Source organism: Mesorhizobium sp. M0678, from assembly GCF_040320505.1.
Taxonomy (GTDB): domain Bacteria; phylum Pseudomonadota; class Alphaproteobacteria; order Rhizobiales; family Rhizobiaceae; genus Mesorhizobium.
Window position 1 is genome coordinate 1 of the sequence record NZ_JAMYPT010000015.1, and the last position, 56,841, is coordinate 56,841.

The following is a 56,841-nucleotide window of genomic DNA, read 5'->3' on the forward strand; positions in this document are numbered from 1 at the left end:
GGGGCCGAGCGTGACCTTCACCGCGTCGGCGAGGATGTTGACGCCGCGCAGCATGCGCTCACGAGCGTCGCGGGAGAATTTTACGTCTTTGGCAGCCATTTTTTACTCCTGGGCATTTCGCCCGAAATTCAGATTGGATGGTGCGGATGAAAGGCGGCGGCGTGTCAGCCGATGACGCCCATGATGTCCGCTTCCTTCATGATCAGAAGGTCTTCGCCGTTGAGCTTGACTTCGGTGCCCGACCACTTGCCGAACAGGATGCGGTCGCCGGCCTTGACGTCCAGCGGGACGAGCTTGCCGACCTCGTCACGGGCGCCGGAACCGACGGCGATGATCTCGCCTTCCTGCGGCTTTTCCTTCGCCGTATCGGGGATGATGATCCCGCCGGCGGTCTTCGCTTCGGACTCGACGCGGCGAACGACCACGCGGTCATGCAGCGGCCGGAAATTCGACTTTGCCATTTTTGGATTTCCCTGGTGCGGATGTTGAACGGTTCTCCGTTGCCGGAGCGTGTTTAGCACTCACCAGAAGCGAGTGCTAACGCGGCAGTGAGATAGGCCGTAGGCTCCTGCTAGTCAAGACGGAAGAGGGACGGGCGAAGAGCAAACGAGCGTGGAAGCACCGAGCCCTTTACGTGAAAGACGTCGGAGATCGGACATGGATGGGGCGGCTCACCATTTGTAACTGAAGGCTTTATTCATTTGGCACGATTGGTGCAGCGGATGATCCGCAAACGTTGCGCGCGACAAATATGAGAGGTGAGCGCCATCAGGATTCCCGCGTTAACGGTCCACTCGGTCTTTACGGTGTGGCCGCCGCGCGGGCGCCAGGACTCCGGCCACCCGATAGTCACCGCAAGAACTGGCTGCGCATCGCCGCTGAAGGCGCCAGGATGGACATTCTGCTGAATTTACCTGCGGCGCTGTTTCATGGACGCGCGCTTGGGCCCCCCATTTTCTATTGCCCGCCTCGGCTCATGCGGGGCGTGGCGTTCTGGGAGGATTTGCTCACCATGGTTCATAGTGGCGGCGCATACGTCCGGTGAGCGCCTCACCTGAGGCTACATGGCGGTCGTGGAGATTGCCTCAGAAGCGGCGCCCAATCGGAAACCTTAGCACCTCCGCGTTTTGGCGTGGCTGCTTGAACTCTTCGACGGCAACCGCCTCAATTAACAGGTCCAAGGCTTCGCGTCCCCTTCGACTCATCGGGTCATCGCCACAAAGGTAGTCATACGCTCGATCTAAATGCACTCGGGCGGCGGAAAAATCGCTTGTCATAGGACCCTCTCTAACTGCCCGCATTGCCGTCTACGAGGTGAAGGTCGCGCAATCGTCAATATCTACAGACAAATCTGAATTAAATCGGAGATGATCGGGGGAGTAGCTAGGATGTCACCCACGGTGACTGAACCGATCGACATCGACGCCGAGGTCTCGGCATTCCTCGCGCGGCTGGAGGCCGAAGTCCCCTGACATGATGCCGCCGTCGAGCCCGCCGACGGGTCACTCGCTGGCGCTCGGTCGGATCATAAATGCCGAGCACCCCGTTCCGAGACCACCTTTGACTTCCGTCATTCGATGCAGACGCGCGGAATCGGCCCCGATCTTTGCGGCGTAGAGCCAGAGGCCGGCCGCCAGGTCCCAGGCCGGTTGGCTCCAATCGCGCTAGGTCGTGTGGATCAGGTTTGTCCACACCACTTAGCTAGGGGCGATAATATGCCATCGAAGAAGAAATGGCGCGGGTATTGGGTATCGATCCGTCGGAGCACCCAATCCCGCCCGCAACGCGGTTCGCAGCCATCTCGACCGATTGGTGGACTCCTGACTGCGGGATCTAAGGAGCTTTTCCTAGCCTATAGCTAAATTGAAAGACGCCGGACCCCCGATCGAGCCAACCGCGACCCAACCTACTGGACTCCAGAGCGAATAGAGCGCGTGCGGCTCGAGCGACTTGAGAGGAAAAGGAAATGGCGCCTCGGCATGACTGACTCCGACTGCCTGAGCGCCGGCATCGCCTTTCAGTGCGCGCAAGGGGAGCGTTCCGGTGGCCAATGCTGCTGTTGGAACGGAGCAGGTGGGTTGTTCTAGCAACACGGTTGAGTGTCCGGGGTGCCAACAATGAACAAATGCGCAGGAACACTCGATCCGCGCCTTCGGCAGGCCTGCCTACAACCTGTGCAAGTGCACAGGTAGCGAAGGTGCGCGCGTTCAAGCACGTTTGAGTGTCGGCGCAATTTCCATGCCGACCACCAACGGAGATTTCTGCGATGACCAACAACATGCGACTAATGAAAGCGAGCGAGATTCCGCCTTCGTTAACAAGGTGATCGAGGCTGGCTGCGACATCTGCGCGATCGGCCACTTAGGCTATTCGCTTGGCGACGATGACGGGAAGGTACCCTGGCGCAAGGTAAAAAGAATCGTAGAAGAGTTTGGGGATCGTGATCACCTGCTACCGGAGATCGTTGCCTACCTTCGCTCGAGTTGGTCGGTATATAGAACCCGAGTCGTCAACGAGCGAGGGCCGGAGAACGCGCTAAACACGCACTCGAAGTTGGAGCCCGCCGCGCCCGCTGCAAAAGTCTGCGACGACTTTGGTGCCTTTTTGGAAACTTCCCCGGTTGGACGGTATGGGTGGTCTCCAGCGGCACCGATGGAGCAACGTTTGGTGACGTTATATAGACGCCCGAGAGCCGTGGCGCACTGGCAGAAGACGGCTGGACACCTTTGACTTCGCATCAACCTTGACGAAACTCGTCCCTGGAATTGGATACCTGTCACCGTGACCTACGCCGAGGCCGCTTGATGGCGACAATAACCCACGTCTTCACAATCGACCACGTTTCGCAAATGATCGGGGAGGATCTCGAGCTCCTTCAGGCGATCGTCAGCAACGATGACAATCTCAGCTCTGGCAGTATCATCAGTGTCCATGACGGTAAGGAGATGGCAATAACCGCTCTCACCGACGACGGCATTGACGAGCTAACACAGATGCTTACCCATGCTCGCCGCTCGGCCGAAAGTGGAGCGACTTCCTCGATGACTTCGTCTCGGATCCCGACAGCATCGCGCGCATCAAGGCGAGGTCTTCGGCGTAAGACCGACGGCTGCGGCAAAGTTGAGGACAAGCCGATCAATATGGTTAACTTTGCCGCCACCTCGTCCAGAGTAGCGGTAAGCCGGTTTATCTGCGAGGCGGTTGCAGCCAGCTCCGGGCCGTAACGGGTCACGAGATATTCCCGGTTCTGGCTGAGGGAGTGAAGATGTTGGGCGGTTTTCGCGCGAAGGCGCAGCCTCGCTTCCAAGGCGAGTTCCGTGCGCGCCGACAGATCGTGCTGCATTTTGCGGATCTGATTGGGGCTGTGCCCACGGTGGAGCAAAAGCGCGGTCAGATAGAGTTCGATCGCGTGGATTGCCGACAATCTGAACGGCGCTCGAGTGAGCGGCTTGCCTGGCCGGCCGAGCCGAAGCAGCAGGGTTGCCGCCTTGCGGTACTCTTCCGCAAGCTCGTGGATCTGCAGCGGGAAGGCTAGCTCTCCTGGGTATTTTCGTTCTTCAATCTCCATTCATGCAATTAAAATGCCACGCAGAAGTTTTGGTAAAGAGCGAACAATCGTATTCTTCGGCACTTTCCATTTCTTGGCATCGCTATCGCAATTCCGAGCAAGACCTGCGGCAGTGGGGATCTGCGTCGACGCGACCGCAGTGGTTCTCGACGGATGAGAAGGGCGCATGCCGCGCCTGGCTTATCGATGCCTCGCGGATCGGCGCGGGAAGAGATCAGGTGGGCGTCTCCCTGCGGGCCGGGCTGCGGGCTTCGCTGAAGCCGGCCTGCGGTCGTCTTCACCCCTTCGGGCACGCATCCCTGACGCACCCGCTGCCGCAGCCCCGGCGCTTGGCCTGGCTTGAGTAGGGATAAAGCGCTTTACCTCGTTACCGAGGCGGTTTCTTCATCTCCGCTGCGAACCCCGGCGTGCGCGTTTTACCGCATCCGCCTCTCCATGCGTGACTTCGACTACGGGCCGAGGGTGCCTGGTAGCATTCCAGGGGCTCGTTCAATCCATTCCCAGGCGCGGGCGCCGTGCGCATACCGCAGGCGTTTTGTGTCGGCGAACTTGGCGAGTTTTCTTCTATGCAATCTGCATCACTGACCGGGTTGAGCTCGTCAATGACGTAGGCAAGGATTCGAGCTTCCCTCGGCTGGGGTGTCGATCCCGCCGCAAAGGAACTGCAACTTGCCGTTCGAATGCAGAGCATACCGAACGAAGCGGAGAGAACCGGCCACCGCTTGACCATTGAGAGCGCCTTGAGATGCTTCGGCCAATGGCCGATGGCATCACGCCCGCGTTTCCCTCTTGAAGCGTCATCGCGCCGACAACACTTTGTGCGACGATCGGCGGGCGCCGATGTGGCCCCTGCCTCACGTGAACTGGCTGTTCAGCAGGTCGGGAGGAACAAATGAAGGCCGAGGCTTTCAGCAGCCCCATTTTCGTGAAGCGCTCCACCTACATCGTGCAAGAGATTGCAAGTCTTGCCGAAGCCATCGATCTTCTCGATGAATGGCCGCCAGATCGCAGAGATCGTGCCCACGAAACTGCCCTTAGGACGTGCCATGATGCCTACGATGGGCACAAGCCTGTAGGTGCGGCGCGTAACGCGCTTTACGACTTTGCAAAGCAGGTTGGCATATTAGAGGATGCGACCTCTGCGATGCAGTGGATTGCTGCCTGCAAAGCGGGCACCGCAAAAGTCTAAATCCTATTCGCCGATGCGACTGGGGCGAGGCGCGAGTAACATTCGGTTTAGCATTCGGCCTGTCGCCGCAGACTGGCTGTCAAGGAGGGAAGGGGGAGGGGAGATGGCCGGCTCGAGCAGATTCGAAAGGCCAGTCATTGTGCAGGTCGGCCGCCATGGCTCAGAGCGTATCGTGCTCGACGTCAATGACGCCGCCGCTATCTTGCTGCGGGATATTGGTCGTCAGACCGAGAAGAGTAGGATAGCAATGGACGTGTGTCTGCAGGTGCTGCGTGGGAAGGCTCGGTCGCCAGCTGCTCGAGGCGCTTTCGTCGTGGCCGCACTCGAAGCAAAGATACTGCGCGGCGATTAAACCGAGCTCTGGCACGGGTCATCTCTTCGGCCTCTCGCTGCCTGGTACAGCCGTCGGATATGACCCATCAGAGCGCGGCAAGGGAGTTTGAAGCGCGTCGTCGCCGTGCTCGCGAGCGACCCGCAAGCCCAAGCGATAGGCCAACTGGCCAACTGCGCTGCGCCCTCGGCTCGCGTTGCCGCCTATCCTGTTTGCGGATTGAGACGCATACTTCCTGGAGCGCCGGACAGCAGACTTTCTATTCGTTGGAGGCTGAGCGGGAGCCGGCGCAGCGCTGCGGCCCGATCCGGCGTGGAGAGCGCGGGCGGGGCTTGGCTTCTCAACGAAAGCACCGGCCCAAACTAAACTCATCACATACCGTCGCTATGTTATGGCAGCTGCACCATATCCCGCTTTCGCCGGCAAGGGGCTCGGAACGAAACTCCGGAGTAGCCGGGAACGGTCGAATCCGGCGCAAAGGTGTGGACGGAATCAGGCCGGCGTCACCACGGCTTCCTCAATGACGCCGTGATGAACTTATCCTACGGCATAGTCAGGAGCTCCTCGTCAGCGCGATGATCACCGCTCGGCACCATTCCCAGAACGTTCAAAGCAAATGTAGCCCTGCAAGTCGCTCTTGAGCGATATGCCGGTCAGGGCGATTTGATAGCTGCTTCAGGCCATCGCTTCGCGATGCGGTTTTGTTTTGTGTTGCCAGCCCCCGCTCGCGGGGTGGGCGACGCTCCTTTCTAAGCCCGCTGCGGCGTGCCGCAATGCCTGCTTGGCTCACATTCTCCACTCCGTTGCGGCCCTCCGGGTGCGGCCCGCCTCGTTCAGCGGGCCAAGCCAGTCGCTTTCTGCCGCCCACCCCACTCACGGGGGAAGGCGCGGGAGATTAGCGACCGGAAACGAAGATCATGCGCAGACCGGCAAGCGTGGTGCGCGTGGCGAAGTGGGCGGGAACAAGAACGAGGCTCCAAGGGCGAGCCTTTATTGCGAGATCACCGACCGCATCATCGCAGATCTGGAGCGGGGCTCGCTGCCTTGGGTCAAACCCTTGGGGCAGCGCCAAATCAGCTCTTGGCTTGCCGAAGAATGCCGCCACCGGTCGCAACGTTCCGGCATCAACATCCTGATCCTGTGGGGCGCGCTGATCGAGCGCGGCCACCCCGGCCAGAACTGGCTCACCTTCCGGCAGGCGCTTTCGCTTGCGGCAATGTCGAAAAGGCGAGCACGGCTCGACTATCGTTCATGCCGATCGCTTCATCCCGAAGAACGAGAAGGAACGCGCTAGAAAAGAAGACACCGAGCCGCAGGCGGTGCCCTTCCTCAAGCGTTTCACCGTCTTCAATGTCGCGCAGTGCGAGGGCCTGCCCGAGCAGTTTTACACCCAGTCTGAGCCGCTGCCCAAACGCGAAATCATCCCGCAGGCCGAGGCGTTCATCGCTCCCAGCGGCGCAGAAATTCGCATCGGCGGCAATCGCGCCTTCTACACGTCGGGCGGCGACTTCATCCAACTGCCGCCGCAGCCCGTTTGTTTGCCGAGGCCTCGCGGACAAGCGACAGGCAAGGTACGCGTTCAACCCAAATCCCTCCCTGGCCGAGCAGTTCGCCATACTGGCGGCATGACAGCGGCCGGTCTCGACCACCTTCATGACGCAGAAAAACTTTGCAACACAACCCATCCGCCGCCGCCAGCACCTGCTTGCGTGTCGCTTCGGAGGGTCGGCCGGTTCCCGAAAGCACGTAAGATGCCGTTGCGACCGACGCCTGCCACCGCCGCGACTTCCTTGATTCCGGACCGTTTCAGGGAATGTGCCGCCGGCCGGTAACGTCAAGCGGCAACGAGCCGCATGATCGTATCGATATTGAACTGGATGCGCTGCTCCAGGGCGTCCTTGGCCATCAGGTCCCGCTCGTAGATGATCGAACCGGTGAAGCGGTTTGTCAGGTAGTAGTAGCCGACGGCCGCGATGGTGATGTTGAGCTGCACGGGATCGATGCCGTCACGGAGGACGCCCGCCTTCACCCCGCGCTCAAGGATGCTCGAGACCAAGTTCACGAGCTTCCTGCTGGAGACCTTGACGATCTCCGACTTTTTCAGGTGCTTGGCTCGATGCAGATTTTCGCTGTTGACGAGCGTCAGAAATTCCGGGTTCTTCAGGTAGTATTCCCAGGTGAAGCGCACCAGTTTTTCGAGCGCTGCCTTCGGGTCAAGATCTTCCAGGTGCAGCTTCTGCTCGGCGTTGCGAATATCGAGATAGGCCTCTTCGAGAATGGTCTGGAACAGGCCCTCCTTGCTCTCGAAATAGTGGTAGATCATGCGCTTGTTGGCCTTCGCCTTCTCTGCGATGTCGTCGACGCGCGCCCCACCCAAGCCTTTCTTTGCAAATTCTTTTTTTGCCGCCTCGAGGATGCGCGCTTTGGTGGCTTCCGCGTCGCGGATGCGCGGTTTTCGTCCCGGTTTTTCGTTTCGTTGGCCCGTCATGTTTTGCGCCTGCCCTCTGCCGCGGTCGGGATTTCTTCCCTGCAACTCATACACGCGCGTCGCCGTCCTTCACAGCCGTTCGACGCGATTGCTTGTCTTGATCATACTGAAACCGCTTGACGTGGGCAAACTAAAAGAAGTAACTGGTTAGTGCGTTAAATGGCGTAGGTCACGCCGGAGCGCCTCGCCCGAAGGCAAGGCTCTCCTGTCGACAGCAGCGCCAGTCGTGACGCGCGAAGCGTTTCAATCGAAGATTGGGAGGAACCAATGTCGACCTTTATCAAGGATTTCATCGAGCGCGAAACGGTCAGCCGTCGCAATTTTCTGTTCGCAGCTGCGGCCGGCATGGGCGCGGCTGCCGTGCCGGGACTATTCGGTGGCGGCATCGCACGCGCCGCGCTGACAGACCCGGCGATTGCCTGGAGCTACCGCGACCGCGCCTCGGCATACTGGAACTCTGTCGTCTCCGGCGGCGAGGCCTTCGTGGAGTCGCTCGGCAAGCCGAAGAGCACACTCATCAGCCTTATCAACGAGGGCTCGACGGAAAAGTCGCTCGCTGACATCAAGGCCTTCCTTGCCAAGAACAATGGCAATTGCGCCATTGCCTGCGATGCCAATGACAGCCCGAACGCCCGTCCGGTCGTCGAGGCCGTTCAAGCTGCCGGCGCCTATGTGTCGACGATCTGGAACAAGACCGACGACCTGCACCCCTGGGACATCGGCGACAACTATGTCTCCCACATGACCTGGTCGGACGAAAAGCCGGCGGAAGAAACCGCCCGCATCCTCTTCAAAGCCATGGGCGGTGAGGGTGGCGTGGTCCATCTCGGCGGCATCGCAGCCAACAATCCGGCCGTCGAGCGCCTCAACGGCCTCAAGAACGCACTGAAGGACTTCCCGAAGGTCGAGCTGCTCGATGCCGAGCCGGCCGACTGGGACACACAGAAGGGCGCGGCACTGATGGCCTCGTTCCTGACGCGCTACGGTGACAAGATCAAGGGCGTGCATTGCGCCAATGACAACATAGCCTACGGCGTCATCGAGGCGCTGCGTGCCGAGGGTATCGAGAACATGCCGATCGTCGCCTATGACGGCAATCCGGAAGCCGTGCAGATGGTCATGGATGGTCAGCTACTCGCCACCGTCTTCACCAATCCGCATTGGGGCGGCGGCATCAGCGCTGCACTCGCCTACCATGCCGCCATCGGCACCTTCAAACCTTCCGAGGAGCCGAAGGAGCATCGCGAATTCTATGGCCCGACGATTCTCGTTACGGCCAAGGACGCGGCGGAATTCAAGGCGAAGTACCTGGATTCCGTGCCGACCTACGACTGGAAGGACTTCTGGGGCCCGTCGAACGGTCAGATCCAGTACAAGTCCTGACCATAGGCAGGGCGGCAGCCGTACGCTGCCGCCACATCTCCTGCGAAATTCATTAGAGGGGTGTCTGACGTGACACGTCGCCTTTCGCGCGAAACCTTGATCAAGTGGGCGCCGCTACTGGTGCTGATCGCGCTGCTGATCTTTTTCACCGCACTCAACCCGACCTTCTTTTCCTTGCGGAACTTTGCCCGTATCGCGATCGCGGCGGCCCCGGCGCTCATGGTCGCCGTCGGCGTCACCTTCATCATCGTCATGGGTTCGATCGACCTTTCCATGGAGGGAACGGTCTCGCTCACGGCGGTCTCCTTCGCCTTCATCTTCGCCCAGCTTGGCGGCACGCTCGCCGGCTTCGGCTGGATAGCCATTCCGCTTGTGCTCGTGCTCGGCGGCATGCTCGGGCTCTTGAACGGGCTGGTGCATGTGAAACTGAAGATCCCGTCCTTCATGGCAAGCCTCGCCATGGGCTTTGTCGGCACCGGTGCCGCGATCCTGCTGACCGGCGGTGATATCGTGAAGGTCAGCGATGCCACCTTCCGCGGCCTGCTCACGGTGCGCTGGCTCGGCTTCCCGCTGATGGTCTATGTCGCGGCCCTCTTCCTGTTCGTCGGCAGGTTCATCCAAACCCACACGACGCTCGGCCGCAATTTCTACGCTGTCGGCGGCGGCGAGGACCTCGCTCACGCCTCGGGCCTCAACGTCACCCGCGTCCGCGTCACCGGCTTTGCGCTCGCCGGCGTCTTCTACGCCATCGCCGCGATCCTCGTCGTCGCCCGCATCGGGCAGGCGGAATCTGTGACGGGCGCAAACTTCATGTTCGTCTCCATCACCTCTGTGGTCGTCGGTGGCGTGGCGCTCTGGGGCGGCATCGGCGGCGTGTGGAACGCGCTCGTCGGCGTTCTTATCGTCAACGTCATCGACAACGGCATGGTCGTCATCGGTCTGCCCGATTTCCTCCAGGACGGAGTGCTGGGCCTCCTCGTCATTCTTGCGGTGGTGCTTTCCACCGACCGCAAGATGGTTTCCTTCGTTAAGTGAGGAGCGCCATGTACGAGCTGAAAGCCGTCGACAAGAAATTCCCCGGCGTCCACGCGCTGAAGTCTATCAATTTCCACATCAAGCGCGGTGAGATCGTCGGTCTCGTCGGTGAGAACGGCGCCGGCAAATCCACGCTGATGAAGGTCATCTACGGCGCCTACCAGCCGGATGGCGGCCAGGTCCTTATCAACGGCGCGTCCGTTCGCTTCGCCAATCCGCGCCAGGCGATGGAAAAGGGCATCGGGATGGTGTTCCAGGAACAGTCCCTGATCCCGAACCTCTCTATCATGGAGAACATCTTTCTCGGCTACGAGCGCCAGTTCGTCCGCTTCGGCGTGGTCGACTGGAAGGCGATGGCGAGCGCGGCCAAGGCGCAGCTCGCCAAGGTGAAGCTCGACATCGACCCGGTGACGGTGACCTCGAAACTCTCCTTCGCCCAGCGCCAGCTTGTCGAACTCGCCAAGGTTCTGACACTGGAGGAGCGGGTGAAGGGCGACCTCGTCATCCTGCTCGACGAGCCGACCTCGGTTCTATCGAAGGAAGAGGTCGAGCTGCTCTTCAAGCTTGTGCGGGAGCTGACGACGCGCGCCTCCTTCATCTTCGTTTCGCATCGCATGGAAGAGGTGATGGAGCTCTCCGACCGCATCTATGTCATGAAGGACGGCGAGGTGGTCGACGTGGTAGAGCGGGGCGGCGCGACGGCGGAGGCCATCCAGCACAAGATGGTCGGCCGCAACGTCGACAAGCAATATTACCGAGAACACCTGCAGAAGCCGTTCGATGGCTCGAAGGTGCTGGTCGAGATGGCGGCCGTCGGACTGCCGGGCAGCATCCAGGATATCTCGTTCAAAGTGCATGCCGGTGAAGTCCTGTGTCTCGTCGGCACGGAAGGTTCCGGGCGCGAGGCGATCCTGCGCACGATCTACGGCATGCTGACGCCGGCGACCGGCCGTCTCAAGATCAAGGGCGCTGACGCCACAGGCTATTCGCCGCGCCAGTCGGTCGCCCATGGGGTCGGCTATGTGCCGCGCGAACGCAAGATCGAAGGCATCGTCGCCGGCATGAACGTCTACGAGAACATGACGCTCTCGCAGATGCGGAACCATTCGAGCCGGGGGGTACTGCGCGTTAACGAGGAGCGGGCGCTGGCGCGCGACTGGATCAAGAAACTCTCGATCAAGGCACATTCGGAATTTGCCGATTGCGGCAATCTCTCGGGCGGCAATCAGCAGAAGGTCGTGCTGGCCAAATGGCGTTCCGCCGGCTCCGACATCATGTTGCTCGACCACCCGACGCGCGGCCTCGACATCGGCGCGAAGGAAGACGTCTACGACATGATCCGCGCGATGGGCGAGGCAGGCGTCGGCATCGTGCTCGTCGCCGATACGCTGGAAGAAGGGATCGGCCTGTCGCACACCATCATCGTCGTCAAGGACGGGCGCATCCAGAAGCAATTCGCCTGTAAGCCGGGCGCCAAGCCCACGCCCTTCGACCTGCTGCACCATATGATCTGAGGGAAGAGATGGATATTCAGCGCCTCAAACCGCACCTACCCTGGATCACGCTGGTCGTGCTCGTCGCGATCGTCGGCGTCAACGATCCCGGCTTCCTGCGCCCTTCGAACCTACTCGGCATCGCCGGGGATATCGTGCCGCTCTTCATCATGGCGCTCGGGCTCACCTTTGCTATCTATATCGGGGGCATCGATCTTTCGGCCCAGTCCATGGCGAACATGGTGACGGTCGTCGCCTCGGTATATCTCGCCTCCATGGGGGCGTGGGTCGCCGTGCTGTGCGTGCTTGCCGGCTTCCTGCTCGGCATGCTCTCCGGTTATGTGACGACGCGGCTTTTCGTGCCGTCCTTCATCTCCACGCTCGCTGTCGGCGGTGTCGCCTTTTCTATTGCGCAATGGCTCTCCGGCCAGCGCGCACTCAACATGGATGCCACACAGCGCAACGAGACCTTCGGCTGGATGATCGGCCGCACCTGGGGCGTGCCGCATGAGCTGCTGATTGCCGCGGCGCTCGTCGCGATCTGCCTCTTCATCGAGCGACGCACGACGCTTGGCCGTGCCCTGAAGGCCGTCGGTGCCGGCGAACTCGCGGCCGCGGCCTCAGGCCTCAATGTCGCCCGCTACAAGATTCTTGCTTTCGCGATCTCGGGCGCACTCGCCGCCATTGCCGGCCTCCTCTTTGCGGTAAAGCTTTCGGGCGGTGCGCCGACGATCGCCAACGGCTTCCTGCTGCCGGCCATCGTTGCGGTGCTCGTCGGTGGTACGCCGCTGACAGGTGGCGTCGGCGGTGTCGTCAACACCGTGGTCGGTACGCTCATTGTTGCCGTCATCCGCGCCTCGATGCTCTATTTCGAGATCGACGCGACGCGCCAGCAGATGGTTTTCGGCGTCGTGCTGATCGTCGCCATCGCGCTGACCATCGACCGCGCAAAGCTGCGCACCGTGAAGTGAGGATCTGGCCATGAGCACCATGCGCGCCGCTGTCCTCACTGCGCCGAAGCGCTTCGAACTCCGCGACGTTCCGGTGCCGTCCGTCGGGCCGGATGATGTACTGGTGCGGGTAACGCGCACAGGCATTTGCGGCACGGATATCCATATCTTCAACGGCCACTACGCCGCTGACCAATTGCCGCTGATCCCCGGCCATGAGTTCTGCGGCACGATTGCTGAGATGGGCACCAATGTGCGCCATCTGGCGCCTGGTACGCGCGTGGTCGTCGACATTAATATCGGCTGCGGCACATGCTTCTGGTGCCGGCGTAATGAGGTGTTGAACTGCGCCGAGGTCACCCAGGTCGGCATCGGCAGGGATGGGGCTTTCGCCGAATTCGTCGCCGTGCCCGCGCGCCTCGCGATCCCCGTTGAGGCTAACATCGCTGACGAAGTTCTCGTCCTCACCGAGCCGGTCGCCTGCGTCGTCCGCGCCGCGCGCAAGGCGAGGGCGACCTTCGGCCAGTCGGTCGTAATCTTCGGCGCAGGGCCGATCGGCAATCTTCATGTGCAGATGATGCGGCTCGTCGGCGCGGCCCCCATTATCGTCGCCGATCTGTCCGCCGAGCGCTCCCGGATGGCTCTCGAAGCCGGCGCGGATGCGGCGGTGTCCGATCCGGCCGAGCTCAAGAAAACCGTGCTGCGGATGACCGGCGGACGCGGCGCGGATCTGGTGGTCGAAAGCGTCGGCAACAGAAAGCTCTATGAACAGGCTTTCGACCTGACGCGCCGCGGCGGGCACATCGCCTTCTTCGGCATCACGTCGCGGGGCGAGACGGTCCCCCTCGATATCCTCCGCACGGTTCTGGAGGAGACGAGCCTCAAGGGCTCCGTCGCGGGCATGGGGGAGGATATGCATGACGCATTGACCCTTCTATCGCATGGCCGGTTCCGCACGGATGATTTCACCAAGGCCAGCTACTCCCTGGAGAATATCCAGGCGGCTTTCGACACCCTCGGGGAACGGCCGCACGACCTGAAGACGCAAATCGCCATTGCGGCGTAAGACCTATCGAAGTGGAGGTATCCCGTGGACCAGAAAAACCCGTTCCTTTCTGCCCCGGCCGCAGCGCGCACCTTCGGCTTTTTCGTCGATGGCGAGTGGAAAGACGGCGCGCAATACTTCGAACGCACGTCGCCCGGCCACGGCACGCCTGTCACGCGCACGGTTCGTTGCACGGTCGATGATCTGAACGCCGCCGTCGCCGCGGCACGCCGCGCCTTCGAAGATCGCCGCTGGGCTGGCCTTTCGGGTGCGGCCCGCGGAAGCGTCCTGTTGCGCATTGCTGAAATCTTGCGCCGCCGTCGCGACGAAATCGCCTATTGGGAGGCGCTGGAAAACGGCAAGCCGATCTCCCAAGCGCGAGGTGAAATCGATCACTGCATCGCCTGCTTCCAAACGGGCGCTGGTGCGGCGCGCATGCTGCACGGGGACAGCTTCAACTCGCTCGGCGACGATCTCTTCGGCATGGTGCTGCGCGAGCCGATCGGCGTCGTCGGCCTCATCACGCCCTGGAACTTCCCGTTCCTGATCCTCTGCGAGCGCGTGCCCTTCATCCTCGCCTCTGGCTGCACGATGATCGTGAAGCCGTCGGAAGTGACCGCTGCAACGACGCTGCTGCTCGCCGAAGTGCTGGCGGAAGCGGGCCTTCCGGCCGGTGTCTACAACGTCATCACCGGTGCCGGCCGCAGGATTGGCCAGGCGCTGTCCGAGCATCCTGACGTCGACATGCTGTCCTTCACCGGCTCGACAGCCGTCGGCCGCTCCTGCGTCCACGCGGCAGCCGACAGCAACTTCAAGAAGCTCGGCCTGGAGCTTGGCGGCAAGAACCCCATCATCGTCTTCGCCGATGCCGATCTGGAAGACGCCGCCGACGGCGCGGCCTTCGGCATCAGCTTTAACACCGGGCAATGCTGCGTCTCCTCCTCGCGCCTGATCGTCGAGCGCTCCATCGCCGCCGAATTCGAAAAGCTGCTCGTCGAAAAAATGAAGAAGATCCGCGTCGGCGATCCGCTGGACGAGGCGACTCAGGTCGGGGCCATTACGACAGAGGCGCAGAACGCCACGATCCTCGACTACATCGCGAAGGGCAAGGCCGAGGGCGCAAAACTTCTCACCGGCGGCGGGCCGATCAATCTTGGTCGCGGCCAGTATATCGCGCCGACGCTCTTCTCCGGCGTTTCATGCGACATGGTCATCGCCCGCGACGAGATTTTCGGCCCCGTGCTGTGCTCCATGCATTTCGATACGTTGGAAGAAGCCATCAAGCTTGCCAATGACACGGTTTACGGTCTTGCGGCGAGCGTCTGGACGAAGAATATCGACAAGGCACTGATGGTGAGCCGCCGGGTTCGCGCCGGGCGCTTCTGGGTCAACACGATCATGGCCGGCGGTCCCGAAATGCCGCTCGGCGGCTTCAAGCAGTCCGGCTGGGGCCGCGAGGCCGGGATGTATGGGGTAGAGGAATATACGCAGGTGAAGTCCGTTCATGTCGAGATCGGCAAGCGCAGGCATTGGATCGCATGATGGCCGCTGGCTATGACTATGTGATCGTCGGCGGCGGTACCTCCGGGTGCGTGCTGGCGGCGCGGCTTTCGGAAAACCCGTCCGCGCGAGTGTGCCTCATCGAGGCGGGCGGGCGCGATACCAATCCGCTCATCCACATGCCCGTTGGCTTCGCTAAGATGACGACGGGGCCGCTCACTTGGGGCCTGAAGACCGCGCCCCAGAAGCACGCCAACAACCGTGAGATCCTTTACGCGCAGGCCAAGGTGCTCGGGGGCGGGTCGTCGATCAATGCCGAGGTTTTCACGCGTGGTGTGCCCGCCGATTATGATCGCTGGGTCGAGGAAGGCGCGGAAGGGTGGGGCTTCAAGGACATCCAGAAATATTTCCTGCGATCGGAGGGCAATTCGATCCTCTCCGGTGCCTGGCATGGAACGGATGGCCCGCTCGGCGTCTCCAACATCCCCGAGCCGCAACGCATGACGCGCGCCTTCGTGCAGAGCTGCCAGGAGTTCGGCATTCCCTACAATCCGGATTTCAATGGCCCGGTGCAGGAGGGGGCGGGCGTCTACCAGACGACGACGCGCGACAACCGGCGCTGCTCGGCGGCCGTCGGCTATCTGCGTCCGGCCCTGAAGCGTCCGAACCTGACGGTCGTCACCGGTGCGCTTGTCCTGCGCATTGTCTTCGAGGGACTCCGTGCGGTGGGCGTCGACTATGAGGCCGGCGGCTACCGCACGACGGCGCGGGCGGAAAGCGAAGTGATTCTTACCTCTGGCGCCATCGGCACGCCGAAGCTGATGATGCTCTCCGGCGTCGGGCCGGCCGATGCGCTCAACAGCCACGGCATCGAGGTGGTGCAGGACATGGCCGGCGTAGGGCAGAACCTCCAGGACCATTTTGGCGTCGACATCGTCGCGGAACTGAAGAACCACGATAGCCTCGACAAATACAACAAGTTGCACTGGTCGATCTGGGCAGGCATTCAGTACACACTCTTCAAGTCCGGCCCCATCACCTCCAACCTCGTGGAGGGTGGGGCGTTCTGGTATGGCGACAAGGCGAGCCGCATCACCTCCAACGTCGTGCAGGGTGGGGCGTTCTGGTATGGCGACGAGGCGAGCCCGACCCCGGACCTGCAGTTCCACTTCCTTGCGGGCGCGGGGGCGGAGGCAGGCGTACCGAGCGTGCCGAAGGGCGCGTCCGGCATCACGCTCAACTCCTATACGCTTCGGCCGAAGTCGCGCGGAACCGTGACCTTGCGCTCGGCCGATCCGCGCGCCTTGCCCGTTATCGATCCGAACTTCCTCGGCGACCCCGACGATGTAAGGATTTCCGCTGAAGGCGTGAAGATCAGTCAGGAAATCTTTGGCCAGCCTTCCCTGCAGAAATGCATCAAAACGTTGCATTTTCCCGATAGAAACGTGCGCACGCAGGAAGACTATGTCGCCTATGCGCGCCAATACGGGCGTACCTCCTATCACCCCACCTGCACCTGCAAGATGGGGCGGGACGAGATGTCGGTGGTCGACCCGCAACTGCGCGTCCACGGCCTCGATGGCATCCGCATCTGCGACAGTTCCATCATGCCGAGCCTCGTCGGCTCCAATACCAATGCGGTGACTATCATGATCGGCGAAAAGGCATCGGACATGATCCGCGGCAATGCCTGATCGATCGAGGCGTCTCAAGCAAAAGGGCGGCCTTGCGGCCGCCCTTTTGCGTCAGTCCCATTGGGGGACCCAGGGCAGTTGCCCCGGCTTGACAATGCGGTAACCGGTCGCGTTCAGGGCGTCGATCCTGTCCATGTCGATGGACGACAGCGTGAAATCCATGATGTCGAAATTCCCCCGGATGTTTTCCGGCTTCGTCGACATCGTGTTGAGCGGCACACCCTTCTGGAGAGTCCAGCGCAGCACGACCTGTGCAGCAGATTTTCCGTAGGTTTTGCCGATCTCGGCGAAAAGACGGTACTTGAACACTTCGCCGCGGGCGATGGACGCGTAGGAGGAAAGCGGGATGCCCGTCTCCGATGCGGCGGCGAGGAGCTTCTGCTGGTTGACCAGCGGGTGAAACTCCACTTGGTTGGTGACGAGCGGTCCTTCGACCACGGCGCGCGCCACATGCATCATGCGTGCGGTATAGTTCGAGACGCCGATGGTATCCGTAAGACCCCTGTCCCGGGCGGATTGCAGGAGGCGCAGGGATGGCGCGACGTCACCGTCTGCCGGCGGCCAGTGCAGGAGAAGCGCATCGAGGCGATCGATCTGCAATGACTTCAGGCTGGCCTCGACCGAGGGCAGGAATTTTTCTTCTGAATAGTTGTCCGGATGCACCTTCGTGGTAATGCAGAGCTCTTCCCGCGCGACGCTGCAGACTGCGAGTGCCGCACCCGTATCGGCCTCGTTGCCGTACATCTGCGCCGTATCGAACGCTCGGTAACCGGCGCCGATGGCGGCAGCGATCGCGTGTCTGAGGTCGTTTCCCTTCAGCGGAAAGGTGCCGAAGCCGCGCTGAAAGCTCTTCTGGAAATAGATGTTCATGCCTCCTCCTTGGCTGTCTGGGAGCATCGATGGCGCCATGCGCGTCGACGCGAAAAACCTGCTTGCCTGATTGCCCAGGCCGTGTTTAATCTATAACTAGTTAGTTACTTAATGCAATGCGGAACGGAGGTGAAGTCGATGAAGAAGGTAAAGACGGCGGAGGAGGCGGCCCAACTCGTCAGGGATGGTGCGGTCGTTGCAGTCAACTCTTCGTCGGGCCTGTGTTGCCCTGAGGCCGTTCTCAAGGCGCTAGGCGAACGCTTTGATCGCGAAGGCCATCCGCGCGGTCTCACCTCCATTCACCCGATCGCGGCCGGCGACTTCTTTGGCACCCGTGGTGTTGACCACATCGCCAAGCCGGGCATGCTGAAGAAGATCATCGGCGGCTCCTATCCCTCGGGGCCAAGCAATGCCGAGCCGCCGCTGGTCTGGCAGATGATCCTCAAGGAGGAGCTCGCCGCCTGGAACGTGCCCTCCGGCATCGTCTTCGACATGCTCCGGGAGGGCGCCGCCAAGCGTCCGGGCGTGCTCACCAAGGTCGGCATGGAGACCTTCGTCGATCCCGATCAGGAAGGCTGCGCGATGAATGCGAGTGCGCGCGCCGAGCCGATCGTTCAGCGGGTTTCGTTCGCGGGAGAGGACTGGCTGCATTTCCCGGCGCTTCGCCCCGATGTTGCGATCATCCGTGCGACGACCTCCGACGAGAAGGGCAACCTCACCTTCGAACAGGAGGGTGCGACTCTCGGCGCTATGGAAATGGCGCTGGCCGCCCGCAATTCCGGCGGTCTGGTCATAGCGCAGGTCAAGCGGGTGGCGGCCAGCGGCACCCTGCGGCCCCATGACGTGCGCGTCCCCGGCATCCTCGTCGACGTCATCGTCGAGGCGCCCGATCAATTGCAGACGACGGCGACGCCCTATGACCCGGCGATTTCCGGCGAGCTCTTCCGGCCGCTCGAAACCTTCCGCCTGCCGGCCCTCGATGTTGGCAAGGTCATCGCCCGCCGCGTGGCGCGGGAACTGCAGGATGGCTGGGCCGTCAATATCGGCTTCGGCATTTCGGCCAACGTGCCGCGCATCCTCATCGAGGAGGGGCTGCACGGCAAAATCACCTGGGTGATCGAGCAGGGCGCCGTCGGCGGCGTGCCGCTTCTCGATTTCAAGTTCGGCTGTGCCTCCAACGCCGAGGCCTTCGTCGCCTCGCCCCATCAGTTCTGTTACTTCCAGGCGGGCGGCTTCGACTGCTCGCTCCTGTCCTTCCTGGAAATCGACGCCGAGGGCTCGGTCAATGTCAGCCGCCTGGCGGCAACGCCACACCGCACCGCTGGCGCAGGCGGTTTTGTCGATATCACGTCGCGTGCGAAAAAAATCGTCTTCTCCGGCAATTTCAATGCAGGCGCCAAGATGCACATCGAGGACGGCCGGTTGGTGATCGACATGGAGGGCCGCATCGCCAAGTTCGTGCCAAAAGTTGATCAGGTCAGTTTTTCTGGCAAGCGCGCCCGCGCGCAGGGGCAGGAGATCACATGTGTCACGGAGCGCTGCGTAATAGAGCTTGATACGGACGGACTTGTGATAACAGAGATCGCCCCCGGCCTCGACCTTCAGCGTGACGTCCTCGACCAGGCGGCGACGCCGTTACGCGTCTCGCAGACGCTCAGGGTGATGGACGATGCGCTATTCCGCGCTGGCACCATGGGGCTGGCGCTGTGAGCGATCCGCGCATCGAACTCCGAATCGAGGGCCACCTTGCGCGGCTCACCCTGCGACGGCCGGAAAAGCTGAACGCGATCGACGAGGACATGGTCGATGCGCTGTTGCGGGCCTGCCGTACCATCGAGCGCTCGGATGCCCGAGTTGCGATCCTGTCGGGAGAGGGCGGCAGGTCCTTTTGCGCGGGGGGCGATATCGAGGCGTGGAGCAGCCTCGACGCCGACACGTTCTCGCGCCGCTGGCTGCGCGACGGACACGGCGCCTTCGATGCGCTGGCCCGCCTCACGGTTCCACTGATCGCGGTGCTGAACGGCCACGCGCTCGGCGGCGGGCTGGAGCTTGCTGCCTGCGCGGACCTGCGTATCGCCGAAGCGCATGTGAAGATCGGCCAGCCGGAGGCCGGCCTCGGCATCATTCCCGGCTGGTCCGGCACGCAGCGCGCCTCGCGCCGCTTCGGCACGCAGCTTGTCCGCCGCATGGCGCTTTTTGGCGAAGTCTACTCAGCTGATGAGGCCATCGCGCTCGGGCTCGTTGATCAGGTCGTGCCCACGGGCGAGGGTGGCGCCGCCGCAGAGGCCGCCGCGGCCCGCGTGCTGAAGCGATCTCCAAGGGCGACAGAATTGACGAAGATGCTGATCAATGCCGCCGAGCACGAGGAGAGCGAACGGGTCGTAGAGGCCTTGGCCGGCGCGGTGGCGGCTGCATCCGAAGATCTCACGGAAGGGCTGGCGGCCCACAGGCAGAAGCGGCCGGCGCGTTTCGACAGATAGCTTTCGGTCATCCCATACTCCTGATCCGTTTGGCGGTCTCATGAAGCCTGAAGACAAAGATTTTCTCGCACAACTCTTTCGCGCAGCGATCGAAGCCGCGGCTCCCGAAAAGGCCTTAAGCACATATCTACCGACCCGACCCAAAGGAAAGACCGTCGTCATCGGCGCGGGCAAGGGCGCCGCGCAGCTTGCCGCGGCTTTCGAAAGGCTGTGGGATGGCCCACTGGAAGGGGTTGTGGTGACGCGTTATGGCTATTCGGCGGCCTGCCAGAGGATCCGTGTGCTGGAGGCTGCCCATCCCGTTCCGGATGTTGCGGGGCTTGAAGCGTCTCAATCGCTTTTCGACGCTGTAAAGGGGCTCGGTGAGAATGATCTCGTCGTGGCGCTGATCTGTGGCGGCGGGTCCGCCCTGCTCCCAGCCCCGCCCGGCGATCTCACGCTGAAGGATGAAGCCGCTCTAAACAGCGCGCTGCTGGCGGGCGGTGCGCCGATTTCCGTCATGAACGCTATTCGCAAGCAGGTCTCCGGCATTAAGGGTGGGCGGCTCGCCGCCGCATGTCATCCTGCAAGGGTTGTGACGCTCGTTGTCTCCGATGTGCCTGGCGACGACCCGGCGCAGGTCGCCAGTGGACCGACCGTGCCGGATGCAAGCAATCGCAAAGAGGCGCGCGCACTGGTCAAGACATGGGGTGTCAAGCTGCCCGAGCGGATCCTGGCTTGGCTTGATGAAGACGTGGGCCAGCCGCCATCGCCTCATGACTCAGCCTTTGCCAGTCATGAGGTCCACATCATCGCTTCTGCACGCCTCTCACTGGAGGCTGCCGCGCAACGGTCGGAGGCGCTCGGCGTGCCCGCCGTCATTCTATCGGACTGCATAGAGGGGGAGGCACGCGACGTCGCGGGTGTTCACGCCGCTATCGCTCGCGAGGTCGCCAGCCGTGACCGCCCGTTCTTGCGTCCCGTCGTCATCCTCTCCGGCGGAGAAACGACGGTGACGATCAAGGGACGTGGCAAGGGTGGACGCAACACGGAGTTTTTGTTGTCGCTCGCGCTCGCAGGCGAAGGTGTGCCGTTTGCAGCACTTGCCGCCGATACGGATGGTATCGATGGCTCAGAGGACAATGCGGGGGCCTTTGCCGACGGCGCCAGCATGGGGCGCCTGCGGGAACTGGGGGCGGATCCTGCCGCACTGCTTGCCGGCAACGACGCCTGGACGGCGTTTCATCGTTTGGGCGACCTGTTCGTGCCCGGCCCGACAGGAACCAATGTCAATGACTTCAGGGCAATCCTGATCCGTTAGAGGTTGCCCGCGCCGCTTGTTGCAGCGCGGGCTGATGCGAGCTCAGCCCGGAACGGGTGCGTCCTCGCGCAATAGGCCCTGCCTCTTGAGATCCGCCCAGAACTCTGCCGGGATCGGATGGGAGAACCAGGCAAGGTTCTGGTCAAGCTGTTCGACCGTGCGCGTGCCCGCCATGAAAGAGGGTACGGCAGGATGGGCGAGCACGAATTGCAGTGCGGCGGCGGCCAGCGGCACGCCATGCGCCGCACAGACCACCTCGATCTTCGCGACCTTTTCCAGGATGTCGCGCGGCGCCGGCGCGTAATTGTACTTCGCCCCTTCCTTCGCGCCGGTGGCAAGGATTCCCGAATTGAAGCCGCCGCCCACGACGACCGCCGCGCCACGCGCCTCGCACAGCGGAAGGAACGCGTCGAGCGCGTCCTGTTCGAGGAGGGTGTAGCGGCCGGCCAGCAGGAAGCAGTCGAAATCGTGACGGCGGAGGGCCTCATGGCAGACCTGCCATTCGTTGACGCCGACGCCGATCGCCTTCACGACCTTTTCCGAGCGCAGCCGCTCCAGCGCGCGCCAGGCGCCGTCCATCGCCTGCTCGAACACTTCCGGCTGCTCGCTCCCGCGTGTGAAAACGTCGATGTCATGGATGAAACACATGTCCATCCGCTCCAACCCCAGCCGCTGCAGGCTGTCCTCGAAGGCGCGCATCGTGCCGTCGTAACTGTAGTCGAAATGCATGGTGAAGGGCGCAGCATTCGTCCACGGCGCAAAATCGATGGTGTCGCGCCGTGCCGGTCGCAGCAGGCGCCCGACCTTGGAGGAGAGGACGAAATCGTCTCGCTCCTTCCAGCGCAGGGCGTGGCTCGTGCGCAGTTCGGCAAGCCCGTGGCCATACATCGGCGCGGTGTCGAAGAACCGTACGCCGGCGGCCCATGCGCGTTCGAACATATCCCCGGCTGTGGCTTCGTCGATCTCGCGGAAAATGTTGCCGAGGGGCGCGGTCCCAAAGCCGAACGTCGTGACGTCAAGTTCTGTTCGGCCGAATTTCCTCTTTTCGCCAGGGTGCATGCCTCTCCTCCATAAGTAACCAGTTGGTGAATAAATAAGCACGGACCAAACGCCTGTGCAAGCAGCTTTCTTCCCGGTCTCAGATTTTTCCGACTTGACGTCTTGAGACTGGGGAATGTATATAACCGGATAGTTACTAAGTTGGAGTCGAGGGCCATGTATCTCACTGAAACGCAGGAGCAGGTGCGAGAGATGGCGCGCGCCTTTGCCGACGAAATGATCCGGCCCGTGGCCGAGGAATTGGACCGCGAGGAACGCTTCCCGGCGGCTCTTTACGACGAAATGGCAAAGCTCGGCCTATTCGGCATAGGCGTGCCGGAAGCCCTCGGCGGGCCGGGCTTCGACACGCTGACCTATGCCCTTGTGATGGAGGAGTTGAGCCGCGGATATGCTTCCGTCGCCGACCAGTGCGGCCTGGTCGAACTGATTTCAAGCCTGTTGGTGCGCCACGGCACTGAAAGCCAGCAGGCCCTGCTGCCGGAAATACTCGGCATGCGCTCGAAGGTCGCCTACTGCATCACCGAGCCGGAGGCGGGCACTGATGTTTCGGGCATCCGCACGACGGCCGAGCGCGACGGCGACGGCTGGCGTTTGAACGGCGGCAAGATCTGGATCCACAATGCGCCGGTGGCCGACTACGGTTTCGTGCTGGCGCGAACCGACAAGCAAGCCGGCAATCGCGGCATGTCGATCTTCATCGTCGACCTGCATGCGGCCGGCGTCGAGAAGGGGCCGAAGGAGCACAAGATGGGCCAGCGCGCCAGCCAGGTCGGCGCGCTGAACTTCACCGATGTGCGCCTTCGGGCAGATGCCCTGCTCGGCACCGAGGGGCGCGGTTTCCACATGATGATGTCGGTCCTCGACAAGGGGCGCGTCGGCATTGCGTCACTCGCCGTCGGTATCGCACAGGCCGGCCTGGAGGCCGCCCTCGACTATGCCGGGACGCGCAAACAGTTCGGCAAGGCGATCGCCGACTTCCAGGGCGTGCAATGGCTTCTGGCCGACATGGCGAAGGACATCGAGGCCGCACGCCTGCTCGTCCATTCTGCCGCTTCGAAAATCGACAGCGGCGCGGATGCGACCAAAGCCTGCTCCATCGCCAAGTGCTTTGCCGGCGACATGGCTGTACAGCGTACCGCCGATGCCGTGCAGGTCTTTGGCGGCTCCGGCTATATCCGCGGCTTCGAGGTGGAGCGGCTCTACCGCGATGCAAAGATCACGCAGATCTATGAAGGCACGAACCAGATCCAGCGCATGATCATCGCGCGCGAACTCCTGAAGAAAGGCGCTAGGGCATGAGCGCCGCGTCCGCCCGGCCGGTCGCGCTCGTCACCGGCTCCTCGCGCGGCATCGGCCTTGCCGTTGCTGAAGCTCTGGCGAAGGAAGGATTTGCGGTCGCCGTCAACGGGCCGGCTGAGGACGCCGAACTTGCCGCCGCGGTCGAGCGCGTCGCCGCCCATGGCGTCCCCGTCGTCGCCGCCGCGTTCGATGTGGCTGCGATCGGCGGTCACGGTGCGGCGATCGATGCGGTCGAGGAAAAGCTCGGGCCGCTTACCACGCTCGTCAACAATGCCGGTGTCGGCGTGCTCAAGCGCGGAGACATGATGGAGGTCTCCGAGGAGAGCTGGGACCGGTGTTTTGCCGTCAACACGAAGGCTATGTTCTTCCTGAGCCAGGCATTCGCGCGTCGTCTGCTTGCACGCGCGCGGCCGCCACTCTTCCATTCGATCGTCAATGTCACGTCTTCGAATGCGGTCGCGGTGGCGGAGCAGCGCTCGGAATACTGCGCCTCGAAGGCCGCCGCCGCCATGGTCTCCAAGACTCTCGCCGTCCGTCTCGGGCGCGAGAACATTGCCGTCTATGACGTCCAGCCGGGCCTGATTGCCACCGAGATGACCGCGCCGGTTATCGAGGCCTATCGCGAACGGGCCGCGCAGGGCCTCACGCTTTTCCCGCGTGTCGGCGAGCCGGAGGAGGTCGGTGCGCTGATTGCCTCGCTTGCGACTGGCAGGCTTCCGTACACAACCGGACTGTCGATCCCAGCCGATGCCGGCATGCTCGTCCCGCGCTTCTGAGGTTTTTCATGAAAATCGCCCTTCCCGATACCGCTGGCCGCCTTGCGCACTATGCCCTGACCGGAAAGCCAATCGCCGCCGCCACGCTTGGCAGGAACCCGGCGCGAACAGTCTACTCGGCCGCCCACGTCGTCGCCGATCCCTTCACTGCGAACGATCCGTCGGGTCGCGCTACGGTCGACTGGGCCAAGACGATGGAGTTTCGCCGCTATCTCGCCGGCCTCGGCCTCGGCATTGCCGAGGCGATGGATACGGCGCAGCGCGGCATGGGTCTCGACTGGCCGGGCGCACTGGAGCTGATCCGCCGCACCCGCGAGGAACTCCCGGATGCGGTGGTCGCCAATGGCTGCGGCACGGATCATCTCGACCCCGCGGCAGTGGCGAGTCTGGACGATGTGCGCCGGGCCTATCTGGAACAGGCGGAAGCCATTCAGAAGCTCGGCGGCCGCCTCATCCTCATGGCCTCCCGTGCTCTGGTGCGCGTCGCAAAAAAGCCGGAAGACTACGTCAAGATCTATTCCGATGTGCTCGCCGCCTGCGACCAGCCGGTGATCCTGCATTGGCTCGGCGATATGTTTGATCCGCAGCTTGCCGTCTATTGGGGCGACGCGGCGTTTGACCCCGCCATGCAGACGGCGCTCGCCGTCATCGAAGCGAACACGGCCAAGGTTGACGGCATCAAGATCTCCCTTCTCGACAAGGAAAAGGAGGCCGTCATGCGCCGTCGTCTGCCCGCCGGCGTGAAAATGTATACGGGCGACGACTTCAACTATCCGGAACTCATCGAAGGTGACAGCGAGGGCTTTTCGCACGCCCTTCTCGGCATCTTCGACCCGCTCGCGCCGGCCGCCGCCTATGCGGTGGAGCGGCTGGGCGACGGCGACAAGGCGGGCTTCCGTGCAACGCTCGACCCGACCGTGCCGCTCGCTCGCCTGATCTTCCGCGCGCCCACCCAATACTACAAGACCGGCGTCGTCTTCCTCGCCTGGCTGAACGGCTTCCAGGATCACTTCGTGATGCTGAACGGCGCCCAGGCGATGCGGCCGCTGCCGTATTTCGTCGAGGTGTTCCGTCAGGCGGACCAGTGCGGCCTGCTGCGCGATCCCAACCGCGCCGTCGAGCGCATGAAGAAGTTGCTCGCTGTTTACGGGGCGTAGGCGATGCGCGATTTCTCGACGGACCATTTGGCGCTCGCGCTCAACACCGCCAGCCTCGGACACAACTTGGATGGCCACGGTGCAGGCTGGTCACCGGAGCGGGTGATTGATGCGTGTGCTGCCCGTCGTTTCGGCTCGATCGTCTTCTGGCGCCGCGAAGTCGGTGCGCGGGCGAACGAGATTGGCGAGCGGGTGCGCTCGGCAGGCCTTTCCGTCGCCGGGCTTTGCCGCACACCGTTCCTTGTCGGTAGCGAAGCGATCGACAGGACAGCGGTTCTCGATGAGGCGAGGGCGTCCATCGATATGGCTGCCGGTCTGGGTGCCACTGTGCTGACGATTGTGGTGGGCGGCGTACATCCCGGCACCAAGGGCACTGCCGAGAGCTTGAAGATTGTCGCTGAACGTGTTGCCGACCTCGCACTCTATGCGGCGGACCGCAATGTCAAGCTGGCGCTGGAACCTCTCAATCCCGTCTACGCCGGGAACCGCTCCTGCCTGACGACCGTGCGTGACGCTGTCGATATCTGCGAGGCGGTTGATGCGCCGAACCTTGGCATTGCCGTTGACGTCTACCATGTCTGGTGGGACTGCGATCTTGACACCCAGTTGCAGCGCGCCGGCAAGGACAGGATTTTCGGCTATCACCTTTGCGATTGGCTTGCCGACACGCGCGACGTGCTGCTGGACCGCGGTATGATGGGCGACGGTGTTGCCGATCTCAAGACGATCCGCGCGAGTGTCGAAGGCACCGGCTACACCGGTCCCTGCGAGGTCGAGATTTTCTCCGCTAACAACTGGTGGAAGCGTGATCCCGGCGAGGTGCTTGACGTCATGGTCGAACGTTTCCACGCCCTCTGCTGACGAATTTTGGAGTCGAGCCATGAAGATCTTGGTCCCAGTCAAGCGCGTTGTTGATTACAACGTAAAGATCCGCGTGAAGGCGGATGGCTCCGGTGTCGAGCTTACGAATGTCAAGATGTCGATGAACCCGTTTGACGAGATTTCGGTTGAGGAAGCGCTACGCCTCAGGGAAGCCGGCAAGGCTGAGGAAGTGGTTGTGGTGTCGATCGGTCCTGCGAAAGCCGAAGAGACGCTGCGCACCGCGCTTGCCATGGGCGCCGATCGCGCCTTGCTGGTCGAGACGGACGACGCCGTCGAGCCGCTCGCCGTCGCCAAGATCCTCAAGGGTGTCACCGAGGCCGAACAGCCCGGCCTCGTCATCGTCGGCAAGCAGGCGATCGACGACGACAGCAGCCAGACCGGCCAGATGCTCTCGGCCCTTCTTGGTTGGGCGCAGGCGACGTTTGCTTCCAAGGTCGAGATCGACGACGGCAAGGCACCAGAGGGCACAGCCAGGGTGACGCGCGAAGTCGACGGTGGTCTCCAGACGATCGACGTGAAGCTTCCGGCCGTCGTTACGACCGACCTTCGCCTCAACGAGCCGCGTTATGCGTCGCTGCCGAACATCATGAAGGCCAAAAAAAAGCCGCTCGACAAGAAGACACCGGTCGACTTCGGCGTCGACACCGCCCCGCGCCTCAAGGTGCTGAAGACCCAGGAACCGTTCGGCCGCAAGGCAGGCGTCAAGGTTAAGTCGGTCGCCGAACTGGTTGAAAAGCTCAAGACCGAAGCCGGCGTGCTCTAAGGTGGGAAAGGGAGACTAAACCATGGCCATTCTTCTTCTGGCAGATCACGACAATGAAACCCTTTCCGACCAGACCGCAAAGGCGCTGACGGCCGCGTCGAAGATCGGTTCCGACGTGCATGTGCTCGTCGCCGGCTCCGGCGTCAAGGCTGCGGCCGATGCGGCTGCAAAACTCTCCGGCGTTTCCAAGGTGCTGCTTGCCGACGACGCCAGTCTTGCCAACAATCTCGCAGAACCGCTGGCGGCGCTCATCGTGTCGATCGCCGGCAATTACGATGCGGTCGTCTCGGCCGCGACCTCGGTCGGCAAAAACATCCTGCCGCGCGTTGCTGCGCTGCTCGATGTCGCGCAGATCTCGGAAATCGTCGAGGTCGTCTCTGCCGACACGTTCAAACGGCCGATCTATGCCGGCAATGCCATCCAGGTGGTGCAGTCGACTGACGCCAAGAAGGTGATCACCGTACGCACGGCGTCCTTTTCCCACGCCTCCCAAGGCCCATCTGCTGTCGTCGAGGAAATCTCGACGGCAGCCTTTTCTTCAGAGCTTTCGACCTTTGTGTCGAACGCACTTTCGACCTCGGACCGACCGGAGCTGACCTCGGCGAAGATCATCATCTCCGGCGGTCGGGCGCTCGGCTCGTCGGAGAAATTCAAAGAAGTCATCCTTCCCGTTGCGGACAAGCTTGGCGCCGCCGTCGGTGCGTCGCGTGCGGCCGTCGATGCTGGCTATGCACCCAACGACTGGCAGGTCGGCCAGACCGGCAAGGTGGTCGCCCCGGACCTTTACATCGCCTGCGGCATCTCCGGGGCCATCCAGCATCTGGCCGGCATGAAGGATTCGAAGGTCATCGTCGCGATCAATAAGGACGAGGAGGCGCCTATTTTCCAAGTTGCCGACTACGGTCTCGTTGCGGATCTCTTCGAGGCCCTGCCGGAACTCGAAAAGGCGCTTTGAGGACTTAGCTGCTTCGATGACGATCGAACTCTCCGAACGCGAGAGCATGGAATTCGACGTCGTGATCGTCGGCGCGGGGCCTGCGGGCCTGTCGGCCGCGATCCGGTTGAAGCAGGTCAATCCTGATCTCACCGTCCTCGTGCTGGAAAAGGGCTCGGAAGTCGGCGCCCATATCCTGTCGGGCGCCGTTGTCGATCCCATCGGCATCGACCGCCTGCTGCCTGACTGGTGCGTGGACGATAGCCATCCGTTCAAGACCACGGTGACGGACGACCATTTCTTGCTGCTCGGCCCGGCCGGCTCGATCCGCCTGCCGAACTTCGCCATGCCGCCCTTGATTAACAATCATGGCAACTACATCGTATCGCTCGGCAATGTCTGTCGCTGACTGGCGACCAAGGCGGAAGAGCTCGGCGTCGAGATCTATCCCGGCTTTGCCGCAACCGAAGTGCTCTACAACGACGAGGGCGCGGTGATCGGTGTCGCCACCGGCGACCAGCACGGAAAGATGGTTAGTCCTCTGTTGCGATAGACCATCATCGGGTTACCTCGTTCCGAGAGTTCCCATTCTGTCAGCCCGAAATCCCCTTCGCTTTTCGACCGAAAAGCCAATCCAGAACCCCACAGCCATTCTCCGCCAATCACTGCCGGGACTGTGGTGGGCATCAGGGAAAGAGTGAAGAGTCAGCGACGCTTTGAGGGGCGGTCCAACGCCAACGTGGACCAACGCGGCCAATTTATTCTTCGTTGCACCAGATCCGCGCCTTCTGTCGGCCTTGTCGGGTCCGTGACACACAGTCTCTTTGTCGGATCCGTCACACACAGTCTTGTTTAGCCGATCCTTTGTCTTTGGCTAAATAGCTGTAAAGCAAGCACAAAGTTTTTTCTTCAGCTCGATCAGCCAAATTGGCACGAGTTTTGTGTCTCTTCGTTGAGGAGTGGCGGCAGCAACTGCCGACCAGCATTGATGGCGCGGTTAGCCGCGATGGATGAAACAAGAAGGAGATCTGCGTCAGACCGCATTCTGTGGGAAGGGCGCATCGCCGTCCACCAGAAAGCGACGCTCGCATTCCAGTCGACCTCGGCTAGAGGATTCTCGTTGTCCGCTGTGATTGGCCAACACGTGGTTCGCTTAGGCCCTGATGGATGGCCCCCTATGCAAGTCCTTGGCAACTGCGGTCGCCGGCGACCCCTCAGATTCTTCTGGAGAGACGATCATGTCCAAAGTGGCATTCATTTTCGGTACTCGTCCTGAGGCGATTAAATGCGCCCCAGTCATCAACGCAATGAAGCTCGACCGCAGGTTCGAGCCACTCGTTGTTTCCACGGGGCAGCATCGCGAGATGCTTGATATCACTTTACCGGAATTCGGTATTCGACCGGACATCGAACTAAACGTCATGCAACCTCGCCAGACCTTGTCGCAGGTCACACATCGAATACTGGAAATGCTCTCCGTGCAAATGGAACAATGGGGAATGGACGCGGTGATCGTTCATGGCGATACCGCGAGCACCCTGGCAGGCGCCCTGGCCGCCTTCCAGCACCGTATCCCCATCATCCATCTCGAGGCGGGCTTACGCAGCGGCAACATTGCATCACCATATCCAGAGGAGGCCAATCGGCGCCTCGTTGCCCAGATAACGGATCTCCACCTGGCGCCGACCATCCGGAGCAGCGAGAACCTTATCCGCGAAGGTGCCCGTGAGGATCGTATCACGGTCACCGGCAACACGGTCGTCGATGCACTTCATTGGGCGGCCGAAAATGCTCCCGCCTTCGCCGAGCCCGCACTTGCCGACCTCAAGAACGATACGCGGCGAATCGTGGTCGCCTCAGCACATCGACGCGAGTCGTGGGGTGCACCGATGCACGAGATCGCAAGAGCTCTGGTGCAGCTATCATCCCAGGAGAACGTGCGTGTCATCATCCCATTGCACAAGAACCTGGCAGTGCGCGAAGTCATGTTGCCCTATCTGATCAACCAGGCGAATATTACGGTGGTGGATCCGCTACCGTACCGGAATTTCTGCAGCCTTATGCTGCGCTCGGACATCATCATCTCGGACAGCAGCGGCGCAGAGGAAGAAGGCCCTTCACTCGGCAAACCGACGCTTGTTTTAAGGGACATCACCGAGCGGCCGGAGGCTGTCGAAGCTGGCACAGCGCGCCTTGTGGGCCGCAGCACCGCCCGCATCGTGAGTGAAGCGACCCGACTGCTGCGCGATCCGGACGAATATTCACGAATGGCCCGGCCCGTGGACGCCTACGGCGATGGAAAGGCGACAACTCGGGTTATCGATGCAATCGCGAGATATTTCGCTGCACAGACGGCACGCGAGGCGCGGCTGGTCAGCTGATGGGCACCAGATGTCAGCGGCGTGGCGCGCACCGATCTTTGGATTTCGCTGCGATCCACGCCCTCCCACGAACACCACCATGTCCCTGTCGGACGGACCGGACCGGGCGACGATGGCAAGAGAGGAAGCTCATGGCTAGGCGTAACAACCGGCGAGATCTCAATTTCTCCAACGCTGTGGTTGACGCCGAACTGATTGAGGGCGCTTCGTCATTCGCACTTCACGGGCGCAATATCGTCTTCAACATCGGTGATACCGTCGTTGAGATCGCTGGTAAGCCTCGGCAAACAATCCAGCCATTTTCATCGACCACGCTCATCGACGCGGTCATCGAGAACGCACAGGCAATGATTGTGATCCGTGTTCTCGAGACAGTAGGCGCCAGGGCGAGCACTCTAGGGTGGCCGCGATATGCGGAGACGATCACCGACCCGACCGCGGAAATTCTCGGACTGCCGCTCTACCGCTCATCGCAGGACGACCTTATTGAAATTCGTCTGAGCGGTGCAGCGGCAATGCTTGCCGGGAACCCGGAGACCGACGGCATGACTTTTGCCGCGAAAGCCAATCTTTGGTTTGCTCCGGAAGCGACGGACTGCCTGATCCACAATCTGCATCCATTCATCGAGACCCATGTGCAGATCATGGGAGTGGGACGGATGCAGAAGTTTCAGACGCAGCAGCGGGAAACACTGACCGAAGAAATCCTGATGGCTCCGGGCTTCGCCCAGCCATTCTTCGATTGCACAAGCGATAGTATTGGCGGGTTTCTCTACCCATGGCATCAGTATTACGCGGATACGGATTGCATGTGGCTAGCTTTGGAGCTTCATCCGTTCGCTGGATCGCATGATTGACGTCGGCTCCATCCACAACGGAGGTTGACCACTGCATTATGAAAGGACGTCAGTCGGAGAATGGCCGTGGCAGAGAGGAAGGTGATCCAGTCGATCGATCGCGCCGTGGTTTGGGACAGCATCCATCTATAGCAGCTCAATGTGCACACGGTTCGCTACGGCGCCTGGGAAAGGAAAGGAAAATGTCGATCTGCTTTCGGCCGGGACATGAACGTTCGTTTGGAACATATCCGCTCGAGGGCGAGGATTTGGAGAAGGCATTTGCCGCTGCGTACGAGGTCGGCTATCGATCATACGACACAGCTCAACTGTACGGAAACGAGGCCGACTTGGGCGCGGCCATCCGCCAGGCTAACGTCTCGACAGACGACCTTCTCATCACCACGAAAGTGCATCCCGAGAACTACACCGAGGAACAGTTCCTGAAATCGGTGGAGGCGAGTCTGAACGCTCTTGGCGTGTCGAAGGTCGCCCTTCTGCTCCTTCATTGGCCGGATCCGTCCGGGGACAATCGCAAGTCTCTCGCCCTACTTCGGGATGCGAAGCGTAAGGGACTCGCGACCGAGATCGGCGTCTCTAATTTCACGGCCTCAATGATGCGGGACGCGCAATCATTCACCAATGGCGAAATCGCGATCAACCAGGTTGAATTCCACCCGCTTCTCGATCAGTCAATTCTGCTCGACATGTCCTTTCAGACGGGCGTTCCGCTGGCTTCGTTCTCTTCGGTCGCGAGGGGGGAGGTTTTCAAATATCCGCAATTTGGCCAGATCGGCATAGCCTACGGAAAGTCGGCTGCGCAGGTGGTGTTGAGATGGATTCTGCAGAAAGGCGTCGCCGTCAATACAATGTCAACCAAGCCGGAAAACATGCGGTCGAACTTCGACGTCATGGATTTCGTTCTATCTAGCGTCGACATGAAGCGGATCGACGCTCTCACATGCACGAACTTCAGGTGCGTGGACAAGAACAAGGTGCCGTGGACGCCGGAATGGGATTGACCGATTGCATGAGTATGCCATGAGCAACCGCTCTCTGCTTCCTGTCTCTCTGCAAAATCTCCCTGCTCGGTCCCAAAGTTTTTTCTGCGTCATGAAGGTGGTCGAGACCGGCCGCTGTCATGCCGCCAGCATGGCGAACTGCTCGGCCAGGGAGGGATTTGGATTGAATGCGTACTTGCCTGTCGCTTGCGCATCATGTGAAGCATTTCGATCCCGGACAGGATGATGCTGGCGGTGGCCGGCGACTTGAAGGAGCATCGGCCGCACACGGCGATTGAATGCGCCGATGGTCCTGCTCGATCCTGTTGTTCAAGTATCGACTTTTCCTGATCGTGATCGGTTTGCACAGGCAAAAGGTCGTGTTAAGCGCCCATCAGACGCTGCAGGACCGGCTTATGAAGGAACTGCGCCTTCGCGGCATCAACACCATCGAGGCGGCCAACGCCTTTGCGCCGGCATTCATGGCGGACTTTAACGCACGTTTTCGCAAAGAACCACGCAACCCGAAGGACATGCGCCGCCCCGATCACGAGAATCTGGTCGGCGCCATGTGCCGCAAGGAGGTCCGCACGCTGTCTCAGGCCCTGACACTGCGCTACGACAAGGTGCTGTTCATTCTCGATCCGACCGATACCGCGAGGCGACTTGCCCGCAAAAAGGTCGTCGTCTGCGACTACCCCGATGGTCGCCTCGAGGTCATGCACGACGGCATTGCCCTGCCTCCTGTCCCGCCATCCCGATGTCTGCCTGGATACGAACTGAGTGGCCGGATCGTGAACTCGGTGGACGAAGGTTTCGACCTTGCCCTTCGCGCGATGGGGCGCCGTGGCCCAGTGCCAGGCTGATGGCGCTTTACATCGCTTCGCGCGGTTTAGCTTAATCAAGCTGTTTGGAAAGGAGCCGAACCCAACAAGCTCACGATGATCCGTATGCGCCGTGATGATAGATCAGCGCCGGGCCTGGCTCTCCGCTCACCACCTGCCGGACGCTGCCGAGGATCAGCGCGTGGCTGTGGCGAATAATCGTGTCCTCGACCGTACAGTCGACCGCGGCGAGCGCGCTGTCGAGTGCCAATGCGCCGCTTGTAAGGCTAGACCAGCGGGCTCCCTCGTAACGCGCCGCCCCCCTCAGGTCACCGCGTCCGGCGAAACGGTCGGCAATCGCCATCTGGTCGGCACGCAGCACATTCACGCAGAAATGCCCATGCCGGCTGATGGCTGCCCAGGTAGACGAGTTCAGGTTGATGCTCACAACCATCACCTCTGGTTCGACCGATAGGGAATGGGCGGTAGTAACGGTTGCGCCCGTCCGTTCGTCGCCAACACCTGCGGTCACCACGGAGACAGCTCCGGCCAAGTGTCGCATCGCAAATTTCAGGGGAATCCGGGTTTCCACTGGGGGAACGCGTTCGGTCAGTGTCATCTGGATAGCCTTATCGTGTTTGCAGCTTCATGACACCTTGTGGCGCAACGCCGTTTGATATCCAAGCCATTCGTCGATTTCAGCGGCGATGCGCTCGGCATGCGCGGTGACTTCGGGAATTCCCATCAATTCGCCAACGCTGCCGCGCGCCAGTGGCCCGCTGACGAAAATGCTGTCGGTCGGGCGCCCGGATGTGCCGACCGCACGGCCTTGACTGTCGGTCTCCAAACCAAGACCAATCGGGTCGAGCCGGACCAATCCCATCCGCTCGAGCGCCGCAATCGCTGTGTTGGTCCGCAAGACATCGGCGTGCGCCGGTCCGGTCGTCACGATCACACTGTCGAAAGCATCGACAACGAGGCTGCGTTGGCCACGCAGCCGCTGCCGCACGCGAATGCATCCGTCTGCCTGTTCGGCGCCGACAATCGATGCGGCGCGATAGGCAAGCCTGCCCTCGGCAACGCGGCGATCGAGCACGGCCGCGATCTGTGGCGCGATGCGGAAGCGATGCACATCCCACAGCGCACGAAGATGACGCACCACGCGGCGCTGCTCGGCTAGCGGCAAGGCCTGCCAGATGGCCTGTCCCCGACGCCGGACGGCATCAAGCACCGGGTGCCAGTCCCCTGACGCTTGGCATCATCGTGGCCCGGATGCGCCTTCCTCACCACACACAGCCTTCTTCAATGTGCCCCGCGCAGATGCCAACATTTCTGCAACCAAACCGCGTACCTGGCACGCCGATAGGTTGCTGCGGCGGATTTTCGCTGTTCGCAGCTGAACAATACCTATCAACCTTGTCATCGCACCTAGTCGCACGTAGAGGCCGTTCGAATTCTCATCGCTCCGCGCGATGTTTGGTCCGTCTGCCCAGAAGAGCGGAGCAAGCCATTGACACCCACGAAGTTGCTGATTGGGCAGATCGCTGTCGTATTCGCAATTGTCATTCTTGGCGTGTGGACTGCAACCCAATGGTGCGCCCACATGCTCTCCTATCAGCCGCCACTCGGCGCGCCATGGTTTGTCGCGGCGGCCTGGCCGGTCTACAAGCCGTGGAAACTGTTCGAATGGTGGTTTCAATTCGACGCCTATGCGCCTGAGGTTTTCGACAAGGCCGGCATGCTTGCTGGAGCCAGTGGGTTCCTAGGCTGTGCCGCCGCGATAGCTGGCTCCCTCTGGCGCGCGCGGCAGCGCGGATTGGTCACCACCTATGGTTCCTCACGGTGGGCCGCGACTCGGGAGATCGAGAAGGCAGGGCTGTTTCAGCCGGCCGGCGTTTTGCTTGGCGAACTGAAGGATCGCTATCTCCGCCATGACGGACCGGAACACGTCATGGCCTTTGCGCCGACACGTTCGGGCAAGGGCGTCGGACTCGTTGTTCCAACCCTTCTTTCCTGGACCGGCTCGGCCGTCATTCACGACATCAAAGGCGAGAACTGGCAGCTGACCTCCGGCTGGCGGTCGAAGTTCTCGTACTCCCTTTTGTTCAATCCCACCGATCCGAGATCGGCGCGGTACAACCCGCTGCTGGAAGTGCGCAAAGGTCCAGATGAGGTCCGCGACGTTCAGAACATCGCAGACATTCTCGTCGATCCGGAAGGCGCGCTGGAGCGGCGGAACCATTGGGAGAAGACCAGTCATTCACTCCTAGTTGGCGCCATCTTGCACGTGCTCTACGCCGAAGAGGAAAAGACGCTTGCCCGCGTCGCCACCTTCCTGTCGAACCCACAACGCTCATTTGTCGCGACACTGCAGCAGATGATGATGACCAACCACCTCGGCGCGGCGGACAAGCCTGAGGCCCATCCCGTTGTGGCGTCGGCGGCCCGTGAGGTGCTGAACAAATCAGAGAACGAGCGTTCAGGCGTTCTCTCGACCGCCATGTCGTTTCTCGGGCTCTATCGTGATCCAACCGTGGCCGCGGCAACATCGGCCTGCGACTGGCGCATTGCCGACCTTGTGGATGCCGAGCGACCGATGTCGCTCTATCTGGTCGTGCCGCCGTCGGATATCTCGCGCACCAAGCCACTGGTGCGATTGGTGCTCAATCAAATCGGCCGGCGGCTGACCGAGCGGCTGGAGGGCGATGCAAAGAAGAGCCGCAAGCATCAGCTCCTGATGATGCTGGATGAATTCCCGGCGCTCGGTCGGCTCGACTTCTTCGAGACTGCGCTCGCCTTCATGGCAGGCTACGGCATCCGCGCTTATCTGATCGCGCAATCGTTGAACCAAATCTCCAAGGCCTATGGCGAGAACAACGCCATTCTCGACAATTGCCATGTGCGGATTGCCTTTTCCTCCAATGACGAGCGCACGGCCAAGCGTATCTCGGACGCGCTCGGTACGGCGACGGAGCTCAGATCCATGCGCAACTATGCCGGCCATCGGCTGGCGCCCTGGCTTTCGCACGTCATGGTGAGCCGCCAGGAAACCGCACGGCCGTTGCTGACGCCGGGCGAGGTGATGCAGCTGCCGCAGGAAGACGAATTGATACTGGTTTCGGGGTTGCCGCCGATCCGCGCGAAGAAACTGCGCTATTACCAGGATCAGAATTTCACCGAACGGGTGCTGCCTTCGCCGGCGCTACGCGAGGGTCCCTACGCGGACTCCCCTGCGTCACGCCCGGACGATTGGGTCGGACAGGTGCGCGGCGTTGACCGCCGTCTTGCTGCCGAGGGCGACAGCACCGGCGCAGCAATCGAAGAGGACGGCGGTCTCCAGCAGCAGCGTCATCCAGGTCTGCCCGAAGATCATCCCCTCCTTGCCCAAGAGCCTGATCAGGAGGATTTGCTCAAGCCTGCTGACGATGATAGCGAGGCGGCTGCCGACCAACGCGTGATGGACCGGATTTCCACCGCAGCACGTGCGTACGGCCTCAACGAGGGAATGGGCGACGACAAGGACATCGTGCCCGGCTTCTGAACGGCGCTCAAAGGCAGAGCGCATCTCAGCGTAGATAACGGCCATAAGCAATTTGGGATGTCTGGCCGATGCTTGTTCCTGCCGCTGGCGCATCAGCGTCGGTCAGTTGGAACGAGCTTCATGAAGCCCCACCGCATTCGCCACCAGTTTCTGCTCGAACTCGAGTTGAGCAAGAGGCTGGATAAACTTAGTCGTGATCCCTCGGCCACCAAATCCGCGATCGTGGCAAAGGCGGTCGAGGCCTTCATCGAGCGGCGCGGTGAGAACGAGCTCGATCAGCGCTACGGTGTGAGGCTCGACCGTCTTTCCCGCGACCTCGGCCATGTCAGGCGCGATGTCGAGGTGATCCTGGAGAGCTTGGCGCTCTTCATCCGCTTTTCGATCACGCTTCATGCGCACACGCCGGTCCCGGACAGGGCGACGCAGGCGATTGCCCAGGAGCGTTTCGACAAATTTGTCGAACAGGTCGGCCACCAGCTCGCTTCTGGGAAACGGTCTCTTGGCAAAGACAATCGTGGGGGAGGGGAAGGATGAGTTCTCATCCAGAAGCCGAGCATCGCCGCCGCGCCATGCTGCGCACCGCCATGGGCCCGGCGATCACCGAAGCCCTTGCCGATCCGACCGTCATTGAGGTGATGGTCAATCCCGACGGTGCGCTGTGGCTCGACCGGTTGGGTGAAGGCCGGGGCGATACCAGCGTGCATATGCACCCGTCCGAGGCGGAACGCATCATTCGCCTGGTCGCGTCACACGTGCGCGACGAGGCGCATGCGGACAATCCGATTGTCAGTGCCGAACTTCCGTCGGGCGAGCGCTTTGAGGGTCTGCTGCCGCCGGTCGTGCTGGCGCCATGCTTCGCCATCCGAAAGCCTGCGGCAAAACTCTACACGTTGGCCGACTATGTCGCCGATGGCATCATGCTGCAGGTGCAGGCCGATGCCCTGAGGAAGGCGGTGCGCGAGCGGCGCAACATCCTGGTCGCCGGCGGCACGTCGTCGGGCAAGACAACACTTGCCAATGCGCTGCTGGCACAAGTCGCCGATTGCGACGAGCGGGTGATCCTGATCGAGGACACGCGCGAACTGCAATGCGCGGCGAAGGATTGCGTTGCCTTGAGGACGAGGCGGGGGTCGGTCACGCTCGCCGATCTCCTGCGCTCGACGCTGCGGCTCAGACCCGACCGCATCATCGTGGGCGAAGTCAGGGGCGCGGAGGCCCTGGACATGCTGAAGGCATGGAACACCGGGCATCCCGGCGGCATCGCCACGGTTCACGCCAATTCGGCGCGCTCCGCCCTCTACCGGATCGAGCAACTCGCCCAGGAAGCCGTCGTCACCGTTCCCCGCCGTCTCATAGCCGATGCCATCGATCTAATCGTGTTCATCGCCGGGCGCGGATCCTCGCGCCGCATCGACGCGATCGCCGAGGTCACCGGTCTCGACGGCAGCGGCGATTACGTCGTCGCCCCGCTCACGCTTTCGCAACTCCAGCAGCTTTGAAAGGTCACCTCATGCGCAAGAAGCTTCGCTTTCTTTCGTTCACCGCGCTCGCGTTTCTTATTACGGCCCCAGCTTACGCAGCGGGCTCCGGCATGCCATGGGAACAGCCGCTGCAGCAGATCCTGGAATCGGTGCAGGGACCGGTCGCCAAGATTGTCGCGGTGATCATCATCATCACCACCGGCCTGACGCTCGCCTTCGGCGACACGGCAGGCGGTTTCCGCCGGCTTATCCAGATCGTCTTCGGCCTGTCGATCGCCTTCGCGGCATCGAGCTTCTTTCTCTCCTTCTTCTCCTTCGGCGGCGGGGCACTCGTCTGATGGCCACCGGAGAGCAGCATATCGCAGGCTTCGAGGTTCCCGTTCACAGGGCATTGACCGAGCCGATCCTGCTGGGCGGCGCACCGCGAGCGGTGGCGATCCTCAATGGCACGGTGGCCGCGGCAATAGGCCTTGGCCTGCAGCAGTGGATTGCCGGGCTGGTGCTCTGGATCGCCGGCCACACGCTCGCGGTCTTTGCCGCTCGCCGCGATCCGGACTTCGCCGGCGTGCTTGTCCGTCATCTTCGCCTGAAGGGGTGGCTTGCATGCTGAACCTTTCGGAGTATCGCGGTAAGGCCGATCGGCTTGCCGATCATCTGCCTTGGGCCGCACTGGTCGCTCCGGGCATCGTTCTCAACAAGGACGGCAGCTTTCAACGGACCTTCCGGTTCCGCGGCCCCGATCTGGAAAGCGCGACGGAAGCCGAACTTGTCGGCATCTGCGCGCGGGCAAACAATGCGCTGAGAAGGCTTGGCTCCGGCTGGGCATTGTTCTTCGGAGCCGAGCGCGTCGAAGCGCTGGGCTATCCGAATTCGCGTTTTCCCGACGCGGCTTCATGGCTGGTCGATGAAGAACGGCGTGCGGCCTTCGAGGGCAAGGTCGAGCACTTCGAGAGCCGCGATTACCTGAGCTTGCTATTTATGCCGCCGCCAGACGCCCAAGCGCGGGCGGAAAGCGCACTCGTCGACTTTCGTCATTCCCAGGGCGTAAGAGACTGGCGCCAGGAACTGGCGCGATTTCGTGATGAGACCGACCGCGTCCTGGATCTCCTGTCGGGCTTTATGCCCGAAGTGCGCGCTCTCGATGATGCCGAGACGCTGACTTACCTACACGGCACAATCTCGCCCCGCCGCCATCCTGTCACCGTCCCGGAGACGCCGATATATCTCGATGGCGTGCTGGTCGATGCACCGCTCACCGGCGGCTTGGAGCCGATGCTAGGTGAGCAGCATCTGCGTACCCTTACCATTCTCGGCTTCCCGAGCCTCACCCGGCCCGGAATCTTGGATCCCCTTAACAATCAAGATTTCGCCTATCGCTGGATGACGCGCTTCATCCCGCTCGACAAGACGGAAGCCACCAAGACACTGACCCGGTTGCGGCGGCAGTGGTTTGCCAAGCGCAAATCGATCGTCGCGATCCTACGCGAAGTTGTGACCAACGAACCGGTCCCGCTCGTCGACAGCGATGCCGACAACAAGGCGCTCGACGCCGACGAAGCACTTCAGGCGTTGGGCGGCGATCATGTCGGCTTCGGCTATCTCACCACTACCGTGACGGTATGGGACGAGGATCGCCAAGCCGCCGCGGAGAAACTTCGCGCGGTCGAGCGCATCGTCAACGGACTCGGCTTCACCACAATCCGTGAAAGCGTCAATGCGGTCGAGGCGTGGCTCGGCTCGTTGCCCGGCCATGTCTATGCCAACATTCGCCAGCCGCTCATTCATACATTGAACCTTGCCCATCTCATGCCGCTATCGTCGGTTTGGGCCGGTCCGGCGACAAACGAGCATCTCGCGAAAGTCACCCGGATGGAGGCACCGTCGCTTCTTGTTGCCGAGACCAGCGGGTCGACCCCGTTTCGGCTTTCCACCCATGTCGACGATGTCGGTCACATGCTGATCGTCGGTCCAACTGGTGCCGGCAAGTCGGTTCTGCTTGCCCTCATCGCTCTGCAGTTCCGCCGCTATGCCGGCGCACAGGTTTATGTCTTCGACAAGGGCAACTCGGCCCGCGCGGCGACACTCGCCACGGGTGGAGAGCACCATGCGCTTGGTGCGGACGGTGCGCTTGCCTTCCAACCGCTGCGCAATGTCAACGACCAGGCTGTCCGCAGCTGGGCAGCCGAATGGATCGCCGGCCTCATCGCCCATGAGAATGTCACCGTCACGCCGGAGGTGAAGGAGGCAATCTGGTCGGCCCTCACCAGCCTTGCCACCGCGCCGGCGCAGGAACGCACGCTCACTGGGTTGTCGGTCCTGCTTCAGTCCAATGCGCTGAAATCCGCGTTGATGCCGTACACGCTCGATGGCCCGTTCGGGCGTCTGCTCGACGCCGATGACGATCGGCTGGCCTTGTCGGATGTGCAGTGCTTCGAGACCGAAGAGCTGATGCACAGCCAAGGCGCTGTGCTGCCGGTGCTCACCTATCTCTTCCATCGTCTCGAGGAGCGGTTCGACGGACGGCCGACGCTGCTGATGCTCGACGAGGCGTGGGTCTATCTCGACAACCCTCTCTTTGCCGCCCGCATCCGTGAATGGCTGAAGGTGCTGCGAAAGAAGAACGTGTCGGTCATCTTCGCCACGCAGTCGCTGGCTGACATTGCTGGCTCAACAATCGCGCCGGCGATTATCGAGAGCTGCCCCCAGCGCATTTTTCTTCCCAATGACCGTGCCGTGGAACCGCAGGCGCGGGTGGCCTATGAGCGATTTGGTCTGAACGAGCGGCAGATAGAACTGGTCGCCCGGGCGACGCCGAAGAGGCAATACTATCTGCAGTCGCGTCGCGGCAACCGGCTCTTCGAGCTCGGGCTCGGCCCGATCACGCTTGCGCTTTGCGGAGCCTCCGACCCGGCCACGCAGACCCTGATCGACAGGGTCCTGTCGGAGCACGGACAGGACAGCTTTGCCGCCCGGTTCCTGGGTGCGCGCGGCCTCGATTGGGCTGCCGAGCTTCTCCAGCAATTCCCTCAACCAGACAAGGAGCAATCGTCATGATGCGGCGCCGCCTTCTCACCAGCCTGATCACCGTTTCCCTAATCGCAAAACCGATGGCCGACTACGTCCAGCCGGCCCACGCCCTAATCGTGTTCGATCCGTCGAATTATGCGCAGAACGTGTTGACAGCGGCACGTTCCCTGGAGCAGATAAACAACCAGATCCAGTCGCTTCAGAACCAGGCGACCATGCTGCAGAACATGGCGCGCAACCTTCAGCACCTGGATTTCTCTTCCGTGGGCCAGCTCACAGGTTCGCTCCAACGGATCGACGGCCTGATGACCCAGGCCAGCGGCCTGAGCTTCGATCTCGACAAGCTTCAGAACCAGTGGCGTGTGCAATATCCGGAAAGCTACGACGCCACAATCGAGGTCAGCGATGTGGCGAGCGCCGCGCGCGAGCGCTGGCAAAACGCCATGCAGGCGTTCCGCCAAACCATGAGCGCGCAGTCGCAGATCGTGGAGAACGTGCGGGGCGACGGCGACCTGCTTACCGACCTAGTCAACCGCAGTCAGGGCGCGGCAGGTGCCCTTGAGGCAAGCCAGGCCACCAATCAGCTGATCGCGCTTTCGACCAAGCAGCAGATGCAGATCCAGACGCTGCTCGCGACCCAGTTCCGGGCTGAAGCCGAAGATGCTGCCCGCAAGGCGCAGTCCGAGGAAGCCGCCCGCGAGACGACGAAGCGTTTCCTGGGCACCGGTACGGCCTATCCCGGCAACTGATCAGCAGTTCTTCAAGACAACGAGGAAGGCGGCGACATGAATGACCTCGGCGTCATCGATCGCTTCATGGAGACTTTTACCCGCTATATTGATAGCGGGTTCGGTCTGCTTTCCGGCGACGTCGCCTTTCTCACCACCATCCTGATCGGTATCGACATCACGCTGGCAGGCCTGGTCTGGGGGTTCGGCGGCGAGCCCAATGTTCTTGGCCGGCTTGTCCGAAAAGTGCTCTATGTCGGCGCCTTCGCCTTCATCCTGAACAATTTTAAGAACCTCGCCGACATCATCTATCATTCCTTTGCCGGGCTCGGCATCAACGCATCGGCCGGCAATCTGTCCGCCGACAGTCTCCTGCGGCCAGGCCGCATTGCCGCGGCCGGCTTCGAGGGCGCCTGGCCGCTGCTCAATCAAGCGAGCCAGCTAGTCGGCTTCCCCGAGATCTTTGGCAACGCGCTGACCATCTTCGTGCTGCTTCTCGCCTGGTTCCTGGTCCTCATCGCCTTCTTCATTCTTTCCATCCAGCTCTTCATCACCATCCTGGAGTTCAAACTCACCACATTGGCCGGTTTTGTTCTAGTGCCTTTCGCGCTCTGGAACCGCTCGGCGTTTCTGGCCGAGCGCGTGCTCGGCAATGTGATCTCGTCGGGCATCAAAGTAATGGTGCTGGCCGTGATCGTCGGCATTGGCTCCACGCTCTTTGGCGAGTTCGTTTCCGCCCTGCAGGGCAAGGAGCCGGACCTGGCGGCGGCCATGTCTCAGGTGCTGGGTGCGCTGGCGCTGCTTGGGCTCGGCATTTTTGGGCCCGGGATTGCCTCGGGACTTGTCTCCGGCGCGCCGCAGCTTGGCGCGGGCGCAGCACTTGGAACAACGGCGGCTGCAGCCGGATCAACGCTCGTTGCCGGAGGCGCCGCGTTTGCCGCCACGGGCATGGCGGCCGGCGGTAGTCTTGGTGCAATCCGTGCCGGCACAGCTATGGGGTCGGCTGCTTCCACGGCCTGGCATATGGGCCGTGCAACAGCGCCTGACTCCGGCCTCTCCGGGGTAGCTGCTGGGCTGCAGGGTGTTGCGAGTGCCGCTGGCGGCGCCGCGATGCGGGGAATGCGATCCGCAGCAGAACCATTCCGCCGTAGTGCCGATGCCGGTCGCGAGGCTGCCTGGACAGCGACCGGCGGCACGCCGACCCGCTCGATGAACGGAAGTTCCCCCGCTGCGGATCCAGCCGCGGCGCCTGCATGGGCAAGGCGTCTGCGTTCCGAACAGACAGCCCGCGCCCATCGCCACGCCGCCACGCAAGCGGTGCGCGATGGCGATCGTGGCGGAAGCGGCGCCAACCCCTCTCTCAACGATAAGGAAGACTAGATGCTCTTCAAGCGACCTGTTCAGCGTTACGCGAAGACGCCCCACCCCGTCACACCATACCAGAAGGCCGCCCAACTTTGGGACGAGCGCATCGGCACAGCGCGCGTGCAGGCAAGGAACTGGCGCCTGATGGCCTTCGGCTGCCTCGCTCTGGCCACCGGGCTCTCTGGTGGACTCTTGTGGCAGTCGATGCAGGGCCGCGTCGTGCCCTATGTCGTCGAGGTAGATCGTTTCGGTGAAACACGGGCTGTCGCGCCGGCAATCCAAACCTACGAGCCCGACGATGCCCAGATTGCCTGGCATCTCGGCCATTTCATCCAGAACGTCCGTTCCATCTCCACCGATCCGGTGCTGGTGCGGCAGAACTGGCTCTCGGCCTACGACTTTGCCACCGACCGTGCAGCCCTCTTTCTCAATGAGTACGCTAAGGCCAATGACCCGTTCGGCAAGATCGGCACGCGCAGCGTCTCGGTGCAGGTGACGAGCGTGGTTCGAGCGTCCGACAGCTCCTTTCAAGTCAAATGGACCGAGCAGGTCTTTGAGCGCGGCAGCCTCGCCAGCACAACTCGTTGGACCGGGATCCTCACCATTGTGATCCGGCCGCCGAACAATGCCGATCAGCTGCGCAAAAACCCGCTCGGCGTCTTCATCAATGCCATCGACTGGTCGCGCGAGCTCGACAGTGCCGCGCAGACTTCCGTTCCCCCAAAGGAGCCCGCCAATGATAAATAGACTCTCGTCGCTCCGCACTGCGCTAATCCTCTCGGCGTTGGCTGCGGTCATCTCCGCCTGTGCCTCGAAGCCGGTGCCGCCGCCGCAGATTTCCTATGACCATGCTGACTTCAAGCCGGCGGCGATTGAGAAGGCGCCGGAGAAGCCCGTCAAAGTCGTGGAAGTGCCGAAACCGCTGCCGCTGCCCGGCCAGTTGCAGCCCGAGCCGGGCAAGGCTGCTGAAGACAGGCGCTCGCCTGAAGAACGTGTCGCCGATGCCAACAAGGCGGCGACGCAGCAACCCACCAAATATGGCTATGTGAATGCGGTGCAGGTTTACCCCTTTGCCGAAGGCGCGCTCTACCAGCTCTATGCCGCACCGGAGCGCGTCAGCGATATCGCTCTGCAGTCAGGCGAGAAACTCCAATCCGTGTCGGCCGGCGATACAGTGCGCTGGGTAATTGGCGACACCGTCAGTGGCTCCGGCGATGATCAGCGCACCCATGTGCTGGTGAAGCCCTTCGCGCCAGGACTTGCCACCAATCTGGTGATCACCACGGACCGGCGAAGCTATCACCTGCAGCTTCAAAGCACGGATAAGACCGCCATGGCGGCAATCTCCTGGACCTACAGCGAGGACCAGATCATCGCGCTACGCCGGCGCAATGCGCAGGCCGAGGCTGCTATGCCAGTGGCGTCGAATGTGGCTCTCGAAAATATTCGCTTCCGCTATTCGATTACCGGCGACATGCCGCCCTGGAGGCCGACGCGCGCGTTCGATGATGGCAGCAAGGTCTACATCGAGTTCCCGCGCCGCATTGATCAGGGCGAGGCCCCGCCGCTCTTCATCGTCGGTGCTGACGGGGACAACCAGCTCGTTAACTACCGCATACGGGGCAACTATTACATCGTCGATCGCCTCTTCGCCGCGGCCGAACTGCGCCTCGGCACCAAGCAGCAGCAGGTGGTGCGCATCACGAGGACCGACGGCAGGCAAGCGCCGCGGCGGATATTGCTCTTTTCGCGTTCCAGCAGGTGAGGGACGGCCCATGACGGATACTTCCCGCTCCGATGCTCCATCGAAACTCGATCCAGAACAGCTGCAGCTGCGAGCCTCGCCTCGCCGCGCTGTGCGCTTCAAGCGCGGCATTATTGTCGCCATTGCTGCTGTTGGTTCCGGGACCGTTCTAGGCGTCACCATGATGGCGCTGCAAGGACCGGCGCTGCGCATCAAAGAGCAGGCTGAAGAGCTTTACAACACTGAGCGGAAGCCAACCGCGGAGGCAATTGAAAGGTTGCCTAAGGACTATTCCGGGATCAAGCCCAAGCCTCCGGTGCTTGGACCACCGCTGCCCGGCGACCTCGGCCGCCCCATCCTTGAGCACCAACGCCAGCTGGGCATCGCGCCGGGCCAGGAGGTTTCGGCGGAGGAGCAGCGCCTTGCACAGCAGGCGATCGAGGCGCGCGAATCGCAAGTCTTCTTCCGGATCGAAAATCGACCCCGGCAAGCGGATGCCGCCGGCAACGGGCAGGGCGGGCGTCCACCCTTTGAGGCAACGGCTCCACAATCCGATGCCGCACGCGATTCAGCTTCCGTAGCACCGGCCGAGGGCGACCAAAACAATCAAGAGCGCAAGCTCGATTTTGTCAGCCAGCGGAACACAAGTGGAATCTATAATCTGCATGCACTGCAGACGCCGGCTTCGCCGTATCAGCTGATGGCCGGCAGCGTCATCGCAGCGAGCCTGATCACTGGCATCAATTCCGACTTGCCCGGCCTCGTCGTCGCGCAGGTCACCGAGAATGTGCACGACACAGTCACCGGCAGTACCTTGCTCATTCCGCAAGGCTCTCGCCTGATTGGCGCCTATGACAGCGTCGTGGCCTTTGGACAAAGGCGCGCGCTGCTGGTCTGGCAACGGATACTGCTGCCCGACGGCTCTTCGATCGAAATCGACAATCTGCCGGCAACAGACACTGCCGGCTATGCGGGGCTTGAGGACAAGGTGGATTTCCACACCTGGCAGCTGATCAAAGGCGTTGCGCTGGCCACGTTGCTAGGGGTCGGCACCGAGCTGAGCCTCGGGGAAGACGAAAGCGACCTCGTCAAAGCAATCCGCGAATCCGCTCAGCAGAACGTCAGTCAAGCTGGCCAGCGCATCACCGAGAAGAATCTCAATATGCAACCCACCATCACTGTCCGGCCCGGTTGGCCACTGCGCGTCATCGTGCGCAAGGATCTTGTGCTGCGGCCGTACCCGAATTGACTGGAGTCATCATGACCAATCTGAAACTCGGCAAACTTCCGGATCGGACACCTTCGAAGATCACCATAAGCGTAAGTGCAGACCTGAACCAAGCACTGAAGGACTATGCGGCGCTTTATCGTCAGACCTATGGCGAGTCCGAATCGGTAGCGGAACTGATCCCGTTCATGCTGGCGGAGTTCCTGGAAAGCGATCGAGCGTTTGCCAAGGCCAGAAAGGAAGGGCTCCCTGTCGTCGACATGTCAGAGAAATCGCGGCGGCAGGCAATTTCAGGGTCCGAATAAGTGACAGCGATCAGTGAATCCGAGGGGGCACCTTTCTAGGCGGGCAAATGCATTGAAGCAATTTGCCGGCGGCAAGCCGAAACATAGGGCACAATAGACGAGCTGATCTGCCCCGAACCAATGCCGGCTCTGCGCCTGATTGCAGCCGCTCCGGTGTCGGCGACCGGTTCCCAAAAGCGGACATCCGCCAGCCCTTGGCACCACGTTCGGACGGTAACGGACTTGGACGATACCTACTCTGAATTGGGCAAGATTGACCACGTCGCCCTTACTTGGCCCGCCAGCTTCTGGCCCTGGCGAGACCGGAGTAGGCACTGCCTGGAACTTGAGAGGGAGCTGGAAGCCAACGGGATTCTCAAGGTGAAACAGCGAACGAGCGCGATTCGCCGCCTGCTAAGACTGCGGCATTTACTGGCTAGCGAGACCTGGACGAAATTTGAATACCCCCCACGGCGAGGAAGCGTTCGCGGGGAAATCCGATCGACCGCATGTATTCTCCACCCGCAATACCCAGCATGGTTGCAGAAAGGCCGAGCCATTCGGCCACGAGACCTATTGTGGCCGCCAGGGCTCCGGAATCGCGCCATACCAAGCTCTCCGGATTGTTGTACGCCGCTGAGACCTTGTCCATGTCGGCCACGAACCGAAGCGTGCAGCCTGCGGCCCCCGGAAGCAGCTGGACCACCTCCGCCCGATTTAATGCCGCCGAGCCAGCGCGGTGGTTGAGCTCAGCGAACCCATGCCTGGGCAGGTACAGCCTCGGCTGCCCATCGTTTGCGCACATCTGGCAGACTATATGGATGCAGTGAAGCCCGCCCGCCGCTGGCGCTGGCCGCCGCTCAATCTCGATCCCGGCGCGTCCGACGCCGCCGTTCGTGACCGTTCTGGCCGAATGCCAGAGCACCGCCTCGATGTCCGACCAAGCAATATCACCCCCGACGCTTGATCGGCGGGCCTGCAGCATTTCCTGGAAGGCGTGCTCATGCGTTGGCTGCGGCGGGTCCAGCACCGATAGGGTGCAGTCGGGCGGGAGCCACGCAACCCATTTCCCTGCTGGCGTTCGAGGGTGGGGTTCGTCAGTGAGGAGTCCAGCCAAGGGCCTGCCATGTGTTGAAGTGCTTGGTGCAGCCGCGGCACCTGCCGCAAGCGTAGTTGCCGGTATGACAGGAATGCGCCCAGGCAAGCGTGCCCTGATCGATTCCCGATCGACGCACCAGCTCAACCGCATCGAGTTCGATGGCGGGCGCCTCGACGACTATCCCGCCCTCCTGCATGGCCATGAGCCGCGATGCCCGCTCCACGAACTCCGGCCGACCGTCGGCGTGGGCGCCATCGGTGGCCAGAGCGCCTATCAGCAGCCGCGACACGCCACGGCGCACCGCCGCCATTCCGGCCAGCGTGACGAGCAGTTGGTTCCGGAAGGGCCACCATTCCGACACTGGCGCCGCGGCGTCGGGCGCGGTACCGGCCATGTCGCCAGAACCCAGGGATGAGCAGTCGACCCGGATCACCTCGTGCGAGATGCCGAGTAGTTGGGCCACGTGGCCGGCGGCGTCGATCTCGGCTTCGGCCGGCTTCTGGCCGTAGTCGATGGTCAATGCGACGTCGGGCCGAAGCCACCATGCGATGCTCACAGAGTCCATCCCGCCCGACAGGAGCAAGGCGGTAGTCATCGCGGCAGTCTCCAGACAGCCTGGTAGATGGCGGTCGCGAAGTCGTTGGTCACCGTCGCTCCGGAGCCTACGAACATCTTGAGATCCTCCTCCCGCGAATTCTCGGCCAGCGCGACGACCGGTATGCCCTTGCGGATGGCGTAGCCCGCCTCAAAGACGGTCCCGGGGTCCATCCCGTTGACGATCGCCAGGAGCACGTCGCAGTCCTCGATGCCGGCGAGATCCGCCGGAGCGACGACCTCGGCCGCGCCGGGTCCGACCTCGTGGATGGGCGAGAATACCTGGGCACCTGCTTGCAGCAGGGCACGCCTGCTCTCCTCCACCAGCCAGCGCTGCCCGAGGTCGAAGAATGGCGCCGCCAAGTATATGCGGCCCGTACCCGGGCGCACCTGCTCGAACGGCATCGTGGCAAGCGTGGCGGAGTCCGGGGTGGGAAGGGCGCGGTGGCCGCAGTACCACGCGGTCGCCCGGGACGCGATGTCCGCCGCGTCATCGGGCGCCATGTCCTCCAGGGCCCACATTGCAGCGAACGTTGCGGAGAAGACGTCGCCGGATCCCAATTTCCAAACGCGCTCCGATCGATAGAGGGGGATTTCCCACGCCCCGTCCGGCGTGATTACCCGTGCGCCCAAGGCACCCATCTTCAGCACGACCACCTCGGCGCCGTCGTTCCGGAACAGCCAGTCGGCGCCGGCGCGAGGATCTTCCTCGCCCGTGATCGAGCGCATCTCGAGCCTGTTGAGCACCACTGCAAGCCTCTTGGCCGACGAGCCGTTGGCGGTGAACGCGGCAGCGCCGAAAGCGGATTGTGGATCGTAAACCGCGATGTTGGCGGCGACGACGGCATCGCCCTCGAGCATGCCGTAGCGGAGCACGACGTCGTCTTTGACGGCGAGCGGCGGTCGCTGGCCCATCAAGCCGATCGGCGGCGATATGACAGGGTCGCCAAGCGTATGTGCGTAGTCAAACAACACCAGGAAAGGCAGGTCCGTGGGTACCAACTCGAAGTCGGCGAGCTCGGCGAGGAGTTCGACTTCGCTCCGCGCCCGATCGCCCATGTAAGCGTGCAACCGCTTCCGCGAAGCCTTGACGGTGCCGAGTGCCTGGGCGGCGCGACCGGCGGATCCGAGGACGGCATCCCAGGTCGGTTGCAGGCAGCGCTCGCGGTAGATGCCGCCTACCACCGAAAGGCTGCGCATCAGACGGGAACCACCTCGACGGTGTAGACGCCGCCCGCGATGGCCAGCACCGTCGCCGTGTAGGCCACGCCACGTTGGACGATGCAGTTGATGACTTGCGTATAGCCCAGGAAAGTCAGGGAGCCGCCGATTCGTCCCATCGCGTCACGGACGACAAGGGTGCTGGTAGTGCCGGTGGGGACGACGTCGACGGTGAGAACGGTACCGATGGACACGGGCCCCAGCACGGAAGGCTTGGGGCTGTTGATGGGGGCGTTGTAGGTCTGGCCGCAGGTGTCCGGCCCCCCTCCGATTCCCGGACTCAGATCGTCCCTGCTCGAGCCGCCACCTCCGGACATGCTGTCTTCCCCCTGCTGCGTCCTCCAGTTGAACTCGGATTCGACGCTGGCCGCAAGCCCGCGAATGACGGGCCGATCGATCGCATGGTTCGCCACATCAGTGCATCGAGCAAGGAAGCGCGTAGGCCAGCAGCGCGGCAGAACCCGATGAAACGGGATTCGAGGCCCGCGTAGTCCCTCGCAGGCGTCGCACCGCCGCCGAATATTCCCATATGGACGCACGCCCGCACGATGTGGATATCGAGTATCGCGACCTCGTCGCTCGCCCGGCGGTTCCGGACAACCCAAGATGCCGTTTTGGGGCCGATCCCCGGCAGCCGCGTCAGTGCGTCCCTGAGCGAGATGTCGTCCAGCGCGGCCTCGTCGATATCGGCGATCCTCGCGAGGCACTCTCCCAGTTGTCGCGACCTTTGCCTGGCGAAGCGATACCGGACCAACCTGTCGCCAACTTTCAGAGGCATCGTGAGCATGGCCTCAATCGCACCGACGTCAACGACGGCAGTGCTACGCATCGCTTGCCGCACCCTCCCATATGCCGCGAGACCGACTTCAGCGGGCGCACCGTACCCACCGAGCAGGCAGGCGGCAACTTCCTCCGCTAGGGTGTCGCCAAGGCCGAACGCCTCACCGCCCGCCAATTCCTGCATCCAGGCCTGTGCGGCCCAGAACGCAGGGGTCAACGCTTCTTCAAACCGGCCCCAAGCCACTCCCGGGACCACGGACTCCGCAGGATCGGGCAGGAAGCGTCTCACGGGTGTGCCGTTGTGGAGGGAGATGACGTGTTGCATAAATTGTCCCGAAGAATTATGCATTATATTCATTTCGTGAAACACAGGTCAATGCAATCGACGGATATCATCGATACCGTGAACGCCGTCCTAAGGAGCACTCGCACTCGACAGCGCGAGTTGGCAGAGTTCTGCCGCGTCACCCAAGGGCATGTGAGCAAGGTTCTTTCGCGCAAGGTGCCGCCTTCCGCCGGGCTCGAGGCCGACCTCGCTGACTGGCTCGTGAAGGCGGACAGCACGGCAACTGCGTCCGGTTCGGAGTTGGAGGAGGCCATGAGCCGCCTGCGCAACGCGCCGGAGGAGCATCGAATGCATATTCTGCATATTCTTAACAACCTTTCGGCTCTCGTATGATAGAGAGGGCGCGAAAGGGATTCGGCGGCGAGAATCGTCAGGCACGCGATCCGTGGCCCGGTGCCGCAAGTGCCAGGCTGTCGCAGTACCGTCTTTTGCTTGTGCAAAAAGCTGCGGTCGATTTGTCGCTTGCAAAGGGAGTGTTTACCGTCCCAAGTGTAAAACCAATGAGCAGCGAGACCTGATGACCATGTTGGATCCCAAGCGCCGATGATCCATTCCGGAAACCTGTCTCACCTCGCCCCGCCTGACTTCCGCAAGGACGCCACGCTGGACCGACTGGCCGAGAGGTTCAACGTCGCCCAGTTCGTGAGCTTCTCGCCGTCGCCCTCGGGACCCCGGCAGGAATACTGCCGGCTGGCCGGATTGCCGGCCAACCACCAATTCGCCACCGCCTCGGAAGCCGTGCAGGCGCTGTTCGAACGGAGCGGGGAAGGAACGGTCAACATTCGCACCTTCAGCGAAGCGTCTTCGCAGAGCCGCGAGTTCCTCTATGCGCTGCAGGACTCTGAGGCCGTTCTGACCGCCCTGGCCCGTTTCGCGGCGGACGGAAGCTTCGCCATAGTTAATGAGACCATCGACGTGTCCGATGGCGGCGTCTCCGGCGTGATCCTCGATGATGTCGTGGAGTTCCGTCCCGACGCGACGCCCCGTGGCGTCGAGAGGGAAGGTTTTGCCTCCCTCCCTGCCCCGTGGGCCAACGCCGCCTTCCAAACCGTCTTTGGATTCGGGCCCGAGCTCGCCCATGGCGAGGCGGCCCGCCTCGAGTTCAGCCTCCACCCCGCACCGCGGGGTTACCGGCAGTCGCACGTTCTCTATTGGGAGTTTGGTGCCCACGAAACCCTGCCCGGCAATCGGGTGGACGTTCGGTGGCCCAACGATTTCTCCCGGATGATGGGCGACAAAGCGTTCGGCCTGCTCGTCGCGCACCTGGCTGGTTTTCCGGTTCCACGGAGCACGGTAATTGGCCGGCGCTTGGCCCCATTTGCTTTCGGCACGCCGACCGGGTCCAAGGAGATTTGGACCAGGACGTGTCCGGTGGAACAGGTACCGGGCAAGTTCACCACCTCGCGAGGATGGTTGGACCCCTTCTCCCTACTGTCGAGGGAGGATCCCGACGGCAGCGCGATCGTATCCGTGCTGGCCCAGGAGGCCGTGCCGGCCGTCTGGTCGGGCGCAGCGGTGCAGGGTGCGGACCGCATCCTCTATGTTGAAGGCGCCCGCGGCACCGGCGAGGACTTCATGCAGGGCACTACGCCGCCGATGGCCCTTCCGGATATAGTGGTGGCGACCGTCAAGGCCACGCACGCCCGCCTCGTCGCCGCGCTGGGCGACGTACGCTTCGAGTGGGCGTTCGACGGCGAGCAGGTCTGGGTCATGCAACTTCACCGTGGCGCTAGCCGTTCGGCCGGCTCGATCATCGTTCCGGGCGAGGCGGACGGATGGGCAGTATTCGACGTGTCGGAGGGTCTCGAATCGTTGCGGCTGCGGGTACAGTCGCTTCCGATCGGGCACGGGCTCCTGCTGCGGGGCGAAGTCGGTCTGACGAGCCACATAGCCGACGTCGCACGAAAGGCCGGGGTACCTACGCGCATGATTCGGGCGGACGATGCATAGCCAAGGCCGTCGAAATAGAACATAATGAGAACATCCAGGGTCCAACGTTGGGTCGACAAACAAGCAGGAGAGATAGAATGGCAAACTTCCAGGCTGTCGTGCACGCAAGGCAGGAGGCGAAGCGGGAACTGAGCACTCTGCGGGAGACGGTACGGATCCTGGCCGAGCAGCGTGCGCAGGAGAAGAAGGCGCAGGATGATGCCAAAGATGGACAGCAGCACGGCCACGTTAATCAGCCGGCCTAGACCATGTACACCGATGCGGACCGCAGCCGAGAAGTAGTCCCCGAGAAGGACGGCCACGACAAAAAGTGGCGCGACGAGTTCGGCCGAGATTACGGGCGGATAATCCATTCCGCAAGCTTCCGCCGGCAACAGGGCAAGACCCAGGTCTTCCCAAGCAGGGAGTCGGACTTCTTCCGCAACCGGCTCACCCACTCTCTGGAAGTGGCGCAGATCGCTCAGGGCATCGCCGAGCGCATCAACTACGACTACGACAAGGATCTCGGCGGCAAGATCGATCCAAGGCTTTGCGCGACCGCCGGGCTCGTGCACGACATCGGTCACCCGCCGTTCGGCCACAACGGCGAGAGCGCGCTCGACAAGGCAATGCAACGCTACGGCGGCTTCGAGGGGAACGCGCAGACCCTCAGAATCCTGACGCGCCTTGAGAAGAAGTTGCGGTACGCCGAACCTTTGGCGGGGGACGATAGGGCAGGGCTCAATCTCTGCCATCGGACCATCGCGGCCACTCTGAAGTACGACAACGAGATACCCGCCATCCGGAAGGCGGCGGACGGTTTTGTCAAAGGCTACTACGGCTCGGAGAAAATTATCGTCGACCGGGTCAAGGCATCGGCGCTCAACGGCTACGTCCTCGGTCCTGAGGAGAAATTCTGCACGATCGAATGCAGCATCATGGATCTGGCGGACGACATCGCCTACTCGGTCTACGACCTCGAGGACTGCTTCAAAGTCGGGTTCCTGTCCCCTGCGGAGATGCTGGCCTCGGACGACGCTTTGCTCAGCGCGGTAGCGAAAAGGGCCTCGAAGCCGATGAAGCGGACGGTGACCATCAATGAGATACAGGCTGTCTTCATGGAGATATTCTCCGAGATAATAGAGCAGCCGGCGGAGGATGCGGATTCGCCGCTCGACGGCATCGTGATAGAAGACGACATCGCCCAACAAGCGAAGCGCGACGAGAGCCTGCTGACATTCGCCGAGGCGTACCGCACCTCCAAGGTCATGAGCGAGGACGGCTACAAGAGGACAGAATTCTCATCGGAGCTCGTACACCAGTTCATCTCGGGGGCCGAACTCAAAGCCCACAAAGAGTGCCCATCGCTCAGCCAGGTATACCTTCCGGAGAAGCTCATGCTCCGCAAGGAGGTGTTGAAGCAGTACACATTTGTGGCTGCGATCTATGCGCCGCGCGTGAAGCTTGGTGAATACCGGGGCTACGACCTCGTCACCGACATCTTCAAGGCCCTGATGGGAGACCGGGGTGACTTGTTGATGCCCGCCGATGTCCGGGGCCGCATTCGGAAAGCGCCTAATGTAAGCGTCAAAGCACGTGAGGTCTGCGACTTCGTCGCCGGCATGACGGACAGGTACGCGATGGAGTTCTGGGCGCGCCTTAACTCCGATGCCGCTGAAAGCATGTTCAAACCGATATAACCTGTGCTCCATTAGTCTGCGTGGAGCCTGGTTCCCGCGTCAGCGCCGCGCCGAAGCGGTAGGTGTCGGGCCCGTAGTGCTTTGGGGCCTTACCGCTTGGCTCGATCTCGATGGTTCCGACCGACCAGCCTGGCGGGGTGTGTGAACGGGCGGCCGGTCGTCCAGCCCAAACGGGTAGCCATTGCTATGGATTGGAAGGCAGCCCCGCTGCCGGCGGGTTTTTCGCTTTACGAGGTACCAGCCTTTTGATTCCGGGATCTCAGCGGTCCTGAGAACCCAGCTCTCCCGCTGACCTTAGCTGCGTTGCCTCAGGCAGACATTCTCAACATCAGCAAAGCCCGAGAGCGGTGTTTGTGAATTTGATGTACCAAAGTCCGCTACGGAGTCGGAACCCGCAGATAAAAGAGGTCCGCGCGTCCGACAGCTATTCGATCCTCGACACCCAGAAGCAGTCGGTCGGGTACCGGCCCCATTTTTGACATTAAGTCAGACGGTCCCGCAATGCGCCGACGACAATTCTTTCTCTGAGATGCCTCAGTTGGCTCCACTTTGCATTCTGCTGGAGCTTCGTCGAAGAACATTCCTGCCGCTAACCCAAAGGTTATCGTGGAATTTTGCTAGCCACTCTCTTTGACAAGCAGCTTGGTTTCAATCGCTCCTTGAGGATAGGTTCTTCCTTCAACTTTAGTTGGCGACGCTCTTGATGCCAGATGCGACCGCTGCGTTATCAGCGGATTGGGTTATGCTGTTGAAAAGGACACACGCACTTTCTTTTTTGCGGAAATTGAACCCTAAGCAGGATTTGTCGTTTGCACATTGCAGTATGCAGTCTGGATATCGGAGCGGAGAGGTCCAATAGGCGTTGCCAGAAATTTCCGTTTTTGTGGCGAACACCAAATTCGAGTAGCGCAAATTGCTCTCGACCACTTTTTTTGCGGCCATGATCGACTCTTCGCTTTTGACCAGTAGCGATGCGTCCCCTTTCATGAAACAAGCTCGAAATTTTGTGTTATAAGTAACCGCTAGACACCTGAAGTCGGTGTCGCAGGCGGTTTGACACTGCTCAGAACTCACGTTCCTAATTGGCATATCCGGCAGGTCGTTTCCGATCGCGTCCCACCCGGACACGACAACAAATCCACTATCTGGATCGACCTCTGTCGCAGGAGTTTCTGCGGGGACAGTTGCGGCCTGCTCTCGTGACGAGTCAGGAATGATGTCTGAAGACGCAAATGTGCGACCATCCAGCCACGCGCATCTTGTTGCAAGATCGACGGCGGATGAATCATTAAGGCCGACCAACTGAAGCGTCTGAGCACCAGCGCCAGGCCCGGCTGGTGGCGCTGTCGGGGCAGAACGAGCTGCCAATGATACATTTACGTCTACGCCGTTCACACTCCGCCGAGAGTAACACCACGCTCGGTCCCAGGTTTGGTCGTTCTCATCCTTGAAGTGGTGACCTGTGATTAACTCCCAAGTGGTGCCTTGGAACTCGACGTTCTTGGTGGCGAACTTGTTGAAGTCGACGGTCACCACGTCAGGCTTGGTAGGGACGTCAGCCTGAGGCGCCTGCTCCTGAGTTGGCTTTGGAGTTGGAACAGGAATAGGCGGCTCATCTTTTGGGGAGGTGAGATCGCTTGGCTGCTCTATGGTCGGCAAAGCCGCCGGCTCCGGCAAGGTTTTGTCCCATAGACCAAGATTCATGCCTAGCCCAATCCCGACCGCCGCCACTGCAATGGCTCCGCCAGTCGCCATTCGGCGAAAGGCGGTCGCCCGGGCTGTCTTCTCTTGGGCCGCGGCTTGAGCCTGCAAGGTTGGAATCGCTGACCTTTTGACGGCGAGATCGACGGCTTGCTCGAGCAGGGTGGTGTTATGCCGGACGAGCACTTTTGCGACCCTTCATTGATACCGTCACGAGGTCTGAGACCTCAGGCGGCAAATCCTGGTCGAGGGCCTTGCGAAGGACTTCGGGATCATCGGTGAAGAGCGGAACATAGAGGATCTCTTTGACCACCTTTTCCACAGGCACCTCAACCCGCTTCTCAACCTCTTTCTCGACCATAACTTCGACTGGTACCTTAATCGTTCGAATTCGGCGCCACCGCCAACTCAGAAGCATTCTGCGGAGCAGCCTGGAAGTCTTGCTGTCTGAATTGTCCTCTTCTCGGGCGGCAATGCGCTGGAGCGCTAGAGCGACCATTGCCGTAATTGGTCCCGCGAGCGCGGCAATGAGCGCGAGCGAGCCGAACCAAATCACAGAGATTATTCCGGCCTGTGCCTCAGTCACCAGTTCAGGTTTGCTGCCGTACCACCGTGAGGCAATACGGCGGACCTGATCTGTCCGCGCCATTGGGATCCGCTCCTTGGCCAAGGCGCTGAGGGCTTTGGCAATCTGGTCCTGTCTGACCTGGTTTTGCGCCGAGGTGTTTGCCTTGTTGGCTTCTGCCGCCTGGGCATCTGCGAGCCGTTTGCCCGCTTCATCCAATCGACGCTGCCAAGCCGCGGCATCACTATCGCGCGTTTGCTCCAGAGACGA

Annotated in this window: 52 protein-coding genes and 6 pseudogenes (1 of these 58 only partly in view); 43 read left to right on the top strand and 15 right to left on the bottom strand. The window is 61.9% G+C overall.

Annotated features, from left to right (window positions below; genetic code table 11):
- Positions 1-164 precede the first annotated feature (164 nt).
- Together groES and NKI29_RS23390 are read right to left on the bottom strand one after the other, a co-directional pair.
- Complete coding sequence (groES, locus tag NKI29_RS23385; protein ID WP_352458515.1) at positions 165-461, bottom strand: co-chaperone GroES; 297 nt, start codon at positions 459-461, stop codon at positions 165-167.
- 624 nt (positions 462-1,085) lie between these two features.
- Complete coding sequence (locus tag NKI29_RS23390; RefSeq protein ID WP_352594214.1) at positions 1,086-1,277, bottom strand: hypothetical protein; 192 nt, start codon at positions 1,275-1,277, stop codon at positions 1,086-1,088.
- A gap of 961 nt (positions 1,278-2,238) precedes the next feature.
- Here NKI29_RS23390 and NKI29_RS33470 point away from each other — a divergent pair.
- The 6 genes and pseudogenes from NKI29_RS33470 to NKI29_RS23415 form a co-directional block, all read left to right on the top strand.
- Positions 2,239-2,730: a Y4lK-related protein gene (locus NKI29_RS33470; protein ID WP_502896723.1), complete on the top strand. Its 492-nt coding sequence runs from the start codon at positions 2,239-2,241 to the stop codon at positions 2,728-2,730.
- A 74-nt stretch (positions 2,731-2,804) separates the two neighbouring features.
- Positions 2,805-3,100: pseudogene (locus NKI29_RS23395) on the top strand (hypothetical protein).
- Between the two features lie 165 nt (positions 3,101-3,265).
- Positions 3,266-3,535 (top strand): hypothetical protein, encoded by a 270-nt coding sequence (locus NKI29_RS23400; protein ID WP_352797345.1) that lies wholly within the window; start codon positions 3,266-3,268, stop codon positions 3,533-3,535.
- A gap of 925 nt (positions 3,536-4,460) precedes the next feature.
- A complete protein-coding gene (locus NKI29_RS23405; protein ID WP_352622114.1) occupies positions 4,461-4,757 on the top strand; it encodes a DUF982 domain-containing protein in 297 nt (98 codons plus the stop codon).
- Positions 4,758-4,860: 103 nt separating this feature from the next.
- Positions 4,861-5,109 (top strand): DUF982 domain-containing protein, encoded by a 249-nt coding sequence (locus NKI29_RS23410; RefSeq protein WP_352578178.1) that lies wholly within the window; start codon positions 4,861-4,863, stop codon positions 5,107-5,109.
- A gap of 931 nt (positions 5,110-6,040) precedes the next feature.
- Positions 6,041-6,569: pseudogene (locus NKI29_RS23415) on the top strand (ArdC-like ssDNA-binding domain-containing protein); the annotation flags it as partial.
- Between the two features lie 353 nt (positions 6,570-6,922).
- Here NKI29_RS23415 and NKI29_RS23420 read toward each other — a convergent pair.
- Positions 6,923-7,576: a TetR/AcrR family transcriptional regulator gene (locus tag NKI29_RS23420; protein ID WP_352797347.1), complete on the bottom strand. Its 654-nt coding sequence runs from the start codon at positions 7,574-7,576 to the stop codon at positions 6,923-6,925.
- Between the two features lie 267 nt (positions 7,577-7,843).
- Here NKI29_RS23420 and NKI29_RS23425 point away from each other — a divergent pair, with 267 nt between their 5' ends.
- From NKI29_RS23425 to NKI29_RS23455, 7 genes are all read left to right on the top strand, one after another.
- On the top strand, positions 7,844-8,959 hold the full coding sequence (locus tag NKI29_RS23425) for a sugar ABC transporter substrate-binding protein (protein ID WP_352578179.1): 1,116 nt from the start codon (positions 7,844-7,846) through the stop codon (positions 8,957-8,959).
- Between the two features lie 69 nt (positions 8,960-9,028).
- A complete protein-coding gene (locus NKI29_RS23430) occupies positions 9,029-9,994 on the top strand; it encodes an ABC transporter permease (RefSeq protein WP_352496350.1) in 966 nt (321 codons plus the stop codon).
- Between the two features lie 8 nt (positions 9,995-10,002).
- On the top strand, positions 10,003-11,508 hold the full coding sequence (locus NKI29_RS23435) for a sugar ABC transporter ATP-binding protein (protein WP_352797349.1): 1,506 nt from the start codon (positions 10,003-10,005) through the stop codon (positions 11,506-11,508).
- A gap of 8 nt (positions 11,509-11,516) precedes the next feature.
- Entirely contained in the window at positions 11,517-12,458 is a 942-nt protein-coding gene (locus NKI29_RS23440) for an ABC transporter permease (RefSeq protein WP_352496352.1), read from the top strand.
- Between the two features lie 73 nt (positions 12,459-12,531).
- Complete coding sequence (locus tag NKI29_RS23445; protein ID WP_352529041.1) at positions 12,532-13,503, top strand: zinc-dependent alcohol dehydrogenase; 972 nt, start codon at positions 12,532-12,534, stop codon at positions 13,501-13,503.
- A 24-nt stretch (positions 13,504-13,527) separates the two neighbouring features.
- Positions 13,528-15,024: an aldehyde dehydrogenase family protein gene (locus NKI29_RS23450; protein ID WP_352797350.1), complete on the top strand. Its 1,497-nt coding sequence runs from the start codon at positions 13,528-13,530 to the stop codon at positions 15,022-15,024.
- Positions 15,024-16,676, top strand: a complete 1,653-nt coding sequence (locus tag NKI29_RS23455) for a GMC family oxidoreductase (RefSeq protein ID WP_352642356.1) — start codon at positions 15,024-15,026, stop codon at positions 16,674-16,676. The genes NKI29_RS23450 and NKI29_RS23455 overlap by 1 nt, the downstream gene beginning before the upstream one ends.
- Positions 16,677-16,727: 51 nt before the next feature.
- Here NKI29_RS23455 and NKI29_RS23460 read toward each other — a convergent pair whose 3' ends face one another.
- The gene (locus NKI29_RS23460; RefSeq protein ID WP_352797353.1) at positions 16,728-17,546 is read right to left on the bottom strand and encodes an aldo/keto reductase; all 819 of its coding nucleotides are present in this window, start codon (positions 17,544-17,546) and stop codon (positions 16,728-16,730) included.
- 138 nt (positions 17,547-17,684) lie between these two features.
- Here NKI29_RS23460 and NKI29_RS23465 point away from each other — a divergent pair, with 138 nt between their 5' ends.
- From NKI29_RS23465 to NKI29_RS23475, 3 genes are read left to right on the top strand one after another with little or no spacing between them, the layout of a single operon-like run.
- On the top strand, positions 17,685-19,256 hold the full coding sequence (locus tag NKI29_RS23465; protein WP_352578182.1) for an acyl CoA:acetate/3-ketoacid CoA transferase: 1,572 nt from the start codon (positions 17,685-17,687) through the stop codon (positions 19,254-19,256).
- Positions 19,253-20,026 (top strand): enoyl-CoA hydratase/isomerase family protein, encoded by a 774-nt coding sequence (locus tag NKI29_RS23470; RefSeq protein ID WP_352797355.1) that lies wholly within the window; start codon positions 19,253-19,255, stop codon positions 20,024-20,026. The genes NKI29_RS23465 and NKI29_RS23470 overlap by 4 nt, the downstream gene beginning before the upstream one ends.
- Positions 20,027-20,066: 40 nt before the next feature.
- On the top strand, positions 20,067-21,326 hold the full coding sequence (locus NKI29_RS23475) for a glycerate kinase type-2 family protein (protein ID WP_352642352.1): 1,260 nt from the start codon (positions 20,067-20,069) through the stop codon (positions 21,324-21,326).
- Between the two features lie 42 nt (positions 21,327-21,368).
- On the opposite strand, the gene NKI29_RS23480 is transcribed toward NKI29_RS23475, so the two are convergent.
- Positions 21,369-22,385: an aldo/keto reductase gene (locus NKI29_RS23480; protein WP_352578185.1), complete on the bottom strand. Its 1,017-nt coding sequence runs from the start codon at positions 22,383-22,385 to the stop codon at positions 21,369-21,371.
- A 156-nt stretch (positions 22,386-22,541) separates the two neighbouring features.
- On the opposite strand from NKI29_RS23480, the gene NKI29_RS23485 reads away from it, so the two are divergent.
- From NKI29_RS23485 to NKI29_RS23530, 10 genes and pseudogenes are all read left to right on the top strand, one after another.
- On the top strand, positions 22,542-23,684 hold the full coding sequence (locus tag NKI29_RS23485) for an acyl-CoA dehydrogenase family protein (RefSeq protein ID WP_352496361.1): 1,143 nt from the start codon (positions 22,542-22,544) through the stop codon (positions 23,682-23,684).
- Entirely contained in the window at positions 23,681-24,460 is a 780-nt protein-coding gene (locus tag NKI29_RS23490; protein WP_352642346.1) for a 3-ketoacyl-ACP reductase, read from the top strand. Before NKI29_RS23485 ends, NKI29_RS23490 begins: the two co-directional genes overlap by 4 nt.
- An 8-nt stretch (positions 24,461-24,468) precedes the next feature.
- On the top strand, positions 24,469-25,617 hold the full coding sequence (locus tag NKI29_RS23495) for a dihydrodipicolinate synthase family protein (protein WP_352783821.1): 1,149 nt from the start codon (positions 24,469-24,471) through the stop codon (positions 25,615-25,617).
- Positions 25,618-25,620: 3 nt separating this feature from the next.
- Positions 25,621-26,478, top strand: a complete 858-nt coding sequence (locus NKI29_RS23500) for a sugar phosphate isomerase/epimerase family protein (RefSeq protein ID WP_352496364.1) — start codon at positions 25,621-25,623, stop codon at positions 26,476-26,478.
- 19 nt (positions 26,479-26,497) lie between these two features.
- A complete protein-coding gene (locus tag NKI29_RS23505) occupies positions 26,498-27,262 on the top strand; it encodes an electron transfer flavoprotein subunit beta/FixA family protein (RefSeq protein WP_352496365.1) in 765 nt (254 codons plus the stop codon).
- A gap of 22 nt (positions 27,263-27,284) precedes the next feature.
- Positions 27,285-28,217, top strand: a complete 933-nt coding sequence (locus tag NKI29_RS23510) for an electron transfer flavoprotein subunit alpha/FixB family protein (RefSeq protein WP_352496366.1) — start codon at positions 27,285-27,287, stop codon at positions 28,215-28,217.
- A gap of 16 nt (positions 28,218-28,233) precedes the next feature.
- Positions 28,234-28,713: pseudogene (locus NKI29_RS23515) on the top strand (NAD(P)/FAD-dependent oxidoreductase); the annotation flags it as partial.
- A gap of 721 nt (positions 28,714-29,434) precedes the next feature.
- Entirely contained in the window at positions 29,435-30,577 is a 1,143-nt protein-coding gene (wecB, locus tag NKI29_RS23520; RefSeq protein WP_352797358.1) for a non-hydrolyzing UDP-N-acetylglucosamine 2-epimerase, read from the top strand.
- Positions 30,578-30,708: 131 nt separating this feature from the next.
- On the top strand, positions 30,709-31,434 hold the full coding sequence (locus NKI29_RS23525) for a hypothetical protein (RefSeq protein WP_352517354.1): 726 nt from the start codon (positions 30,709-30,711) through the stop codon (positions 31,432-31,434).
- Positions 31,435-31,616: 182 nt separating this feature from the next.
- Positions 31,617-32,435 (top strand): aldo/keto reductase, encoded by an 819-nt coding sequence (locus tag NKI29_RS23530; RefSeq protein WP_352797361.1) that lies wholly within the window; start codon positions 31,617-31,619, stop codon positions 32,433-32,435.
- A gap of 117 nt (positions 32,436-32,552) precedes the next feature.
- Here NKI29_RS23530 and NKI29_RS23535 read toward each other — a convergent pair.
- Positions 32,553-32,778: pseudogene (locus NKI29_RS23535) on the bottom strand (DDE-type integrase/transposase/recombinase); the annotation flags it as partial.
- Positions 32,779-32,781: 3 nt separating this feature from the next.
- On the opposite strand from NKI29_RS23535, the pseudogene NKI29_RS23540 reads away from it, so the two are divergent.
- Positions 32,782-33,157: pseudogene (locus NKI29_RS23540) on the top strand (ISNCY family transposase); the annotation flags it as partial.
- Positions 33,158-33,350: 193 nt separating this feature from the next.
- Here the strand turns inward: NKI29_RS23540 and NKI29_RS23545 are convergent.
- Both NKI29_RS23545 and NKI29_RS23550 read right to left on the bottom strand, forming a co-directional pair.
- The gene (locus NKI29_RS23545; RefSeq protein ID WP_352578191.1) at positions 33,351-33,857 is read right to left on the bottom strand and encodes a flavin reductase family protein; all 507 of its coding nucleotides are present in this window, start codon (positions 33,855-33,857) and stop codon (positions 33,351-33,353) included.
- Between the two features lie 27 nt (positions 33,858-33,884).
- A complete protein-coding gene (locus NKI29_RS23550; RefSeq protein WP_352622100.1) occupies positions 33,885-34,469 on the bottom strand; it encodes an FAD/NAD(P)-binding protein in 585 nt (194 codons plus the stop codon).
- 279 nt (positions 34,470-34,748) lie between these two features.
- On the opposite strand from NKI29_RS23550, the gene NKI29_RS23555 reads away from it, so the two are divergent.
- The 12 genes from NKI29_RS23555 (at position 34,749) to NKI29_RS23610 (ending at position 46,657) form a co-directional block, all read left to right on the top strand.
- Positions 34,749-36,779 (top strand): conjugal transfer protein TraG, encoded by a 2,031-nt coding sequence (locus tag NKI29_RS23555; protein ID WP_352641434.1) that lies wholly within the window; start codon positions 34,749-34,751, stop codon positions 36,777-36,779.
- Between the two features lie 120 nt (positions 36,780-36,899).
- Complete coding sequence (locus tag NKI29_RS23560; RefSeq protein ID WP_352797398.1) at positions 36,900-37,313, top strand: CopG family transcriptional regulator; 414 nt, start codon at positions 36,900-36,902, stop codon at positions 37,311-37,313.
- Positions 37,310-38,278 carry a P-type conjugative transfer ATPase TrbB gene (trbB, locus tag NKI29_RS23565; protein WP_352690722.1) on the top strand — a complete coding sequence of 323 codons (969 nt, stop codon included), beginning with the start codon at positions 37,310-37,312 and terminating at the stop codon, positions 38,276-38,278. The genes NKI29_RS23560 and trbB overlap by 4 nt, the downstream gene beginning before the upstream one ends.
- Before the next feature lie 11 nt (positions 38,279-38,289).
- Positions 38,290-38,598 carry a TrbC/VirB2 family type IV secretion system protein gene (locus NKI29_RS23570; RefSeq protein ID WP_352622092.1) on the top strand — a complete coding sequence of 103 codons (309 nt, stop codon included), beginning with the start codon at positions 38,290-38,292 and terminating at the stop codon, positions 38,596-38,598.
- Entirely contained in the window at positions 38,598-38,870 is a 273-nt protein-coding gene (locus NKI29_RS23575; protein WP_352578197.1) for a VirB3 family type IV secretion system protein, read from the top strand. Before NKI29_RS23570 ends, NKI29_RS23575 begins: the two co-directional genes overlap by 1 nt.
- The gene (trbE, locus tag NKI29_RS23580; protein WP_352690724.1) at positions 38,864-41,314 is read left to right on the top strand and encodes a conjugal transfer protein TrbE; all 2,451 of its coding nucleotides are present in this window, start codon (positions 38,864-38,866) and stop codon (positions 41,312-41,314) included. The genes NKI29_RS23575 and trbE overlap by 7 nt, the downstream gene beginning before the upstream one ends.
- Positions 41,311-42,036 carry a P-type conjugative transfer protein TrbJ gene (trbJ, locus tag NKI29_RS23585; RefSeq protein WP_352690725.1) on the top strand — a complete coding sequence of 242 codons (726 nt, stop codon included), beginning with the start codon at positions 41,311-41,313 and terminating at the stop codon, positions 42,034-42,036. Before trbE ends, trbJ begins: the two co-directional genes overlap by 4 nt.
- A 36-nt stretch (positions 42,037-42,072) precedes the next feature.
- Complete coding sequence (trbL, locus tag NKI29_RS23590; RefSeq protein WP_352622085.1) at positions 42,073-43,395, top strand: P-type conjugative transfer protein TrbL; 1,323 nt, start codon at positions 42,073-42,075, stop codon at positions 43,393-43,395.
- The gene (gene trbF, locus NKI29_RS23595) at positions 43,396-44,127 is read left to right on the top strand and encodes a conjugal transfer protein TrbF (RefSeq protein WP_352690727.1); all 732 of its coding nucleotides are present in this window, start codon (positions 43,396-43,398) and stop codon (positions 44,125-44,127) included.
- Positions 44,117-45,145 (top strand): P-type conjugative transfer protein TrbG, encoded by a 1,029-nt coding sequence (gene trbG / locus NKI29_RS23600; protein WP_352690729.1) that lies wholly within the window; start codon positions 44,117-44,119, stop codon positions 45,143-45,145. The genes trbF and trbG overlap by 11 nt, the downstream gene beginning before the upstream one ends.
- Positions 45,146-45,155: 10 nt before the next feature.
- The gene (locus NKI29_RS23605) at positions 45,156-46,373 is read left to right on the top strand and encodes a TraB/TrbI/VirB10 family type IV secretion system protein (RefSeq protein WP_352797363.1); all 1,218 of its coding nucleotides are present in this window, start codon (positions 45,156-45,158) and stop codon (positions 46,371-46,373) included.
- An 11-nt stretch (positions 46,374-46,384) separates the two neighbouring features.
- On the top strand, positions 46,385-46,657 hold the full coding sequence (locus NKI29_RS23610; RefSeq protein WP_352517831.1) for a DUF2274 domain-containing protein: 273 nt from the start codon (positions 46,385-46,387) through the stop codon (positions 46,655-46,657).
- 415 nt (positions 46,658-47,072) lie between these two features.
- Here the strand turns inward: NKI29_RS23610 and NKI29_RS23615 are convergent, their stop codons facing one another.
- From NKI29_RS23615 to NKI29_RS33475, 5 genes and pseudogenes are all read right to left on the bottom strand, one after another.
- Positions 47,073-47,666 carry a nitroreductase family protein gene (locus tag NKI29_RS23615; protein ID WP_027026479.1) on the bottom strand — a complete coding sequence of 198 codons (594 nt, stop codon included), beginning with the start codon at positions 47,664-47,666 and terminating at the stop codon, positions 47,073-47,075.
- 67 nt (positions 47,667-47,733) lie between these two features.
- Positions 47,734-48,330 (bottom strand): 7-cyano-7-deazaguanine synthase, encoded by a 597-nt coding sequence (locus NKI29_RS23620; RefSeq protein ID WP_027026480.1) that lies wholly within the window; start codon positions 48,328-48,330, stop codon positions 47,734-47,736.
- Complete coding sequence (locus tag NKI29_RS23625; RefSeq protein WP_352797366.1) at positions 48,327-49,529, bottom strand: PfkB family carbohydrate kinase; 1,203 nt, start codon at positions 49,527-49,529, stop codon at positions 48,327-48,329. The genes NKI29_RS23620 and NKI29_RS23625 overlap by 4 nt, the downstream gene beginning before the upstream one ends.
- Positions 49,529-49,963, bottom strand: a complete 435-nt coding sequence (locus NKI29_RS23630) for a hypothetical protein (RefSeq protein ID WP_156937412.1) — start codon at positions 49,961-49,963, stop codon at positions 49,529-49,531. Before NKI29_RS23630 ends, NKI29_RS23625 begins: the two co-directional genes overlap by 1 nt.
- Positions 49,964-50,007: 44 nt before the next feature.
- A pseudogene (locus NKI29_RS33475) lies at positions 50,008-50,688 on the bottom strand (8-oxoguanine DNA glycosylase); the annotation flags it as partial.
- On the opposite strand from NKI29_RS33475, the gene NKI29_RS23635 reads away from it, so the two are divergent.
- From NKI29_RS23635 to NKI29_RS23650, 4 genes are all read left to right on the top strand, one after another.
- Entirely contained in the window at positions 50,647-51,009 is a 363-nt protein-coding gene (locus tag NKI29_RS23635; RefSeq protein WP_352797369.1) for a hypothetical protein, read from the top strand. The pseudogene NKI29_RS33475 and the gene NKI29_RS23635 overlap by 42 nt on opposite strands.
- Before the next feature lie 210 nt (positions 51,010-51,219).
- A complete protein-coding gene (locus tag NKI29_RS23640; protein ID WP_352797371.1) occupies positions 51,220-52,626 on the top strand; it encodes a hypothetical protein in 1,407 nt (468 codons plus the stop codon).
- A 77-nt stretch (positions 52,627-52,703) separates the two neighbouring features.
- Positions 52,704-52,871, top strand: a complete 168-nt coding sequence (locus NKI29_RS23645; RefSeq protein WP_155914955.1) for a hypothetical protein — start codon at positions 52,704-52,706, stop codon at positions 52,869-52,871.
- 3 nt (positions 52,872-52,874) lie between these two features.
- The gene (locus NKI29_RS23650) at positions 52,875-54,305 is read left to right on the top strand and encodes a deoxyguanosinetriphosphate triphosphohydrolase family protein (RefSeq protein ID WP_027026485.1); all 1,431 of its coding nucleotides are present in this window, start codon (positions 52,875-52,877) and stop codon (positions 54,303-54,305) included.
- Positions 54,306-54,989: 684 nt separating this feature from the next.
- Here NKI29_RS23650 and NKI29_RS23655 read toward each other — a convergent pair.
- Both NKI29_RS23655 and NKI29_RS23660 read right to left on the bottom strand, forming a co-directional pair.
- Complete coding sequence (locus NKI29_RS23655) at positions 54,990-56,192, bottom strand: PAN domain-containing protein (RefSeq protein ID WP_352797374.1); 1,203 nt, start codon at positions 56,190-56,192, stop codon at positions 54,990-54,992.
- A protein-coding gene (locus tag NKI29_RS23660) for a hypothetical protein (RefSeq protein ID WP_352797376.1) crosses the window boundary here: on the bottom strand, positions 56,176-56,841 show its final stretch. The gene runs 921 nt beyond the window's last position; 666 of the gene's 1,587 nt are visible here — the last part of the coding sequence; its start codon lies off the right edge, out of view; it ends in the stop codon at positions 56,176-56,178. Before NKI29_RS23660 ends, NKI29_RS23655 begins: the two co-directional genes overlap by 17 nt.

Bases quoted from the DNA above. Each gene is read 5' to 3' on its own strand.
- NKI29_RS23495 (WP_352783821.1), top strand. From the start codon at position 24,469: ATGAAAATCGCCCTTCCCGATACCGCTGGCCGCCTTGCGCACTATGCC.
- NKI29_RS23545 (WP_352578191.1), bottom strand. From the start codon at position 33,857: ATGACACTGACCGAACGCGTTCCCCCAGTGGAAACCCGGATTCCCCTG.
- trbB (WP_352690722.1), top strand. From the start codon at position 37,310: ATGAGTTCTCATCCAGAAGCCGAGCATCGCCGCCGCGCCATGCTGCGC.
- NKI29_RS23575 (WP_352578197.1), top strand. From the start codon at position 38,598: ATGGCCACCGGAGAGCAGCATATCGCAGGCTTCGAGGTTCCCGTTCAC.
- trbG (WP_352690729.1), top strand. From the start codon at position 44,117: ATGATAAATAGACTCTCGTCGCTCCGCACTGCGCTAATCCTCTCGGCG.
- NKI29_RS23560 (WP_352797398.1), top strand. From the start codon at position 36,900: ATGAAGCCCCACCGCATTCGCCACCAGTTTCTGCTCGAACTCGAGTTG.
- NKI29_RS23510 (WP_352496366.1), top strand. From the start codon at position 27,285: ATGGCCATTCTTCTTCTGGCAGATCACGACAATGAAACCCTTTCCGAC.
- trbF (WP_352690727.1), top strand. From the start codon at position 43,396: ATGCTCTTCAAGCGACCTGTTCAGCGTTACGCGAAGACGCCCCACCCC.
- trbE (WP_352690724.1), top strand. From the start codon at position 38,864: ATGCTGAACCTTTCGGAGTATCGCGGTAAGGCCGATCGGCTTGCCGAT.
- NKI29_RS23425 (WP_352578179.1), top strand. From the start codon at position 7,844: ATGTCGACCTTTATCAAGGATTTCATCGAGCGCGAAACGGTCAGCCGT.
- NKI29_RS23485 (WP_352496361.1), top strand. From the start codon at position 22,542: ATGTATCTCACTGAAACGCAGGAGCAGGTGCGAGAGATGGCGCGCGCC.
- NKI29_RS23390 (WP_352594214.1), bottom strand. From the start codon at position 1,277: ATGACAAGCGATTTTTCCGCCGCCCGAGTGCATTTAGATCGAGCGTAT.
- NKI29_RS23455 (WP_352642356.1), top strand. From the start codon at position 15,024: ATGGCCGCTGGCTATGACTATGTGATCGTCGGCGGCGGTACCTCCGGG.
- NKI29_RS23490 (WP_352642346.1), top strand. From the start codon at position 23,681: ATGAGCGCCGCGTCCGCCCGGCCGGTCGCGCTCGTCACCGGCTCCTCG.
- NKI29_RS23625 (WP_352797366.1), bottom strand. From the start codon at position 49,529: ATGCGCAGCCTTTCGGTGGTAGGCGGCATCTACCGCGAGCGCTGCCTG.
- NKI29_RS23605 (WP_352797363.1), top strand. From the start codon at position 45,156: ATGACGGATACTTCCCGCTCCGATGCTCCATCGAAACTCGATCCAGAA.
- NKI29_RS23525 (WP_352517354.1), top strand. From the start codon at position 30,709: ATGGCTAGGCGTAACAACCGGCGAGATCTCAATTTCTCCAACGCTGTG.
- NKI29_RS23645 (WP_155914955.1), top strand. From the start codon at position 52,704: ATGGCAAACTTCCAGGCTGTCGTGCACGCAAGGCAGGAGGCGAAGCGG.
- NKI29_RS23465 (WP_352578182.1), top strand. From the start codon at position 17,685: ATGAAGAAGGTAAAGACGGCGGAGGAGGCGGCCCAACTCGTCAGGGAT.
- NKI29_RS23400 (WP_352797345.1), top strand. From the start codon at position 3,266: ATGTTGGGCGGTTTTCGCGCGAAGGCGCAGCCTCGCTTCCAAGGCGAG.
- trbJ (WP_352690725.1), top strand. From the start codon at position 41,311: ATGATGCGGCGCCGCCTTCTCACCAGCCTGATCACCGTTTCCCTAATC.
- NKI29_RS23610 (WP_352517831.1), top strand. From the start codon at position 46,385: ATGACCAATCTGAAACTCGGCAAACTTCCGGATCGGACACCTTCGAAG.
- NKI29_RS23475 (WP_352642352.1), top strand. From the start codon at position 20,067: ATGAAGCCTGAAGACAAAGATTTTCTCGCACAACTCTTTCGCGCAGCG.
- NKI29_RS23410 (WP_352578178.1), top strand. From the start codon at position 4,861: ATGGCCGGCTCGAGCAGATTCGAAAGGCCAGTCATTGTGCAGGTCGGC.
- NKI29_RS23420 (WP_352797347.1), bottom strand. From the start codon at position 7,576: ATGACGGGCCAACGAAACGAAAAACCGGGACGAAAACCGCGCATCCGC.
- NKI29_RS23505 (WP_352496365.1), top strand. From the start codon at position 26,498: ATGAAGATCTTGGTCCCAGTCAAGCGCGTTGTTGATTACAACGTAAAG.
- NKI29_RS23530 (WP_352797361.1), top strand. From the start codon at position 31,617: ATGTCGATCTGCTTTCGGCCGGGACATGAACGTTCGTTTGGAACATAT.
- NKI29_RS23440 (WP_352496352.1), top strand. From the start codon at position 11,517: ATGGATATTCAGCGCCTCAAACCGCACCTACCCTGGATCACGCTGGTC.
- NKI29_RS23460 (WP_352797353.1), bottom strand. From the start codon at position 17,546: ATGAACATCTATTTCCAGAAGAGCTTTCAGCGCGGCTTCGGCACCTTT.
- groES (WP_352458515.1), bottom strand. From the start codon at position 461: ATGGCAAAGTCGAATTTCCGGCCGCTGCATGACCGCGTGGTCGTTCGC.
- NKI29_RS23435 (WP_352797349.1), top strand. From the start codon at position 10,003: ATGTACGAGCTGAAAGCCGTCGACAAGAAATTCCCCGGCGTCCACGCG.
- NKI29_RS23480 (WP_352578185.1), bottom strand. From the start codon at position 22,385: ATGCACCCTGGCGAAAAGAGGAAATTCGGCCGAACAGAACTTGACGTC.
- trbL (WP_352622085.1), top strand. From the start codon at position 42,073: ATGAATGACCTCGGCGTCATCGATCGCTTCATGGAGACTTTTACCCGC.
- NKI29_RS23620 (WP_027026480.1), bottom strand. From the start codon at position 48,330: ATGACTACCGCCTTGCTCCTGTCGGGCGGGATGGACTCTGTGAGCATC.
- NKI29_RS23405 (WP_352622114.1), top strand. From the start codon at position 4,461: ATGAAGGCCGAGGCTTTCAGCAGCCCCATTTTCGTGAAGCGCTCCACC.
- NKI29_RS23650 (WP_027026485.1), top strand. From the start codon at position 52,875: ATGTACACCGATGCGGACCGCAGCCGAGAAGTAGTCCCCGAGAAGGAC.
- NKI29_RS23500 (WP_352496364.1), top strand. From the start codon at position 25,621: ATGCGCGATTTCTCGACGGACCATTTGGCGCTCGCGCTCAACACCGCC.
- NKI29_RS33470 (WP_502896723.1), top strand. From the start codon at position 2,239: ATGCCGACCACCAACGGAGATTTCTGCGATGACCAACAACATGCGACT.
- wecB (WP_352797358.1), top strand. From the start codon at position 29,435: ATGTCCAAAGTGGCATTCATTTTCGGTACTCGTCCTGAGGCGATTAAA.
- NKI29_RS23570 (WP_352622092.1), top strand. From the start codon at position 38,290: ATGCGCAAGAAGCTTCGCTTTCTTTCGTTCACCGCGCTCGCGTTTCTT.
- NKI29_RS23640 (WP_352797371.1), top strand. From the start codon at position 51,220: ATGATCCATTCCGGAAACCTGTCTCACCTCGCCCCGCCTGACTTCCGC.